The organism is Labrenzia sp. THAF82, from assembly GCF_009363435.1.
GTDB lineage: Bacteria > Pseudomonadota > Alphaproteobacteria > Rhizobiales > Stappiaceae > Roseibium > Roseibium porphyridii.
Genome location: NZ_CP045354.1, coordinates 6090693 through 6147593, shown reverse-complemented (window position 1 = coordinate 6147593; position 56901 = coordinate 6090693). Strand labels below are relative to the sequence as shown.

The following is a 56901-nucleotide window of genomic DNA, read 5'->3' as shown; positions in this document are numbered from 1 at the left end:
TCTGTTGCATAGCCTTGCCGCCAATGGTCCACATCAAGGGCGTATTTGATTTCAGGAGTTTTCTGATTGCCGGGATGCACCAGACCTCCAAACCCGATCGTTGCGCTGGTGTCTTTTGCCGTCAGAGCCCACATCCCATACCCGCGCTTTTCATAGTTGGTCTGGGTGACCGACAACCAGGCCCTGGCCTCGTCCGCGGAGAGTGGTGATCCGTCATCAATGTATCTACAGACTTTCTGGTTGCCGTAGACAGAAAGCAAGGTGTCAAAGTCGTTGCGCCGCCATTTCCGAACCTTTAGTCGCGAAGTCTCAAAAACAATCATGAAGAGGCACTTCTATTGGAAAGGCGTCAAATCGCTTTTACTGTCTGGGTCAATGCGTGTCTTGTGAAAACGTCCGACCTTTTTTTTGTGATGATCTAGATCTTGGCAACCCGCTGGTCAACATGATCGATCAGCTCCTCCTTGACCCTATCAAAATCGACGGTTGGTTGATCTGGAACTTCCTTGGCCAAATTGGCTATGGTGACCTGGTTCCGTCCAGCCGCCTTTGACTTGTATAGGGCATCGTCGGCCGACTGCATAAGATCCTGCGGCAGTGATCCGTGCTCAGGATAGGCTGACAGTCCGACGGAGATGGTAATCTTCGGCAGTGACTTTTCGCCATAACGCACGGTGATCTTTTCGATCAGTTGACGGATTTCCTCGGCGCGGTTTTCGGCTGCCTCCAACGTCGTGTCGGACAGCAGCAGCATGAACTCCTCACCGCCAATACGACACGGCAATTCTTCAACACCACATGCCTGTTCCAGCGTCGACCCGACAGCGCGCAGAACCATGTCGCCTGCGTCATGCCCGTGATTGTCGTTGAACCGCTTGAAGTGATCGACGTCTATCGATGCCAGCACAAAGGGCGCTTTCGTGCGCTTTGACGTCTCGACATTTCGCCTCAGAACTTCAATGAAATGCCGCCGGTTAAAGAGGCCGGTCAGTGGATCCCGAATGGATTGCTGGTGCAATTGATCACGCATCTTGCTGTTGGCAATGGCAAGGCTGATTTGTTCTGCGGCAAGCTGGGCGAGGCGGTAGCTTTCGAAAAAAGCATCCGTCGAAATGTCCGGCAAAGGTTTCAGATGCATCATGCCAACGGTTTCGCCATGCGCCAGGATCGGGATGCAATAGTAAGGGCCGTCGTCATGAGGCTGCGTGTGTTCACAGGCGAACTTGATATCATCGGTCTTGAACGAGTAGCCACGTCCACGACGCAGCGACCAGCAGTCGTCGGGACGAATGTGCTCATGCAGCTCTCCGCCATTCCATGCGCAGGTCCCGTCCAGAACGTCGCGCGAATTGGAAAAGACGTAGACGCTGCCGCTGCTCTCCGGAAGCAGCTTCGCCATGAATGTTTCAATCATCGCGTAAAGTTCGTCGGTTGATGTGCTCGACTGAAGCCATTCATTGAGATCGGAAAGCAGCTTCATTTCTTGTGTTTGTGCCCGCTCACGGGCATTGCGTTCCAATTCGATCTTCCGTGTGTCCTCCAACCGGTGACGCAGGTCGTTCAAGGTACGTGCAAGCTCGCCGATCCCATCCCGACGCTGCGCTTCTTTCAGATCGGGAATAGCTCCGTCACTTGCCCAGCTGGCCATCGATGAGTTGATACGCGCGATTGGTGGTTGGATTTCCCGATAAACCAGCAGCGAAACGAGAGCGGCACCAGCCACGAGTGCAACAAGAAACGCCGTCAATGTCAGGAATGAAGTCCAGGCCTTTTGACAAGCTTCCAATGCCCAGTCATGCAGCGATCGGGACAACCGGTCTTCGATGGATTTGAGCGCGTCGATGCGGGCAGTCGTTGCGTCCCACCAGTCCTTCCCGGATACAAGCGCCGTGCTGGTGCCGTAGGGACTCTGCTGCGCAATTTCCCGATACTCCTGAACGCGTGTTTCCAATGGACCGTGCTGCAGCTTGCTCAAGAGGACGAGAGCTTCGGTCGGCGCATTCTGGCGAAACTGAGAAAACATGTTGTCCTGTTGCGCGACGAGGCTCAAAAAGCGCTGGTAGGTCTCGGGTTCAAAACTCCCTGACCCAAAGCCGACAGCACCCATGGCGCGCTCAAGACCTGCATGTTCCTTGGCGTGCTGTAGTGCGATATAGGCCGAGATCTGGTGTAGAACTTCCGCATTGTCGACCGAGAGCTTCATTTTTTCTATTGCTTCGAGAAGCTGAGCGACGATGCCCGTATAGTAGTTTGCAATGTCCGGCACCGTAATCTGAAGAGCATCGACTTCCTGTCGGATCTTCGTCAGGTTCTTAAGGTCAGCGAGCGCCCCGTTGTAAGGGTCTGTGAAGTTGGAGGCGGCAAGTTTCCCGGAGGGCGTTCCAACTGTCGCCTGGAGCCTTTTCAGGTCGGCATCTGTTTCGGATCTCTCATCTTTGATCGACTGCTTGAACGCCAATCCTCGAGAGCCGACTAATCCAGCAGACGTTCCCCGTTCGCGCTGAATATCGTGAACCAGATCTGACAGTATTGGTGCCACATTGAGAACTTCTCCGATGGCTTCTGCCCTTTGCCAGGCTTGATATTCAACGTGGATCTTCTGTGCGCTTATGGCGATCAGGGCCAAGACCGGTACCCAGCACACAAGGGCGAGCTTGAATGCAATCGATCGATTGGCAAGAAATGATGACATAAGGCGCCTCTTCACGATGAATGCCTCTGATTGTGGGCGACAGATCTACAATTTGGGTAAAGCGCGGCCGATTAATGTCAGCTGATTGCCCAAATGAGGCGTCTGGTATGGCAAGAGGTGAATTTCCAGGCACACTCATGCTGGGGTCGTCTGGATAGTAGATTGAGAAACAACAACTTTAAGAAGCGGCGGCTCCAGGTAGCATTTGGTTAAGTAAAACCGGAGAAAGCGCCTTTGATGGAGCCGAGGTTGGCAAATCTTCAGTCGGTGTGGCCGGTTCCTGGTTGGAGCACCCTCCCCAGGCGACGTAAAGTGGGGCTGCAACTTATGGATTTTAAGCGTGTTTTGGCCCTCGAAGCACTTTCCGATCCGGCTTTCGGACCCATCTGCTATTTCTGAGGGTGTGCTCAAAAAATAAACGTGCCAAAAAGATTTGCAAATCGCGATTTCACTCTCTAACGTTTGGCGCAGTAGAGACCCAGCTTATCGCTGGCACAGTTGAAGTAACGGGAGACGTTCATGTTCTACAGCAAAATCGTCGCGGCTGCGGTCGTGGCATTCGGAGCAACGGCCGCGGTGGCCAGTGACAAGACCTCTGTCCCTTTTGCTCTGGACTGGAAATTTGAAGGACCGTCCGCGCCCTATTTTGCCGCCATTGACAATGGCCATTTTGATGAGAAGGGCTTGAGCGTTGAGATCACCGCGGGGTCCGGGTCCCTGGATGCAATTCCGAAGGTCGCAACAGGTGCATTTCCGATCGGGTTTGCGGATATCAACAGTCTGATCAAATTCCTCGACCAGAATCCGGGTGCACCCGTCATTGCTGCGATGATGGTTTATGACAAACCCCCTTTTGCCGTCATTGGGCGTAAGTCACTGGGCGTTGAAGGTCCGGCAGACCTTGCGGGCAAGGTTCTCGGCGCACCGCCACCGGATGGTGCCTGGGCGCAGTTCCCGATTTTTGCTGCCGAAAACAACATCAACATGGATGACATCAAGGTTGAGCCGGTCGGGTTCCCGACCCGCGAACCGATGTTGGCTGAAGGAAACGTTTCGTCCATCACGGGCTTTTCGTTCAGCTCCTATTTGAACCTCGTTCGTTTGGGTGTGCCGGAAGAAGACATTTCGACCATTTTGATGGCAGACCACGGTCTCGATCTTTACGGCAACGCGGTCATCGTCAACACGGAATTCGCAGCCGCGAACCCTGAGGTGGTCAAAAACTTCCTTGAGGCTGTTGCCATGGGCTGGAAAGATGCAATCGCTGATCCCGAAGCTGTCATTCCTGCGCTGGTCAAGCGCAACCCGGCAGCCGATGCCGCGCTGGAACAGCGCCGCCTGCAGTTGGCGATCGATGCCAATGTCGTCACGGACTATACGAGCGCGAACGGTATGGGCGGTATCGACGCGGATCGCATGGCCAGTGCCATTGAGCAGATCGGTACTGTCTATGACTTCCAGAATGAGCCTGACGCGAGCCTCTATTTCACGGACGCCTACCTGCCTGAAGGCGGTTTTTCTTTGAAGTAAAAAAGGCAGGGGGCTTCATGCCCCCTGGCCATCAAGGATCTCATGACAGCATTGATTGAAATAAAGGGCGTGCGGCATGCCTATCCGACGGCTGCCGGGCCACTGCCAGTTCTGGACGGACTTGAACTGTCGGTCGAGGAAGGCGGTTTCTGCGCCGTTGTAGGTCCTTCCGGCTGCGGCAAGTCGACATTGACGCGCCTCATTGCCGGACTGATGCGTCCTGATGAAGGCGAAGTCTGGCTTCATGGCGAACGCGTGCGAGGGCCTCGCTCGACAGTCGGCATGGCATTTCAAAATCCGGTTCTACTGGAATGGCGCTCAATCTTGAAGAACGTCATGCTGCCCCTTGAAATCGTTCCGAACGGCTTGAAAGGCGAAGCCGCGAAAGACCGGGCGCGGCATTTGCTGTCATTGGTCGGACTGGAAGGATTTGAGGACAAACGTCCGTCGGAACTGTCGGGAGGCATGCGGCAGCGCGCGTCTCTGTGCCGGGCTCTGGTGCATCAGCCGGAAGTGCTCATTCTGGATGAACCTTTTGGCGCGCTTGATGCCTTCACCAGGGAAGATCTTTGGCAAACGATGCATGACCTGAAAGCCAAGGAACCGTTCACCGGAGTGCTGATCACCCATGACCTCAGAGAATCCATTTTTCTGGGGGATCAGGTTGTTGTGTTGTCCGGTCGGCCCGCACGCACGCAATATGTCATGACCATCGACCGGTCAGCGCCCGCAAATCTGGAAGAACTCTACACGGCAGAAGCAGCCGAGAGGCTTACAATCCTGCGGCATCAGATTGAAATTGCCCAAGGGCGCGTTCCCGAAGAGGTTGCATCATGAACGGACGCTTGCGCAATGTGATCGTACCGATGTTTGCGATGCTGGTTTTCCTGCTGCTGTGGGAAGCGCTTGTCTGGGTGAATGACTGGCCCAACTACAAGATGGCGTCGCCGAGTGATCTATGGCCTGCCTATGTGCGGTACTGGGAACTGTTCCTTGTCATGGGCTGGCAGACGCTTTGGCGCACAATCGTGGGGCTTTTGCTGGCAGTTCTCGTCGGTATCGCATTTGGAATGGTGATGGGGTTCTCACGCACCATGAGGGATGCTCTCTATCCGCTGCTGGTCGGCTTCAACGCAATCCCGAAGGCAACGGTTGTTCCCATCGTCGCGCTTATGTTTGTCGGCGCCCACGACTTCAATACGGTTCTGATCGCCTTCATGATCTCCTTTTTCCCGATTGCCGTTTCTGTGTCGATCGGGTTGTCCACCCTGGAGCCTGAATATCGCGACATCCTGAGATCTCTCGGAGCATCGCAAACAACGATTTTCTGGAAAATCGCATTGCCGAAAACGCTCCCTGAGTTTTTCGGAGCTTTGAAGGTGTCGGTGACACTGGCTTTCATCGGGACCAATCTGATGGAGATCGTCAGCCCTCATGGAAGGGGACTGGGTGCGCTGTTCGACAGTGGGAAAACCAACTCGGACTATCCGCTCATGTTCGCGGTTCTAATTGCTTTGGCCCTGCTTGGCATCGTTCTCTATTACATCGTAGTCGGTCTGGAGAAAATTTTCGCAGGTTGGGCTGAGCGCACGCCAAGCTGAGCGGCTTGGCGCAAGTCTGCGCAATTTGCCGCCTCCCACGTGAACTTGGAGGCAGATCACTCACGCTGGCCGAGGGTGTGCGGGTCTGGCATGCGCTTCCGAAGCCGCAGCTTGCGATTATGTGCAACGCGGTTTCAATTCACTGACCGGCTTTTTCGGAACAGGGCATAGGAATTCCTTTCCTTCATTACCAATTGTGAGGATAGCTACTGGAACGATTGAGATGACACGGAGTGAGTATGTCGGCTCTCAGAATGCCCTCACCGTTCAGGTTTATCGCGCGTCTTCGTCAATTGCGCGACGATGAAAGGCAGCAGGCCAGTTCAAACCAGTTCCTGGCACAGGCTCTTGAAAACGAAAAAATGGAGGGGCACCGCCTCGCTGTGATTGCCAGAACGGTGGCGATGTCCATAGTCGCGCTCCTTCTGCCCTTCCTCAATCCGAGCCTGAGCGTGCTTTATTATGAAGCATGGGTCGCGGTGTTTATCGCTCTCGGCTGGCTGCAGCTGCGGCTGGCGCGCGTCGGTTATTCGCGCACGGAACTTGGCCTCATCTTCCTGGATGTTAGCCTGCTGACACTTCTCTTCATCACACCCAATCCCTTTTTCAGTGAGGACGTGCCGACCGCGTTCATCTACAGGTTTGACAATTTCATCTACTTTTTCATTTTCCTGGCGGCTGCCACACTGGCCTATTCCTGGCGGACGGTTTGGGCGATTGGCACCTGGGTGGGTGTGCTCTGGTTGGCCGGTTTCATCTATGTTGCGGTTTTCGGACAGAAAATTCCCGAGCTAAGCGAAGCGACTGCAATCGCTTTTGAAGGCCATTCGATTGTCGGAAGCGAACTGGATCCCAATAGCGTCCGCCCTTCAGTACGCATTCAGGAAATTGTCGTTTTCCTGATCGTTGCGGCCATGTTGGCGCTCAAGGGCTGGCGATCGAACCAGCTCCTGATGCGACAGGCCAATCTCGCGGCGGAGCGTGCGAACCTGTCGCGTTACTTTCCCTCCAGTCTGGTCGATGTTCTGGCCTCGACGGATCGCGATATCGGGGCTGTTCGAACACAGGAAGTGGCAGTGCTGTTCACGGACATTGTCGGCTTCACCCAGTTTGCCGAGCATCATTCACCTGAGGAAGTCATGGACCTCCTGCGCCATTATCATGCCTTCGTGGAACGCTCCATTTTTCAAAATGGAGGTACGCTTGATAAATACCTGGGTGACGGCGTCATGGCGACTTTCGGAACGCCGGAAACCAAATCCGGCGACGCCGCCAATGCGTTGAAAGCAGCGTTGCAGCTCATTGACGAAACCGAGGCCTTCAACAAGGACCTGCAATCCAGAGGCATTGAACCCATCAAGGTCTCTGTAGGTGTTCATTTCGGCCCGGTGATCCTGGGTGACATAGGACCGTCGAGACGGCTGGAATTTGCTGTTGTCGGCGACACAGTGAATGTGGCCAGCAGGCTGGAAGCGTCCACACGCGAACTTGGGTGCAAGTGCGTCGTCAGTGAAGAACTGATGCGCCGTGCGGGTCTTGACGAGAACGCGTCCAATCCGGACTTCAAGTTCTCGGCCAAAAATCAGATAAAGCTGAGAGGCCGGGAAACGTCGATAAACGTCTGGACCGTGTGAATTCTTTCCATGGCCGGTTTGCGGGGTCCTCGGGTATGCACCCCGCAAGCCAAAGTCATTTCATGGAACTGATGCCAAAGAAGTTGCCTTCGGTATCCTGACACAGGCTGACCCAGCCATAGTCTCCAATGGAGAATTTGGGTCTTATGATCTTGCCACCGGCAGCGCTGACGCGGCTCTCCTCGACAGCACAGTCTTCAGCTGAAAAGTAGACAACGGTACCACCAGGGCCCGGGGATGCGTTTTCAGATTTCGACAAGGCTCCACCGGCACCGTAGGCGCTCATGTCGGCTGGGAAACTCATCATCTGATTTTCGCCAGTCGGGTCGCCTATCGGCTCCAGCGTCTGGTCGAATACCCTCTCATAAAATGCAACTGCGCGATCCATATCCTCGACATAAATATCAAACCATCCAACGGCGTTCATCTTCGACATTTTCAACTCCATCCGGTCGTGTTGAACATGCCGGTTACCTAGCAAGCCGCTATTTGCCTGTATTGTAGATTTCAGACATCGAACTTGCGGGAATATCGGGCCGGCGTGTATCCGGTCGCCTTTCGAAAAGAATGAATGAAGTGAGATTGATCTGCATAAGACAGCGATGGCTCACCTTTCAAAGACTGCTGCAATCGAAGCACTTTCAGAAAATCATGAGGCGCGAAACCCAACGTTTTTTTCAAGACGCGTTGAAGCTGCCGTGGCGACATTTGCGCAACCGAAGCCATATCGGCAACAGAGTGTATCTGTTCAAGCTGACGAAAGATCTTCTCGGTCACCGGGTTTGCAACAACGTGCTCGCTGACCAGAAGCCTCTCGACAAATTCGGTGAGCAATACCTGTTTTCCGGCAAAGTCACTCTGTTTGACAAGTTGATGGTTGAGTTCGGCCAGTTGAAGGTCGCCCGAATAAGGCTCCGCAATCATTCCGTAGGAACTCTTTTCCCTTGCGGATTGCCAGACACCCGGCAAAAAACGGATATTGACGTAGTGAAACTGTTTTCCAAGATTGAGTTCTTCGGAGGTCGCTTGCAGTCGCGTGACACCGGAAATGGAACCATCAAGCTGGTCAAAGACAGCGTAGGTGCATGCATCGGGCAGGGCGTGAAAGCTGTAGTCCTCTTCAAGGCTCTCATTTGTTTTGAGCTCGAGGAAGCGATGCACAACATCTTGCAGGTGTTCCGGGGGATCCACCTCGGTAAACGTCACGGATTGTACGGCCCTTGCTTTGCCGTTTCCTCTGGGCTCGTACATGATGGCGCGTTTCTCACGACTGGGGGAGTGCGATGTGTCTCATCATTTTAGCGAGCCAGCGTTCAATGAGAAAGACCAGTAACTGTCCTTCTTCGGATGTCACCAGCGCTGAAAGGCGCATCCGGACGTGTGCCGTTTGACATCTCATTAGCGCAGTTCAATTTGATGCAATTGTTTCGGCGTCATGAACCCTCGGGAAGGTTTTCAAGCCAGTCTAAACCCTGCGCAACCCATTCGGCGGGAATCGAATGACCGCGTTGGTGAAGGCAAAGTTCAAGAACTCGTCCGCTGTCGCTTTTGTCCCAGCGTGAGCAAGTGAGCCGTTGATCGCCGCTCGCCACTTCGCGTGCTTCGCCCGCAACCCCGTTTGTTTGAGATAGAATGTCAAAGCCTTCGGTGATCGGCATGGAGTTGTAAATCCCGATTTCGTCAAAGGCGACCACCCCATCTGAGAGGCCGTGAATATGACGCAAATTGACTGGGCCGGCCGGGCATGTCTCCGGATTCGATCGCCAAAAGCCACCGGCAATGGGCGCATAGGCACGGAAGAGATCGCCGCTGTAGCAGGCAACGTTCCAGACCATTGATGCTCCGCGTGAAAAACCGGATGCCAAAGTCTGCCTTTCATCGATCGGCCAGCGTTTGCGAACGTCGTCGACAACAGCGCGAATATAGGCAGCTTCATCGCGTCCACTTTCAGCCCGACCCTCACCGATCTGACGCCAATATCCGGTTTCGGCAAACGGAGCCACAAACAGTGCATTGCGCAGGGTCGCACCATTGACCATGGCCTTGTTTCGAAAAGTTGCCTCGGGTGAGCTGTTCCAGCCATGAAAATAGACCACCAGACGAAGCGGCGTCTCGTTGTCCCAGCCTTCTGGAACCGCTACCAGATAGTAACCGCCAGGAACTTCGCACGGCGTTTCAGACCCGCACGCATGCGCAGCCTGTGGCAACAGCAACAAGAGGAATGAAAACAGGAAAATTCGCATCTATAAGCCTTGGTCACAACACGTGACGATCTTTCGCGCATGACATGAAGGCTGCAAGGCACATGTCCGTGAGCCGTTGAATTTATGTGGCTTCAGACACCGAATTTGTGGCAGGCAAACCTCATTTGGCTTGCTTCCTTTGGCCACTGGACCTTCCGAAACTGTCCCCCTATGTTGCACCTGCGAAAAGAAAGGTGCCGCGGAGAGCAGCCGTGGTCCAGGGAGGGTGCACAATGATCATCTGCCGGTCAAAGGCGGACATGCGGGCGACTGTGCGAGATTGGAAACGAAGCGGCCAGAGCGTCTCGCTGGTGCCGACGATGGGATATTTGCACGAAGGACACTTGAGCCTTGTGCGGATGGCTTTGAAAAGATCCGACAGGGTTGTTACCAGCATCTTTGTCAATCCCACGCAGTTTGGCCCGAGCGAGGATCTGGACACTTATCCGCGCGACGAAGAACGCGATCTGGCGTTGCTGACTTCCGAAAATGTGCATGCTGTTTTTGTGCCGGATGTCGACGAAATGTACGGCGCTGGTGGAGACACATTCGTCGAGGTGCCCGGACTTTCGGGTATTTTGCAAGGTGCGTTGCGGCCGGGACATTTTCGCGGTGTTTCGACGGTTGTCAGCAAACTCTTCAACATCGTCGCTCCTGATATCGCGGTGTTTGGTGAAAAGGACTATCAGCAACTCACCCTGATCCGACAGATGGTCCAGGATCTCGACATGCCAATTGATGTTGTTGGCCACCCGACAGTGCGCGAACCGGACGGACTGGCAATGTCTTCGCGCAATGTTCGTTTGAACGCGCGGCATCGTCAGGAAGCCCTTGCTCTTTCGAATTCCCTTGATCTGGCTGAAGGGCTTGCAAAGTCGGCTCCCGACATTGCCGCTCTTGAAAAAACGATCCGGCAAGAGCTTTCAAAGGCACCGTCAGCGGAAATCAGGAGTGTCGACATCCGGGATGCTGAAACGCTTGCAGAACTGGAAGGACGTGTGGATCGGCCTGCAGTTGTGTTGCTGGCTGTTCGGTTCGACACGGTGTTGCTGATCGACCAGCGCGTGGTTGCTCCCGACTGAGAAAGCGTCCCCAAAGAGATCAAGCTCCTTCGAAAGGAAATCGTATGAGCGCGCAAAAACCCCTTCGCCGGATCACGGCTCCTCAGATAGCCAAGCGCAAAGGTGGCGAGCCCATCGTCTCTTTGACTTCCTATCATGCGCACACTGCCGCTATCGTCGACAAATACGCGGATTTCATTCTCGTCGGCGACAGTCTCGGCATGGTGATGCACGGCATGGAATCGACTGTCGGCGTGTCGCTCGACCTGATGATTATGCATGGAAAGGCCGTGGTGCGCGGCACCAGGCAGGCTCTCGTTGTGGTGGACATGCCCTTCGGCACTTACGAAGAAAGCCCGTCTGAGGCTTTCCGGAATGCTGCACGTGTCATGAAAGAGACCCAATGCGGAGCGGTGAAGCTGGAGGGCGGAGTTAGAATGGCAGAAACCATCCGCTTCCTTACGGAACGCGGCATTCCGGTCATGGCACATATCGGCCTGACCCCGCAGTCTGTTCATGTCATGGGCGGGTTCAAGACACAGGGGCGCGAGCAGGATGACTGGGAACAGCATTTTGAGGACGCAAGGGCGGTCACCGAGGCCGGTGCATTCGCGTTGGTGCTGGAGGGAATGGTGGAGCCGCTGGCTGCACAGATCACAAAAGACATTCCCATCCCGACCATTGGGATTGGCGCTTCCGCAACGTGCGACGGTCAGATCCTGGTTTTGGAAGACATGCTCGGCCTCAATCCGGCACCGCCAAAATTCGTCAAGGTCTATGGCAATCTGGGGGGCCAGATCGAGGCAGCGGTCAAAGCGTATTCAGACGACGTCAAGGAACGCAGTTTCCCGGGTGAAAAGCAGGTCTACAGGTAGGGACAGTTCCAAGAAATCAATAAACGCCCGATTTCCGGCTGCATCTGCGGGACAGTCGGATTAGTCTCCCTGCATGTTGAAGTTCAATCCAGCTTTTGACACGCTTTATGAAGCCCTTCTGGTACGAGATCCGTCTTACGATGGGCGCTTCTACGTTGGTGTGTCTTCCACCGGAATTTTCTGCCGTCTGACGTGTCCCGCGCGGAAGCCGAAACGGGAAAACTGCACCTTTTATGAGACGGTCGCACAATGCTTTGACGCCGGTTTTCGGCCGTGTAAACGCTGCAAGCCAACAACACCAGAAGCGAGTGCGGACCCGGTCGTCAAACCGCTTGTCGAGGCCCTCGAAAAGCGACCTGCCTATCGTTGGGGTGAGCCGGATCTGATCGAACTGGGATTTGACCCATCCACCGTAAGACGGGCGTTCAAGCGGCATTTCGGCATGACATTTCTGGAGATGGCGCGACAGCGGCGCTTACAGGAAGGGTTTTCGACACTCGCCAGTGGAGGCAAAGTAATCGAGGCGCAGATCACAGCGGGATTTGGCTCGCCAAGCGCTTTTCGTGAGGCCTTTGCGAAAATTCTCGGACAGGCGCCGGGTGCTTTTTCCAAAGACGCATTGCTCGCTGCCGACTGGGTGTCCTCGCCGCTCGGTCCATTGGTCGCCGTTGCTGACAAGTCGCAGCTGCACCTTCTGGAATTTCTCGATCGCAAGGCTCTGCCGGCCGAATTCAGAAAGCTTCAAAGCTATGCAAAGGGTAAAATCGGATTTGGCAGGACCGCGGTCACGGATCAGATCCAAGAGGAATTAAACCGGTTCTTTGAAGGACACAGCGGCGTCTTTGAAACCAGGCTTGCGCTGCATGGCTCCGCATTCACTCGGGATGTGTGGCGTGAGCTGCTGAAGATCCCCGCAGGCGAAACGCGAAGTTATTCAGAACTTGCCAGTGCCATCGGCAGGCCGGATGCCGTGAGGGCGGTTGCCAGGGCAAACGGCGCCAACCAGCTCGCACTCGTTGTCCCCTGCCACAGGGTGCTCGGATCAGATGGATCGTTGACGGGCTATGGTGGCGGGCTCTGGCGCAAGCAGCGATTGATCGAACTGGAGCAAAGCTACCGGCAAAGCCCGGGGGCCTGAGACCCCGGAGCCAACCGAACAATATCCGACTATTCGCTGTTTGGCAGCCGAACGGTGCCGGTTTCATTGTTGTAGCTGTGCAATGATGGATACCGCTGCTGCCAGCTGATGCGTCCCTGCGGGTCGTAGCTAAGCAACAATCCTTCGTAACTGTCGAGCTGGCCCCGAGGATAACTGGAGCGTTGACGCGCCGCGCTCTGAATTTCTGTCGGCGCAACGACATAGCACCCGGTCAGTCGGGCAAATGCACTGATAAAAGAGTGCCCGTTGCCGGAATTCAGTCCCCGAGCCTCCAAATAGGAACCGTCTCCGTGACTGGAAGTGTGTTCACCGGCAATACGTGCCACAAGACAGCCGCGGAACCAGATTTTGAATACCTTGTCACGGACATCCGACCAGGGCGACATGGTGCTCGAACTCAATCCGGTGCCGATGTGAAATGTTCCGGGCGACCCATGCGCGTTGAGCACCAGGTTTTCAATTCTGCCGCCTCGGACACGGCCCGCCGCAGCAACAACCAGGTCGACAATATCGCGCTGAGTATCGGTCGAGCTGACCCTCTTGGTCTCGTCCATGGTGTAAATTCGGTTTGAACGCGTGTCGTTCAGGCACATCGAAGGCGAAGTTATCGTAATCATGACCCGGTCCCTTTCGATCGGTATTCAGTCTTCAGCCCACTCAGATGAGAATTGCCAAGCTATCGAGCGCAGAAGCAGCATTATCCAAGAACAGTTTAACCTGGGGGGAGTGTGGAGAGATGTGATAGTCATCACAAATGCCTGTATTCAGGTTCTGAAATCTTGGATGATGTTTGTAAATTTAAGAAGTCTCGGACCCAATGCATATTGGACTGAGTCATCTAAGCTTCCGAATACAATTTAGAAACATTCGGGCGTATAACTGAACACAACGGATCACCACTCGAAACTGTTGGCAACCGTCTGCGAACAGGCCAAGATATTGCGGCTGAGAATTGTTTCCAGAAAACAACACCACAACTGAGAAAGAGGACCTGCGAGGCGGGACGGACAATGTGACCAAATTCCTGATCATCGACGATCACCCCTTGTTTCGCGAAGCTTTGCACAGCGCGGTCGAGCTTGCCTATCCCGGTTCCGATGCTGTGGGGGCAGCGTCGCTTGAAGATGCCTGCCGCTTTCTGGATGCGGAGCCCGGGTTTGATCTTGCTCTCCTCGATCTCTCCATGCCGGACGTGACGGGAATGGAGGGCCTTTTGCATCTGCGCACTCACTACCCGCAGCTGCCTGTCGTCGTTGTATCGGGAGTTGAAGATCAGGCGATCATTGCGCAGGTCATGGCCTATGGTGCGGCAGGCTTTATCCCGAAGTCTTCCAAGAAAACCGTTCTGGCCAAGGCCATTCAACAGGTCATGAGCGGTGCAGTCTATTTGCCTGAATCCTATGAAGACGGCGTGGAAGAACCGATTGACGAAGAGACAAGCCGGATGATCGAGCGGATGGCCAGTTTGACACCGCAGCAGATCCGGGTGCTGAACATGATTTGTGATGGCCTGTTAAACAAGCAGATTGCCTATGAGTTACAGGTCGGCGAGACGACCGTGAAGGCGCATGTTTCCGAAATTCTGCGAAAATTGGCCGTTTCAAGCCGGACTCAAGTGGTCATTGAGGTCAAGAAACTCGAGGCCCTGGGGACTGCTTCCCCGTTTGCACCTCCGCCCGACTGAAGGGCCCCCCGTGACGGCAGCGCAAGGGTTGAACCTGTCATGCGTCCCCTCAGTTCTTTCCGTTAACCGGCCTTGTTGATCAGATGCGTTGCCAGTGCGCGCAATTGTGCCGGTTTGACTGGTTTGGTCAGATGTTCGACCCCGAGCTCACGCGCTCTGTCGATGACACCTTGAGAGGCATCGGCAGTCGCAAGTATCGCGGGCACCCGAGACGGCAGGAGCTCAAACAGCTTTTCAAGTGTCGAAGTGCCGAGATCTCCAAAATCCAGATGATGGTCCGCAACAATCAGATCGGGCACCCAGGCTGCCGCATCGACCGCGGCAACGGCCTGGTCGCAAGAGCGTGCAATCTTGTAGATGCATCCCCACGTGGATAGCAGTCCTTCCATGGCCTCAAGGACGGCCGGATCGTTTTCAATGACCAGGATCTTCTTGCCCTTGAGACTGGCATTGACGGGAGTTGCAATGAGTTTGGTGCGTTCCGCACCGGCTGGTTCCGCTGGCGCTTCGGATCGCTTGGCCCTGATCCGGAAAACGCTGCCGTGGCCGGGATTGGATCTGACACTGACGTCGTGTTTCAGAGCGGTCACCAACCTTCGAACAATGGCAAGACCGAGCCCCAGTCCCGTTCCTGTGTCCGCATTGGCATCACCGCGTGAAAGCGGACCGCGGTGGAATTCCTCAAAGATCTTTTCCAGCTGGTCTTCGGGGATACCGCTGCCCGTATCGACGACCTCAATCGAAATCTCGTCTCCACGGCGCCTTGTGCCGATCAGAACTCCACCGCTGTTGGTGTACCGGATGGCATTGGCAATCAGGTTCTGAAGCGCCCGGCGCAACATCAGCCGGTCGGTGTAGACACAGTCATTGGTCACGGCCACGCGCAGTCTCAAACCCTTCTTTTCCGCAATAGGCCTGAGGTCGGAAAGCAGACTGTCGAGGATCGGAGGGATTGGCACCGATGTGAAACGCGGTGTCGTAACACCGGCATCGAGCCGCGAAATGTCCAAAAGGGTCCTGAGCAGCTCGTTCATTGTGTCGAGCGAGCGCTCGACCTGATTGACCATGGCGCGCGCCTGATCGGACACCTGCAGATCGTGAAGGGAGGAGATCGTCAGTTGAGCCGCATTGAGCGGCTGAAGAATGTCATGGCTCGCGGCGGCCAGAAACTCCGTTTTCGATCGGTTGGCCCGTTCAGAAATGTCTTTCTGGCGCGCCAGTTCAATGTTTGTTTCCTCCAAGCGTCTGAGCGCCGATGTAAGCTCGTCTGTTCGCCGCCGGATCTGCCCTTCCAGTGAAATGGCCGTTTGAAAAAGGGAAAAGGCGTTGCGCTGCTGGTCCATCGCCTGTTCAACACGGTCGACCAGCGCCGCATTTATTTTCTTGAGCCTGGCAGCATCGTCGATATCGGACAGGCTCATACCTATTCTCCTGCGATTGCGGCCTGTTGGGCAAAGGCGATCCCTGTGAAGGTCTGGTTCAGATGCATCGACAGGTATTGCTCACCATAGGTGTTGAAGCCGACGACATTGTATTTTTCGTAGATCTTCTGGATACGCTGTGTCGCCTGCCTGTTCTGGGCATCGATCCGGCGCAATACGCAATCGAAGCCGAGGACGAAGTCGACCGGACCGATTTCATTTGCAACACCTTCAAAGGCCTCGTTCGTGGACCTTGTCATGCCTGTCGGTTCAGCAACTGTGAGCACAATGCCATCGTCGATAGCGCAGAAAAAGGACAGCGATCCGTCCGGGTTCACTTTTTGAACTGAACGGCAATAGTATTCGCCTCCCACACGAACGACGAGCGGATGAGAGGCGAAACTCATCGGTGACAGCGATCCCGGATCGATGCCAACGGCTCGGGCATATTCTCCGGCAGCTTCTGCTGCATTGAATTCATAGATGATGCGTTGTTCGGGGTCGGACCTTGTCACGACAAGCTTGCGTTCCGTCGGCACGAAATTGTCGGTTTTGAAAATCCGGAAAGGTACGGCTGTTCTGCAAAACAGTACGATCGCGCAATCATCGCTGATGTCGCCATTCAATATGAGCGAGGTCTTGTTGAAATGCATGCTGTCGCCGGCGGATCCTCCAAGCAGTGGAATATCGTCCAGCGCCCAGTGAAGCGCGGCGGTAATCATTTCCTCGACAACCGACAGTCCGTCTATCAGACAGATTGCAAAGCTGTCTCCCTGTTCGGCTTCAGTGGCATGGTTGGCCGCGTCGGCATCGAACACCTGCCGCGCGTCCTTGACCTGCGCAACGATGCGATCGAAGCCGATCGAGCGGATACCGTCTATGCGTACGGTGCTTATGGAAAATTGATCTTTCGGAAACAGAACCGCCAGGCACTGTCCTGTCCCTTCGGTCGACCCGCCAATTTCACCGGCCGTGGAACAGGCGGCATAGGCAAGGCCGTCGGCATGATGAGCCATTCGGTTTCGAATGATGTCGGCAGGGAACTGGTCTTGCGAAAAAAACAGCAAAGCCTGTGCATACCGACCGGTTCTGGCGGCTGCATCGATCTCGGTCCAGAAGTTCTCTTCATCCGGCAGGCCGGCCGATAATACGACCACCCCACAGGCATATCGCGTCCCAGTTTTTGGGTTCAATTTTTCCTCCCAGGAGGCGGCGTCCCTGTTCCGAAACTACCGTCGCCAACACAAAATGTAGCTTCAGACAGGTGTGTTTGCAAAGCCGGGACGCCGACCCGACCTAAAGTACAGTGTACAGCTGCAGCCCTGTGTATTTTCCTGTTGGTTGCAATTTGCCGAAACGGTCAATGGGGAGCACATGGAGATTTCAGGCAGTCAGGTAATTCAGGCCTCCCGTTTGGTTGTTTGGTCTGCGTTGAATGACGCTGATGTTTTGCGTTTGTGCATACCTGGTTGTGAAGTTCTTGAGCGGGTTTCGGCTGATGAGCTGACGGCGTCAGTTACGTCGAAGATTGGTCCTGTCAAGGCGAAGTTCAAAGGTTCTGTGACGTTTGAGAATGTTGTTTCGCCTGAGAGTTACACGATTGTTGGCGAGGGCAAGGGAGGAGTTGCCGGGTTTGCCAAGGGGTCTGCGGACATTCGTCTGGTTGAAGATGGCGATGCGACGGTTTTGAGTTACGAGGCGAAGGCTCAGGTTGGCGGCAAGTTGGCTCAGCTTGGCAGCCGTTTGATTGATTCCACGGCGCGCAAGATGGCGGAGGAGTTTTTCTCCCGGTTTACCGAGCAGGTTGGGGGCTCAGCGGCGGCGGTGTCCGAGGTGTCTTCGGATACGGGTCTTGCGGCTGATCTTGATGAAGGTGTTGCCGAGGAGGCGAAGCGGATCGCGCTTGAAGAGGCGCCGGGCGAGGTTCTTCATGCGATTGGCGAGGCGGAGCACAAGGTTGAGGAGGGTCTTCACAAGGCAGAGGAGAATTTGGAGGATGCTGCGGGTCGGAATGCGTTTGGCGGACCGATGGTGTGGGGTCTTTTGCTGCTTGGGGCGCTGATTGTTGTTCTTGCGCTTGCCAGTTGACCCTTTGGCGACAGATTTGGAATGATCCGGTTCTGGTGGCGTTTGCTGTCAGGACCCACAGAACACGGTGTTAAACCGGCTATTTGGGCTTTGGCTCGAGAGGTTCCATGAGGGAGAGAGATTTATGTCGAAAGTATCTTTGGTATTGAACGGGAAGACCGTTTCGTCCGAGGTCGAGGACCGGACGTTGCTTGTGTCTTTGATCCGGGATGTTCGGGGGCTGACGGGAACGCATGTTGGCTGTGACACGTCGCAATGCGGGGCGTGTGTTGTGCATGTTGACGGCAAGGCGGTGAAGTCCTGCACGATGCTTGCGGCCCAGGCGGATGGCAGTGAGGTGGTGACGCTTGAGGGGATTGGCAGTGCGGATGCGCTTCATCCTGTGCAGGCAGCGTTCCGGGAGCATCACGGTCTTCAGTGCGGATTTTGCACACCTGGGATGATCATGAGTGCGGTTGACATGATCAACCGTCACGGTGCGGGCAATCTTGATGAGGCAACGATCCGGCACGAGCTGGAAGGCAACATCTGCCGTTGCACCGGTTATCAGAACATCGTCAAGGCGATCAAGGCGGCGTCCGACCAGATGGCGGGCATGGCGCAGGCGGCCGAGTGAGGGCCCGGTTTTAAGGACATGACGGATTTAAGGGTCTGATGCGCGTGTGTTGTTCGCGCAAGGGCCTGATGAGGGTCAGGTGGGACGCAGTTGATCTGCCGGAGGGAGCCGGCAGCAGCGGTTCGAAGCCGACCTTTGAGACGAAACGGGCCGGGCAGACCGGTCGGAGGAGACCATCCGGAGTTTTTTTGATCCGGAGCAGTATTTGGGAGAGAGACGATGGCAGTTGAAGGGATTGGCGCCCGGGCTCTGCGCAAGGAGGACAAGCGCTTCATCACGGGCCGTGGCCGTTATACGGATGACATGGCGATGCCGGGCATGGGCTATGCGGCCTTTGTGCGCTCGCCGCATGCCCATGCGAAGGTCACGGGGATCGATGCCAGTGCGGCTCTTTCGATGCCGGGTGTTGATGCGGTTCTGACGGGCGATCAGCTTGTGGGCGACGGTGTTGGCAATCTGATCTGCGGGTGGATGATCCATTCCAAGGACGGCACGCCGATGAAGATGGGCGGCTGGCGGGCGCTTGAGCCTGAGATTGTGCGCCATGTCGGTCAGGCTGTTGCGGTCGTGATTGCGGACACGCAGGCCGAGGCGCGGGATGCTGCCGATGCCGTGGTTGTCGATTATGAGGAGCTTCCTGCGGTTGTCGATCCGCTTGCAGCCCTTGAGGCGGGCGCGCCGCAGATCCATCCGGAAGCGGAAGGCAATCTGATCTACGACTGGGAGATCGGGGATGCGGGAGCGACCGACGAGGCGTTTGGCCGTGCTGCGCATGTGACGCGGATGGAGATCCACAACAACCGCCTTGTTCCGAACGCGATGGAGCCGCGGGCCGCGCTTGCCGGCTATGATGCTGCCGAGGAGCATTATACGCTCTATACGACGTCCCAGAATCCGCATGTTGCGCGTCTGGTCCTGTCGGCGTTCTATAACATTGCGCCGGAACACAAGCTGCGGGTGATTGCACCGGATGTGGGCGGCGGCTTCGGCTCGAAGATCTATATCTATCCGGAAGAGATGGTGTGCCTTTGGGCGTCGAAGCGCGTCGGCCGGCCTGTGAAATGGGTATCGGACCGCACGGAAGCGTTCCTGACGGATGCCCATGGCCGCGATCACCGCTCGGAAGCCGAGCTTGCGCTGGATGCGGACAACAAGATCATCGGGCTTCGGGTGAAGACGGTTGCCAATCTGGGCGCCTACATGTCGCTGTTCTCGTCGTCGGTCCCGACCTATCTCTATGCAACGCTGTTGTCGGGGCAATACGACATCCCTGCGATCCATGCGAATGTGAAAACGGTCTATACCAACACGACGCCGGTGGATGCCTATCGCGGTGCCGGACGTCCTGAGGCGACCTATCTGCTTGAGCGGATCATGGAGACTGCGGCGCGCGAGGTTGGCTTGTCGCCGGCAGAGTTCCGCCGCAAGAACTTCATTCGCTCGTTCCCGCATCAGACGCCGGTGATCATGTGCTACGACGCGGGCGATTATGATGCGACGCTGGATGCGGCGCTGAAGGCGGCCGATTATGACGGGTTTGCCGCGCGCAAGGCGGAAGCGGCCGCGCGGGGCAAGCTGCGCGGGATCGGCCTGTCCTGTTACATCGAAGCCTGCGGGATTGCGCCGTCAGCGGCGGTCGGGTCTCTTGGTGCCGGTGTCGGTCTTTGGGAATCTGCCGAGGTTCGTGTGAACCCGGTGGGGACGGTCGAGGTTCTGACCGGTTCTCACAGTCATGGCCAGGGCCATGAGACGACCTTCGCGCAGCTGATCAGCGAGCGGTTCGGTCTGGACAGCGATGCGGTTGCGATCGTGCACGGGGATACGGACAAGGTCCAGTTCGGCATGGGCACCTACGGGTCCCGCTCGGGCGCGGTCGGCATGTCGGCTGTTGTGAAGGCGCTGGACAAGGTCGAGGCGAAGGCGAAGAAGATCGCGGCCCACCTGATGGAGGCCTCGGAAGGGGACATCCAGATCGAGGGCGGCGAGCTGAAAGTGGCCGGGACGGACAAGAAGCTGAGCTTCACGGAGGTGGCGCTTGCGGCCTATACGGCGCACAACCTGCCAGAGGGCATGGAGCCGGGGCTGAAGGAGGGGGCGTTCTACGACCCGACCAACTTCACCTTCCCGGCCGGGACCTATGTGTGCGAGGTCGAGGTGGATCCGGAGACGGGCCAGACGGAGGTTGTGAGCTTTGTGGCTGCGGACGACTTCGGCAACATCATCAATCCGATGATCGTGGAAGGTCAGGTGCATGGCGGCATCACGCAAGGCATTGGCCAGGCGCTGCTTGAGAATGCGGCCTATGACGAGAGCGGTCAGCTTCTGACGGCCTCCTACATGGACTACACGATGCCGCGTGCGGATGATGTTCCGTCCTATCAGCTGTCGACCCATGTGACGGCGTGCCCCGGCAATCCGCTCGGCATGAAGGGCTGCGGGGAGGCCGGAGCGATCGGGTCTCCGCCTGCGGTGATCAATGCGATCACGGATGCGATTGGCAGCAATGCCCTGTCGATGCCGGCCTCTCCGGAGAAGGTGTGGACGCTGTGCCAGGCTGGCCTGAGGCAGGCAGCCGAATAGGATTTGAGACGATGCGCGGGCGGTGTGGCCGCCCGCATTGGACCTGATGTCATTGGACACTTGAGATTTGGGGGAGACCCAACATGTATGAGACAACCTATCACCGTGCCGGTTCCGTGTCGGAGGCTGCCGAGAAGATGGCGGCGGCAGAGGACGGCAAGATCCTGGGTGGCGGTCAGACGCTTTTGCCGACGATGAAGCAGCGTCTTGCGGCGCCGTCGGACCTTGTTGACGTGACGAAGATTGCGGAGATGCAGGGCATTTGCGAAGGCGAGGGCACCATCGTGATCGGGGCGGCAACGACCCATGCGGAGGTGGCTGCATCGGATCTTGTGCGGCAGAAGCTGCCCGGTCTTGCGGCCCTTGCCGGAGGCATCGGCGATCCGGCGGTCCGTCACATGGGAACGCTTGGCGGTTCGATTGCCAACAACGACCCGGCGGCGGACTATCCGGCGGCCTTGCTCGGGCTTGGTGCGGCGGTGACGACCAGCAAGCGGACCATTGCGGCTGGGGAGTTCTTCACCGGCATGTTCGATACGGCGCTGGATGAGGATGAGGTGGTCGTGTCGGTGGCCTTCCCGCTGGCGGCAAAGTCGGCTTATGCCAAATACCCGAACCCTGCCTCGCGCTATGCCATGGCGGGCGTGTTTGTGGCCAAGGGCGCAGACGGATCGGTAAAGGTGGCGGTGACGGGCGCCGGGCAGAACGGCGTCTTCCGGATGAGCGACATGGAAGCGGCCCTGGCCGGCAACTGGTCATCGGACGCAGTTGCCGGAATTGCACCCGAACCAGGAGATATGCTCTCAGACCTCCACGGATCCGCAAACTACCGAGCAAACCTCGTGACCGTCATGGCCAAAAAAGCCGTAAATAAAGCCGGATAAACGTGACCCGAAAAGACAAGCCGGCTGCCTTGTCATAGGCAGCCGGTTTCGTTTTTTCCTTGCATTGTCAAAGCAAAGAAGATGTCGGATTGGAGCGTTTAGCCCTATTCCGCCGCCATCGGCTGGCGTGCCAGCTGGCACTGGTTCCAGAGCGAATGCAGGGCGACGATCAGTCTGTCGACATCGCCGCTTGTGTGCACCGGCGAAGGTGTGATCCGAAGGCGTTCGGTACCCTTGGGAACAGTCGGGTAGTTGATTGGCTGAATGTAAATTCCAAAATCATCCAGCAGCGTGTCTGACAGGAATTTGCACTTTGCCGGATTGCCGACAATCACCGGAATGATATGGCTTGGGTTCGGCACATGAGGGATGCCGAGCGTGTCGAGCCGTTTGCGAACTTTGGCAACGATTGCCTGATGCGCTTCGCGCTCCGTATTGCTCCGCTTCAGATGCCGGATAGAGGCGGTCGCAGCCGCGGCGATTGCCGGCGGAAGGGCGGTCGTGAAAATGAAGCCGCTGGCGAAGCTTCGAACGAAGTCGCAAAGCTCGGTTGATGCGGCAATATATCCGCCAACCACACCAAACGCCTTGCCGAGCGTTCCTTCAATGACGGTCAGGCGATCCATGAGGCCCTCGCGTTCAGCGATGCCGCCGCCGCGCGGACCATAGAGCCCGACTGCGTGCACTTCATCGAGATAGGTCATGGCGCCATATTTGTCCGCCAGATCGCAGATCTCGGCAATCGGGGCGATATCGCCGTCCATGGAGTACACGCTCTCAAACGCGATCAGTTTGGGCCGAGCCGGATCTGCCGATGCGAGCTTATGTTCCAGATCCTCAAGATCATTGTGTTTCCAGATGACCTTGTCCGCTCTTGAGTGACGGATCCCTTCAATCATCGAAGCGTGGTTCAGGCTGTCGGAAAAAACGATGCAGCCCGGGATCTTTGACGCAAGTGTTCCAAGGGCCGCCCAGTTCGACACATAGCCGGACGTGAAAACCAACGCAGCTTCCTTGTCATGCAGGTCCGCAAGCTCTTCTTCTAAAAGAACATGGTCGTGGGTCGTACCGGAAATGTTGCGTGTACCGCCAGCGCCTGCACCGCATCTGTCGACGGCTGCGTGCATGGCAGCAACCACATCCGGATGCTGGCCCATGCCAAGATAGTCGTTTGAACACCAGATCGTGACGTCGTCCTGGCCCTTCTTGTGGGTCCGGACGGCAGCAGGAAAATTACCGCGCTTACGCTGAAGATCGATAAAGACCCGGTAATTTCCCTCTTGTTTGAGTTCAGCGAGCTGGTTTCGGAAAAAGGATTGGTAGTCCATGTGATCCCCGCTTTCTCATCTTCCTGACAAGACTAGGAGCGCCGGGCCTGGCTTGAAATGACAATAGTCAAGACACCGCGGCAAGTTCGTTGCCATATCAGCAATTCAACAGATGTGACCGTGACAACGGATTGTGTAATATCCCTAGGCCAATAGGAGGGGCAGGCTTTTCTGAAGCCTGACTAGGAAATCGAATGCCGAATGAACGCCGCAAGAAGATTGCGCAGAATTCTTTGTTGTTGCAGACCTTCCCGCAAGACACTCAGGACATGATCCTGTCACTGTCCAGCTGGCGCGAATATGATCGCGGCGAGACGCTGTTTCTGCAAGGGGAAACTGCCAAGGCGATCCACATCGTGACAGAGGGCTGGGTCAAGCTTTACCGGATAGCGCCCAATGGCGGCGAGGCCGTCGTGAACGTCTTTGCCAAGGGGCAAAGCTTCGGTGAAGCAGTGGCCTTCCGCGGTCACGCTTATCCGGTCTCTGCCGAAGCGGTCACCTCTTGCGAAGTCATGCGCATACCGAGCGTGGCGCTGCTGGAGGCGATGCGCAAGGATCCGGAGATCGCGGTTGCCGTTTTGGCGTCGACTTTCATGCACCTGCATTCGCTGGTCTCGCAGCTTGAGCAACTCAAGGCCCAAACCGGGCCGCAACGCGTTGCCGAATTTCTGTTGGAGCTGTGTGAACAGGAAACGGGCAGTTGTGTCGTCACCCTTCCATACGACAAATTTCTGATCGCCGGCCGCCTGGGCATGAAACCGGAAAGCCTGTCACGGTCGTTTGCCCGTTTGAAATCGGCTGGCGTTCATATCAAGAGGAACCACGCGGCGATCGAAGACATCGAAATGCTTCGTGAATATTCTGAAAGCGATCCTGTCGAGGCCTGGCACAAAGCACAATGACACACCTGGAAAAGGCCCTCGCGGCGATCGACGAAGCCAATACAGCCGATCCGAACCTGGAAGAAGGCACTCCTGCAGCCCGTCTTTATGGCGAGCGTATGAGTTCGGAGTTGACCCGCTTGTTCCCGCAAGCATCCGATCCGTTGAAAATCGCCGCCCGTGGTCAGCACATCGAACGTTGGACAGTGCCCCGCGCAACCTTTCCGGAAGGCAAGGCGGGGTATCATGCCTGGCGCCGAAACCTGGCCGGACATCATGCGCAAAGGGTCGGCGAGATCATGGAGGCGGCCGGCTATGCATCAGAAGACATTGCAGCTGCCGAGCGGATGCTGCGCAAGGAGGGCATCAAGCAGCATGCGGATGTCCAGGCGCTGGAGGACACGATTTGTTTCGTGTTTCTCAAATGGTATTTTGCGCCTTTCGCTGCCAAGCATAGCGACGAGAAAGTACTCGGCATCGTTCAAAAGACTGCACATAAGATGTCAGGGGATGCAAGACGTCGGGTGAGTGAAGAGTTTGATTTGCCCGAACCACTGGCTAGTGCCTTCAGGAGTTGAAGGCGGGTATGAGATAAAGCGCAAGCAGCAGGCTGCAGTAGAGCGCCAGGACCCAATTGAAACCAGACTGCCACACCGGAGCCTGCCATAGGCCCAGATAGCGCGAGAGAATGACCCGTGCTTTCATCCACGCAAGTGCAAGAACAAGCACGCCTGTGACACTTGGGTCCAGAAGTCCCGCAGCACCAGCAGCCAGAACGACGGACAAGCCACTTAAAAGCAGCAGTTGAAGCCAGGCATTTGTCGTCGGATTGCGCGTCATCTTCGTCTCACGCCAGCAGGTAGATGACCGGGAACAACAGCACCCATACCAGGTCCACCATGTGCCAGAAGGCTGTTCCGACTTCCATGTTTCGGGGTGTGTCTTTCCAGGCGACCAACGCGAGAATGACAATTCCCGCAATAACATGCATTGCGTGAAAACCGGTCAGCAGATAGTAGAACGTAAAAAACGGGTGGGTTTCCGTCGAGATGCCCTGTGCTGCCGTGTCAGCATATTCAATTGCCTTGATGACCAGAAAAACGACACCCAGCGTCATCGCCCCGGTCAGCGCAATGCGTGCCGTCTTTCGTCGATCCTGCTGCCGCAGATCGACCGCTCTGGCAGCGAGAAAACCGCTGGTGATCAGGACAACCGTATTGATGCTGGCAAGCGTTGGATGAAGGTAGGTTCTGGCCTCTGCAAAACCTGCCGGGTCGGATATCCGCACTCCCAGAAAGGCTGCCAGGCCCGCACCAAAAACCAGAAGCTCACTGATGATGAGGACCCACATCATCAAGTCGCCGGGCAGGTCATCCAGACCTCCGGGCGACGGGTTTGCCGTGGTTCTTTCCATGGTCAGCCGCCAATCAATTGCCGATAGATTTCCGGCAGCGCCTGGGTCAGCTTGTCTGGATGCGGAATGACCGCAAAGCCGCCCTGACCGAAAAGTCTTGGAAACCACGACTTGCCCGTTTTGTCGATTGTTACGCCAAACACGGATTGACCGGCCCTACGGGCTTCGCGCACGGCCATGCGCGTATCCTCGATCCCGTGCCGGCCCTCATAATGATCGAGATCGTTCGGTTTGCCATCAGTGATGACAAGCAGAAGCTTGCGTTTGCGTGACTGCTCGGCCAGTTCGCTCGATGTATGTCGGAGCGCAGCACCAAGCCGGGTGTAAAACCCTGGCCTCAGTCCGCTGATACGGTGCTCAACCTTGGCGGACATCGGCTCATCGAACCGTTTGCAGGACTGCAGATAGACACGATGCCGTTTGAGCGAGGAAAACGCGTTGATTGCAAAGTCGTCGCCGCAGGCATTCAGGCCCCAGGCGAGCGCTGTCAGTGCCTCCCGCTCAATATCGATAACAGCCCGGCCCGTGACCGCACTTTCAGTGGACCGGGACACGTCGAGAAGGATGGAAACCGCAAGGTCGCGCGCCTCCGGCCGGGTCTGGAGCCAGATCCGGTCATTGCCAGAACCGCTTGCAATCCGTTCGACCTCGGATCTGACGGCAGTGTCCATGTCCAACCGGTCGCCTTCCATATGCCCGCGCGTTGTCACACGGCCGGGGCGAAGCGCTTCGAATTGTTTCTTGACGGATCTGATGCGCCGCGCAGCGCGGGGATCCTTGGCGGCCACATCATTGTCCGGGTCGGCATCGGCTACACTTGTCAGGACACATACATGATCCGGCAGGTATCGGCCGCTTCGTGTGTCCCACTCGGGGTAAAGGATTTTGCCTGAAAGGCGTTCCCGGTCGACGTCTTCAGGTGCGAGGTCCAGATGCAATTTCAGGCGTGTTGCCGGCGATTTCGAAATTTGCCCAAGGCCGATTTCATCCTGATCATCGGCAGCTTTCTTGGCATCGTCGTTGTCGTCGTCGTCGACCCGCCGATTGAGGTTCAAAAACTCTGCCCAGCTCAGGATCGCTTCGAATTTGTGAAGGATCAGACTGTCATGGCGTTCAGCCTGGTCGGACTTGCGCCGACGTGCCCGCAGGGTTTTGTCGCCGGCCTCTTCTGGCGTCCCGTCGGTTTCGCGGTTTTCAACTTCGTCGCCGCAAGAAAAGACAACTTCGCGCAGATCCGGCCAGACCGGAACTGGTCGAAATGGACGATACCCACGAGGCGCTTCGAATTCAGAAATGTCACCGCTTTCCAGTGCCTTCTGCACTTTTTGAACCTCTATGGAAAGTTCAGCGGGGTCGCCAAGCATGTGGCGGACAAGTGTTTCCAGATTTGCTTCCCAGCGAGGCAGGGACGCGGCCGGTCGTTGCAACAAGCTCCCATGGCTCAAGACCGAATAGAGTTCATTCAGGCCTGGAGCATGGAGAAGAGTTTCCCGAACCATCTGGCCGATTGCGCGCAAAACCTGCAGGTCCGCGCGCAGTGGATCGGTCTCGACCGTGTAGCTTGGCGCATTTGCCGCCAGAGCGGTCAGCCAGATATAGAGCGCTGCATTTGCTTCCCGGGTCGGGAAGACAGCAAGGGATGCCGGCAAACGCAGGATTTCACCGTCAAAACTGGCGCGAGGTACGGTTTCAACCTCGGTCCCGAGCCGCCTCAGAAAACTGAGGCGGTGACGCGACACCTCTTCCGAAACCGGGCGGAGTTCCACATTGTGGTTGCCGCCCAGGCCTCGGAAAAGAACTGCAAGCCGCCCGCCGACCTCAGAAAGGCCGACCGCGGCTCCGTGATGCACCTCAGGCGCATCGAGGCGGCTTGCAAAAGCGTGCCACAGTTTCCCGACCGTTTCCTCGGGTTCCCATGGCTCGAAGTCGATCTTGCCCATCGGTCTGGCCTCACCCAAACACGGCCGTGACAAGATCTAGGAGCCCGCGTTTCACGTCTTCATCATCTGTCAAAGGTTCAATCATTGCTGCCAGCACGGCCCGGTTTACAGGCATGCCCTGTGCAATGAGCGTCGCGGCATAGACAACCAGTCGGGTTGAAACACCTTCTTCCAGATCCTGGCCTTTCAAAGCACGCAATTTGCCTGCAAGCCGGACCAGCGCGGCAACACGCGACCTGTCTAACCCGCTTTCTTCGGCAACAACGTCGCATTCAAGATCGGGGGGTGGAAAGTCGAATTCCAATGAAATGAAACGTTGCCGTGTGGACGGCTTCAGCGTCTTCAGGATGTTCTGATAGCCGGGGTTGTAAGACGCCACCAGCATGAAACCCGGGGCCGCCTGAAGCTCTTCACCCGTCCGGTCGATCGGCAGGGTTCGGCGATCATCGGTCAGCGGGTGCAGAACGACGGTCACATCCTTGCGCGCTTCAACGACTTCATCGAGGTAACAGATTGCACCTTCCCGGACCGCACGGGTCAAGGGACCGTCGACCCAGACGGTCTCGCCACCCTTGAGAAGATAGCGCCCGATCAGGTCGGCGGCTGCCAGGTCGTCGTGACAGGCGACTGTGTAGAGCTTGCGGTTGAGCTTTGCCGCCATATGGGCGACGAAGCGGGTCTTTCCGCAGCCGGTCGGTCCTTTCAGCAAGACCGGAAGTCCGTTCTTGTGCGCAGCCTCAAAGACTGTGCATTCGTCTGACTGGGCTAGGTAAAAAGGGGCGTCAGCCGCCCCCTTTGCCAATGATACGCTACCTTCCATAGGTCTTACTCCGCCGGAACGTTGGCTGCGTCACCGGGTTCGATGACTTCGCTTTTCGGCATTGCCACCGCATAGATGAAGAGCAATGCGCCGATGACGAAGGCTGCGCCTGCGCCGAAGCGCATCCAGTAGAACAGCGCCAACTGGTCCTGGACATCCATGAAGTAATCGCCGTTAACGCGTTGCAGGTGCGTTTGGATGGTCCCTGCAAATGTCAGGACGAATGTCATGAACGCCATACCGCCCGACATCAGCCAGAAGGAGGCCATGTTGAGCACCTGGTTGTACGGGTCACGGCCACGCAGGATTGGCATTGCGTAGGTGATGATTGCCAGGTTCAGGGCGACATAGGCTCCGAAGAAGGCCAGGTGACCATGGGCGGCCGTGATCTGAGTGCCGTGCGTGTAGTAGTTCACACCATGCAGCGTGTGGAGGAAGCCCCAGACGCCGGCGCCGAAGAAGGCAAGCGTCGCACAACCGAGCGACCACAGAAGCGCAGCCTTGTTCGGATGATCGCGGCGGCCTTTCCAGACCATGACGAAGGCGAAAGCCATCATCGCGAAGAACGGGATCACTTCCAGTGACGAGAAGATCGAGCCGATCCACTGCCAATAGCTTGGTGTTCCGATCCAGTAGTAGTGGTGACCTGTTCCAAGGATGCCGGAAAACAGCGCAGCGGCGACGATGACATAAAGCCATTTCTCAACGACTTCACGGTCCACGCCGGTGAGTTTCAGCATCAGGTACGCCAGGATCGACGCCATGATCAGTTCCCAAACACCTTCAACCCAAAGGTGGACGATGTACCACCAGTACTGCTTGTCCAGCGAAAGGTTGCTTGGATTGTAGAAGCTGAACAGGAACAGGAGCGCCAGGCCCCAAAGACCAAGCAGAAGGATGTTTGTGATGGCGGTTTTCTTGCCCTTAAGCACCGTCATGGTGACGTTGTAAAGGAACATGAGCGCAGCAACCACAATGCCGACCTTCACCCATTTCGGCTGTTCGATGAACTCGCGTCCTTCTTTGCCGAGCAGGAAATTTCCTTCAAACAGGTTGAAGGTGTAGGTGACGACGACACCAAGTGTGCCAACCACAAGAATGATCAGCTGCAGGTAAGCGAGCTTTGGCGAATGGATTTCGCGTTCCGCTTCTTCCGGTATCAGGAAGTAGGCGGCACCGAAAAAGCCGAGCAGCAGCCAGACAATCAGGCTGTTTGTGTGCAGCATGCGGATAATGTTGAAAGGCAGAACCTCGGACAGGAAATTCGGCTGGACGTAAACCCATCCTGCCAGCAATCCGCCGAGAACCTGGACGGCAAAGAGGGCCAGGGCGACACCGAAATACGCCAGGGCTATCTTTTGAGACTGGTACTTCATCTTAGTTTCCTTTTGCGTTCGGATCAGCCGGCTTCATTCGGCGGCCAGTCTTGGGCGTCGATGTTGTCGGTCCAAATCAGGAAGTTCGCCAGATCGCGAATTTCTTCGTCGGTCAGATCGAAATTCGGCATTTGGCGGCGGCCTTCGATGCCTGTCGGCATGGATTCCATCCAGCCTTTCAGAGTGTCGAAAGCGGCGTCCGGATCGTCGAGAACGCCCCAGCGCGTCATCACGTTTGCAAGTTCAGGTGCGAAGTAGGCACCTTCACCCAAAATGGTGTGGCAGTTGATGCAGGCCTTGTCTTCCCAGACACGCTTACCTGCGGCCACACTTTCGGTGATGCCGGCATGATCGGTCGAAGTTCCTGTGATGTAGAAGTGACTGTGAATGGACAGCCCTACAAAGATGATGATGAAGAATAATGACCCGCCATAAAATATATTTCGGGCCATGCTTTTGGTCATGACTTCGCGCATCGCGCGCTCCTTTACCCCGAGTTGATCGTAGTCTCGAGGGTGGCAGCGCGGGCTGTCATTTCCTTAACCAAAGTCAAGCAGGCATTTGCGGTCTCTTCAGACGGCAAAACAGGACGAAAAATCGGTCCTTCAATTTCAGTCTGTTCTGTTCAAAGTCTGAAAATTAGCCGGCTAAATTAAAATAGGTAAGACTGGTGAGAAAAGCCGCGTCAGTGACATGCGCCTTCGCGAGCACACAAAAAACGCCACGATCATCTTAACGAAAGTCAAGGAAGCGAACTCGCGTTTGCTCAAGTCTCGCGAATGCCTCACCAGCATTTGGAGTTTGAGAATGTCACATCCAAGACTGAAAAAAAGGACGGGCCCCGCGTTAGCGGCAAGTCTTGCGCTGTTATTGGGCAGCGCGGCGGTGCCTGCCCTTGCTGAGGGCCCGACGCTGAGCGAAGAGGCCTTCGAAAGTTCCAAGCAGCTCTATTTTGAAAGATGCGCGGGTTGCCACGGCGTACTGCGTGTAGGTGCAACAGGCAAAAACCTGGAGCCAAGCTGGAAAAAGACAGCTGCTGATGGAACGGTAACAGAAGGCGGAACGTTGAAGCTTGGCCAGGAGCGGCTTGAAAAAATTATCTCCTGGGGCACCGAAGGCGGCATGAACAACTTCTCGGACATCATGACCGAGCAGGAAATCAAGGACATGGCCACCTACATCATGATGGAGCCGCCCAAGCCACCGGAAATGTCGTTGGCTCAGATGGAAGCGACCCGCAAGGTCTATGTCGAGCCCAAGGACTATCCGACGGAACCGCTGCATGGCCGGAACTGGGAAAACTTCTTCGTCGTTATCGAGCGTGACGTAGGCAAGGTCGCCGTCATTGATGGCGATACGAAGGAAGTTCTGGCGCATATTCCAACCGGATATGCTGTCCACGTTCTGAAAGCATCCGAGCACCACTCGGTAACCGAGCCTGAGCATCCCGGCCGCTTCTGGTACACAATGGGCCGCGACGGCAAGATGACCAAGATCGACCTCTGGCAGAACCCGGAGAACATGTTGGTCGCCGAAGTGAAAATCGCTTACGACGCCCGCGATGTTGCGGTGTCTGGTGACGGCAAATACGTCATCGGTGGCGGTTACTGGCCTCCGCATTTCGCAATCGTCGACGCAGAGACTATGGAGCCGAAGAAAGTCGTTTCCACTCGCGGCGTCAATGTTGATGGCGACTATGTCGAAGAAAGCCGTGTGGCTGCAATCTACACCACTCCGAATGAGCCGACATGGATTGTCGCGGTCAAGGAACTTGGCCAGCTTTGGCAGGTTGATTACACCGACCTCGACAACTTGCGTATCGACAAGATCGATTCCGCAAAGTTCCTGCATGACGGGTTCTTCGACCCGACAGGCCGCTACTTCCAGATTGCCGCTAATGCGTCGAACAAGATGGTTGTGGTCGACACGCAAACGCACAAGCTTGAAGCGATGATCGACACAGCTGCCCTGCCGCACCCGGGCCCGGGTGCCAACTGGGTAGATCCGAATTGTGGACCTGTTGGTGGCACCACTCACCTTGGTGAGGGGACTGTGACAGTCTGGGGTAACGATCCGGAGAACCGTCCGGACGATGCCTGGAAGGTTTGCTACGAAGTAGAGACAGACGGTGCTGGCCTGTTCATCAGGACCCATCCCGACTCGAAATACATCTGGGCTGACCAGACCAAGCATCCGGAACCCGAAATTCAACAGTCGGTTCAGGTCATCTCCAAGGAGACTGGTGAAATCGTGAAGACGATCCAGATCACCGATGAAGAAGGCAGTGCCGCGGTTCACTTCGAGTTCAACCAGGATGGTTCCGAAGTCTGGGTATCCAAGTGGAACCGCTCAACGTCACTCGAACCGAACGGTGAAATTGTCATCTTCGACGCAGAAACGCTCGAAGAAAAGGCCCGGATCAAAGGTCTCTTTGCTCCGACCGGCAAGTTCAACGTCTACAACCGTTCGAACCACGTCACTTAACGATAACAAGCAAGCGTCTGAAGGGCGGGCATATCGCCCGCCCTTCTTTTTTGCCAGCGGTGTCGGGACTGCATCGACGGATGGTCGCCCGGAAACTCGGAAACGTTCCCTGCATCCTGCAATCAGATCGCTGCCAGCGCTCAGCCGGCTGGCGGAGAAACATGAAAACGGAGCCTGGACATGACTGAGAGCAGCCAAGGTGACAAGAAAAAGCCGATCTGGCGCAGATACCTTCTATGGGGCATGCCGATCGGGGGTGTTGCGGCAGTGTTTGTCGGCGGCATCATTTTCTGGGGTGGCTTCAACACCGCAATGGAAGCCACGAACACCAAGCAATTCTGTATTTCCTGCCACGAGATGCGGGACTACGTCTATGAAGAATACAAGGGAACCATTCACGATGTGAACCGGTCGGGTGTCGGTGCCATGTGCTCTGATTGCCATGTGCCGAAAGACTGGACCCACAAGATTATTCGCAAGGTACAGGCGACCAAAGAGCTTTGGGGCAAGATGGTCGGGACGATCAACACGCCGGAAAAATTCGAAGCCAAGCGCCTTGAACTCGCGATGAACGAGTGGGAGCGCATGAAGGCCAACGATTCGCGCGAATGCCGCAACTGCCATGATTTTGAATCCATGATGCCCGAGTTCCAAAGACCAAGGGCAAGACAGCAGCACCTGAACGCCATGGAAGCCGGTCAGACATGCATCGACTGTCATAAGGGCATTGCACACTCCGATCTCCGGGATCGCGCTGAAGAAGACTATCTGGAAAATCTCGAAGCGCCGAACCCAGCTTTCAAACGCGAGGTTCCGCACGAGTATATCGTCAGCCTGGAGCGCATTGTCGCCAAGGAGGCGGATGAGGCCGCTACTGCCAAGGCTGCGCAAAAGGCTCAGCAGGAAGCTGTTCAGGCCCAGATCGCAGCAGCTGTTGAAGCCGCTGTCGCAGAAGAAAAGGCCAAGGCGGCCAATTCCGGCACAGACACTGATGGTGGCAGTGCTGCAGATACCGGTGCCGCGACGGGAACTGTTGCAGCCAATGTTGACTGGAACGCTGTTCCAGCAGCGGATTTGACGATGTTCTATCCGGGACAGGCCTCGTTCGAATGGGTCCAGAACGGAAAGACCCATGGCGGAGCGCGGCCGCTGACGAAAGGCGGCGATTCCTGCATGACCTGCCATGCAGCGGAACTGGAGGCGATCGGCAACAAGATTGTTGCTGGCGGTGAAACCGAACCGACGCCCATTCCGGGGAAACGTGGGATTATCAACACAACAATCCAGGCCGCACATGATGATGAAAATCTATATGTACGTGTTCAGTGGCCCGATGCTCCACACAATCCCGCCCCGTTTGTAGACGGTGGGAAGATGGATCCGGACAACCAGGTCAAGGTCGCCATGATGATCGCCGGCACGGGGATCGAAATGGGCGAGACTACAGGTTGTTGGGCCTCTTGTCATGCGGACAACACCTACATGCCATTTGACCCGGGTGCTGAGGCCATTGCTGGTAATGCCGACGTCGCGGGCCGACTGGAAGCAACTGACACGATTACGAAGTATCTGACCGAAAGCCGCACAAAGGTCGAAGTCAAAGGCCGGCGTGGCAAAGCGCAGGGCGGTTGGGACAAACTGAAAAGCGCTGACGAAATCAGCCAGCTGTTTGAAGATGGGACCTATCTGGACCTGTTGCGTGTCTATGCGGATGGAACCTCGAGCAATGGCTATCTTCTGGAGCGCCGGATCGTCAATGATGGCGAGATGTCTGCGGAAGCGAACCTTTCGGCGGGGATCTGGACGGTTGTTTTCTCAAGACCCCTGAATTCAGGAGCTCCAGGAGACATCCCGCTGGAACCTGGCAAGACCTATACGGTTGGCTTTGCCATACATGATGACTACGCCGCGGCGCGGTTTCACCATGTGACGTTGAATACCAGCCTCGCTCTGGATGACGACACGGCGCAAATCAACGTGACCAAGCAGTAACGGTTTCGGGGCGGCGAGAATTCGCCGCCCCGACCACTTCAGTCAGGGAGAATACATATGTTTGTTCAAGCCTGCGGTGTTCCAGCAATTCTGGTGTCTGTCATGCTCACCCTTCCGGCTTGCGCTGAGGATGCCGAATTGAAGGCACTCTGTGACGAAGCAGAAAGCCGATACACAGAACTGTTCGGGCATCCCTCATCGGAAGAAGAAGGGGTGACGGTTGTCACGATGTACAAGTATCGGTTCTGCCCGCAGGACCTGACAGTCCCTGTCGGGACGACAGTCCGCTGGGTTAATGTAGACAAACGCACCAGCCACAGCCTTATCCTCAAGGACGAAGGCGAGCCTGAATCCGATCGCCTCTTTCCCGAAGAGACATTCGAATTCACGTTCCTGACCCCGGGTGACCAGACCTATTTGTGCGGGCCCCATTGGGAAACTCAGGAAATGATCGGCATGATAACTGTAAGTCCTTGAATAAAAAAATGAAAAAATGCTCGATTAGAACTGGTTGACCTTGACTATTGTCAATCAGTTCGGGGCCAAAACGAGCAATCATACTTCTGCGAAGCGCCGATCATTACTGTCATTGCCGAGCCAACGCGTCCCTTTCTGCAAACGACAGGTGCCCCCGGCGCTTCGCACAGAACTGAAGCGTCCGGCAGTATTCAGCAGAAGCGAGGTCTCTCAATGACGGGAAAAGTCTTTCTTATTGGAGCCGGCCCCGGAGATCCGGACCTCCTCACAATGCGCGCCGTACGCATGCTTCAGCAAGCTGATGCCGTGGTTTATGACCGTCTCGTCTCACCGGAAGTGCTGGCGCTTGCACCTAAAACGGCCGAGCGTGTTTCGGTTGGAAAATCACCAGACCACCACCCTGTACCCCAGGAAAGAATCAACGAAATCCTCGCAGAACTTGCGTCACGAGGTTTGACCGTGGCGCGCCTCAAGGGTGGAGATCCGCTGATATTCGGGCGCGGGTCTGAAGAAGCAGCTCACCTGCAGGCAAACGGTATTTTGGTCGAATACGCTCCGGGCATCACCGCCGCGCAAGGGGCCGCTTCTGCGTCTGGGGTGCCGTTGACGCATCGCGGGCTCGCAACAGGTGTGCGCTACGTGACCGGCCATCGTCAGGCCAATGGAACGCTGGACCTTGATTGGAAAAGCTTAGCCAGCGAAGAAACGACACTGGTCGTGTACATGGGCGTCGCGAATATTGGCCAAATAGCGCTCAGACTTGTTGCTGAGGGTCTGAGTGAATCAACGCCTGTCATGGCGATTGCCAACGCAACAACACCGCGCGAAACGCGGTTGTTCTCCCGCCTTGGTCAGGTTGCACTTGATGTCCGTGACGCGGAATTGAAAGCGCCAGTGCTCTTTGTCATCGGCAAGGTCGTTACACTGTGTGCCGAATGGCCTGCCGTGACCTCGGACCATATAGATGCGGTAGAGCCGGCTGCCGCAGGGCAGCGCGCTCATGCTTAGACTTGTTGCCATTGGTCTTTTTTTCTGCAGTGCGGCGATTGCCGACGAGCACAATTCCCCCGATGCGTTGATCAGACTGGTGCATCAGGATTGTGGGTCCTGCCATGGCCTCACACTGAAGGGTGGCCTTGGGCCGGACATCCGTCCCGATGCGCTTTCCCACTATGACGTCGAGACCCTCTCCGAAGTCGTTCTGGACGGTATCCAGGGCACTGCCATGCCGCCGTGGCGGCCTTTGATGAGCGAGACAGAGGCGAAGAAGATCGCTGAGTACCTCCTGCAAGGAGAATTGAAATGAAATGGATCGCCAATGCGCTCGTGGCGCTCGTGATGACAGGTAGTGTTCACGCCGAAACCATCCTCGCGACAGGCGATCTTGGCCTGGTTGTCGAACGGGCTTCGGGATCTCTATTGCTCGTCGATCAATCTGAAAGAAAAATGCTGACGCGGATCTCCGGCCTTGGCGATCTTTCGCATGCCAGCCTGGTCTATTCACCGGATCAACGCTACGCCTATGTGTTCGGCCGTGATGGTGGACTGACGAAGGTCGATATCGTCGAGCGCAAGATCGCCAACCGCGTTGTCCAGTCCGGCAATGCAATAGGCGGTGCGATCTCCGATGACGGTTCGCTTGTTGCTGTTTCCAACTATGAGCCGGGAGGCGTGCGGATCTTCGATGCCGATACGCTGGATCTGGTTGCCGATATTCCGACGGGTTCCAAAACGATCGGCCTGGTGGATGCACCCGGGAAACGGTTTGTGTTCACCCTGTGGGATGATGGCGAGACCTGGATCGCCGATCTGTCGGCCGGGAAACCGCAGATCACCAAGGTCACGGGTGTTGGCACCAATCCCTATGACGCCCTGGTCACCGATGATGGCCGTCTCTATATCACTGGCCTTTTCGGTGAAGATGGACTGACGGCAATCGACCTTTGGGACGACAACCCCAAACCTATTCGGGTTCTGCCTGAATACGGTCGCGGTCAGCAGGAAATGCCCGTCTATAAGATGCCGCATCTTGAAGGGTGGGCGCGTGCCGGACGCGAGTTTGTCTTGCCGGCGGTCGGCCATCACCAGGTGCTTTGGATCAATGCCGACGACCTGACCGAAACCGGTCGAACCGAAACTTATGGACAACCGGTCTTTGCGATGTCCCGGCCAGACGGTCGCCAGGTTTGGGTCAACTTTGCCCACCCTCTCAACGACACTATCCAGGTGATCGACACACCCAGCAAAGAGATCATTCATGAGTTCAAACCCGGCCCTGCCGTCCTTCATATGGAATTCACACCACGCGGACACGAGGTCTGGGTTTCGGTGCGCGATGCCGGAAAGGTGATGATCTACGACACGCACACATTCGAGAAACTTGCCGAAATCGACGCAGAAAGCCCGTCCGGGATTTTCTTCACCTCCCGGGCCCACAAGACGGGACTTTGAACCATGGAACGAATAGGCGACGCGACCGACATCACGCTGCTGGATGACTGGCAACGCGATTTTCCTCTGGACCCACGCCCCTTCTCGGTGATCGGCTCCGTCATCGGTTGCCCTGAGGAAGAGGTGTTGAAACGACTGGATGTGTTGCGCGCAAGCGGACGGATCACGCGGGTCGGCGCGACTTGCGCCCCAAACACGGTCTCGGCCAGCACCTTGGCGGCACTTTCAGCTCCAGACGAAGTCCTCGAGCAGGTTGCCGAATTCGTTGGCAGTCGTGTGGGTGTCAACCACTCATATTTGCGCGAGAACCATTGGAATCTCTGGTTTGTCGCAACCGGACCGAACCGCGACCATATCGATGCGGTCCTGGATGAGATCCGGAACGAGACTGGTCTGGTTGTCCTCGATTTGCCCCTGGTTCGACCCTTTAATGTCGATCTTGGATTCAAGCTTAGGGGCAATTCGCGAAAAACTCCGGTCGCTCGTCCGGTTGACCTCCGTCGCCTGAAAGAGGGCGACAGCGACATTCTCCAAGCGCTGACAACTGGAATGCCGCTCAGTTCACGCCCTTTCGGTGACATCGCTGCAAATCTGGAACGCAGCGAACAAGACGTTCTGGACCGGGTGAAGGAACTGCAGGAGGCGGGCATAATTTCCCGCCTGGGCGTCATTGTGCGGCATAGGGCACTCGGCTGGCGATCGAATGCGATGGTAGTCTGGGACATCTCCTCTGAGCGGATCGATGCGGCCGGCCCTGCGCTCGCCGCGCTTCCCGGCGTGACGCTTTGTTACGAACGCCGTCCGGTCGAAAATGTCTGGCCTTATCGCCTTTATTGCATGATCCACGCACAGAGCCGGCGCCTTGCACTCGATACTTTGACAGAGGCAAGCGGCCTCCCCGAGCTGCAGGGTGTGAAGTTCAAGACACTCTTTTCCAGCCGGTGCTTCAAGCAGACCGGCGCGATGATTGCTCGCTCGGGAGCTGCGGCATGACCGGTGAACTCACGGATCTGGACAGACAGCTTATAAATCGTCTTCAGGATGACCTTCCGCTCACTTCCCGTCCCTTCGCGACGTTGGCAGATGAACTCGGGATTGCCGAGGGCGATGTTGTCGACCGTATCAGACATCTGAGAGATGAGGGACTGCTGACCCGTTTCGGTCCGTTTTTCGATGCCGAAGCTCTTGGTGGTGCATTTTGCCTGTGTGCCATGGCGGTGCCTCAGGAGTGTTTCGAAGAGGTTTTAACCAAAGTCAATGCTCACCCCGAAGTGGCGCATAATTATGAACGCGACCACAAACTGAACATGTGGTTCGTGCTGGCAACGGAAAGCCGCTCGGCTATTCGCGAGACTGCCGGTGCAATAGAGCAGGAGACCGGTTTGAAGGTCCTGCAGTTTCCGAAAGAGCGCGAGTTCTTCATAGGTTTCCGGGTAAACGCATGACCTTAAATCCGACCGACAGGGCAATTGTTGAAGCGACGCAGGCAGGCTTGCCTCTGGTCCCTGCTCCCTTTGCCGTGCTCGCGCAGACGCTTGGTCTGAGCGAAGACGATGTCCTGGAGCGTCTGAAGCGTCTCAAGAAACTCGGTGTCATTCGCCGGATCGGTGCTGCTCCCAATCACTACCGGCTTGGAATGACCGCCAATGGCATGACTGTTTGGGATGTTGACGATGAAATCGTCGACGACATCGGACCAAAGGTCGGTGCACTTGATTTCGTCACCCACAGCTATCGCCGCCCGCGGGCATTGCCGGATTGGCCATACAATCTATTTGCAATGGTGCACGGAGCTGATCGTGACGAGGTGCTTGCAAAGCGTGATCAGGTCGCTGAACTGCTGGGCGACACATGCCGGGCAAGCGACATTCTGTTTTCCACCCGCATCCTGAAAAAGACCGGAATGCGTCTCCGCAGGAAGGAAGGCTGAGCCATGTTTCGGCTGTCTGAATACATGCATCAGATCAACGACCCAACGCCGGTCAAAGGTCCGCGCGGGACAGGGCCGGTCAAGCCTGTTGTGATCTGGAACCTCACACGTCGCTGCAATTTGAAATGCCGGCACTGCTACACGGTTTCCGCCGACGTTGACTTCCCGGGAGAACTGACGGCCGGGCAGGCCATGGAAACCCTGGAAGATCTCGGTCGCTTCCGTATTCCGGCGCTCATTCTGTCAGGTGGCGAACCGCTCGATCGGCGCGATCTGTTCGATATTGCAGCACGCGCTCGCAAGCTGGTGCGTATGCTTGCGCTGTCGACCAACGGAACAAAACTGCACGGTGAGGCGGCCGACAAGGTTGCCGAAATCGGCTTTGACTACGTTGGAATTTCGATCGACGGGATAGGCAAGACCAACGACTGGTTCCGAGGTGTCAATGGAGCATTTCAAGACGCCCTTCGCGGTGTGCGTGAATGCAAGGCACGTGGGATCAAGGTGGGACTGCGCTTTACGCTGACGGAGGGCAATTTTACCAGTCTTCCGGACCTTTTGCGCCTTTGCGATGACGAGGGTGTCGACAAGTTTTATCTGTCCCATCTGGTCTATGCGGGCCGGGGTGACAAGCACCGCGGCGAAGATGCCGAGCACAAACGGTCGCGCTGGGCGATGGACCTGCTGCTGGCGCGGGCCTGGGAAGGTGTCGACGGAGGCACACCTCTAGACATCGTCACCGGGAACAATGATGCGGATGCTGTCTATTTCCTGAACTGGGTGAGAGAACGGTTCGGAGCGGAGACTGCCGCGCATATTAAAGAGCACCTGATAGCCTGGGGCGGCAATTCTTCCGGTCTGGGTGTCGCGAATATCGACACGCTCGGCAATGTGCATCCGGATACATATTGGTCCGACTACACGATCGGCAGTGTGAAAACGGATCCCTTTTCGAAACTCTGGACAGGCAGCGACGCCATGCTGGCGCAGCTCAGAACACGGCCCCGGCCGCTTAAGGGCCGTTGCGGAGCCTGTGCGTTCAAGAACGTCTGCGGTGGCAACACCCGCATTCGCGCGCTGCAGGTAACGGGGGACCCGTGGGCTGAAGACCCTGCCTGTTATCTCAGCGACGCAGAAATCGGCACGGACGGAGAAGGTTTAGAACGTCTCACCGTGACACCATTCCGAGGAAAACGCCATGACCCGGCTCATCGTTTCGCTTAGCGTTCTGGCCCTGACATTGACTGCACCGATGGCGGACCCGATGCAGAACTATGTCGAAAACTGTCAGGAGTGCCACGGCGCTGAACGGCTGGGCGGGTTGGGGCCGGCTCTGATCCCGCAAACGCTGGGTCGCATGCGTGGTCCCAATCTCGTCTCAGTCATACGTGACGGCCGGGAAGCAACGCAGATGCCTGCGTTCAGTGAAATACTGAGCAGCGAGCAAATCGACGAACTTGCTGCCTTTCTGAAACAGCCCCTGGCAGACGTGCCTCCCTGGGGTGAAGCTGAAATCATGTCCAGCCGCGTGATGAACGAGGACTACAAGTCCGTTGAAACCCCGATCTGGTCATCCGATCCGATGAACATCACACTTGCGGTGGAGACCGGCGATCATCACGTCAGTGTTCTGGATGGTGATACCTTTGAAACGCTTGATCGTTTCGAGACACCGTTCGCGGTTCACGGCGGACCGAAGTTCTCACCGAACGGACGCTTTGTTTTCATCATGTCGCGCGACGGGTGGGTGCAGAAATACGACCTCTATGCGCTTCAGGAAGTCGGTCGCATCCGAGCAGGCCTGAACAGCCGCAACATCGCCATCTCGCACGATGGCAAGTGGTTGGCGGTCGCCAACTATCTTCCGAACTCGCTGACGATCCTTTCAACGGACGATCTGAGCGTGGCGAAGGTGCAAACTGTCAAAGGCAAGGATGGCACACCCAGCCGAATTTCTGCTGTCTATCAGGCTCCGCCACGCGAAAGCTTCGTGCTCGCGCTTAAGGATGTTCCGGAAATCTGGGAAGTCTTCTACGGCCCGAACCCACCACAGATGGGGTTTGCACACGATTGGCGTAGCGAGGGACCGATCAAGAGCGAAGACCCGTTCCCGATCCGCAAGATCACGACACCGGACTATCTGGACGACTTCTTTTTTGACCAGAGCTACGAATACGTCATGGGCGCATCCCGCAGTGGTGAAGGGGGACAGGTTATTGATCTTGTCATCGGGCAGAAGACCGCTGACCTTGATTTGCCTGGCATGCCGCATCTTGGATCCGGAATTACATGGAAACATGGTGACACCACAGTCATGGCAACGCCGCACCTGAAGGACGGCGCAGTCACCGTCATCGACATGACGACATGGAAAACCGTAAAGCGGATCGAAACGCTTGGACCCGGCTTCTTCATGCGCAGTCACGAGAACTCGCGCTATGTCTGGGTGGATGTGTTTTTCGGTCCGAACAAGGACGTCATGCATGTCATCGACAAGGAAAGTCTTGAAATCGTGAAGACACTCCGCCCTGTCGAAGGAGCCACGGTTGCCCATGTCGAATTCACGCGTGATGGCAGCCATGCACTTGTCTCTGTCTGGGAGGATGACGGTGCGGTGATCATCTACGACGCCGAAACTTTAGAGGAAGTCCGGCGTTTGCCGATGCGTAAACCTTCTGGGAAATACAATGTCTGGAACAAGATCACCTTCTCCGAAGGGACCAGTCACTGAAGCGATAATCGTCGCGCATGGGCAGCCTCTGGATCCGCAAGCGGGTGAGGATCAGCTCAGTGCTCTGGCTGAAAGAATAGCGCATGTCCTTCCGGGCTGGACAATACGCTCGGCCACTCTTGCAGCTCCAGGTATTCTGGAGCAGCAACTGGATACGTTTACCGGTGTGCCTTACGTTTTGCCGGTTTTCATGGCCGATGGCTGGTTCACGAAAAAAGCGCTGCCCGACCGTCTTGGTGATCGCAAAGTGCATCAGCTTTCACCTCTCGGAACTTTTCCCGGTCTGCCGCATCAATCGTTCAAATTGCTGAAACAGGAAGCTGAGCAGCGCGGATGGTGCTTCAACTCATGTGACATCATGATAGCTGCACACGGTTCTGAAACCGGACCGGCTGCAGCAGAGTGTGCATTGTATTTTGCGCGCAGATTGCAGCGCCTGACACCATTTAAAAAGAAGATCCGTACGGGTTTTCTTGCACAGGATCCATTTCTGGCAAGGGTCGCAAGGTTCAGCACGCCCAGAACTCTGTTGCTGCCATTTCTTGCCGGGACGGGACCACATTTGACTGTCGATATCCCGCAGGAGCTGGAAGAAGGCCGTTTTCAAGGCGTGCTTCTGCCTTCCATCGGCGAGGCCGCGTTCGTACCAGGTTTGATTGCGCAAAGCCTCAAGAATGCTTGGCGCAGAACTTATGGTTTTGATCCGATGGATCGATCTCGTCTCGCCGTCAGTTTCTCGCCACCTCCGGTATCTTCAATCGAAGGGCAAACAAGAGACGGGGTTGAAGCGAACACGATTGATAAGGCTGCGCGTTACTCGGCTGCACCAGCAGGGTCGCGTTTCGTAACGATGCTCCAAAAGATCAAAGCAGCTGTTCGGAACCGTTGCTCCTGGCCTTGGGCAACCCGTCGCAAGGACGGTGTGAATGCGCCGCAACGTGTTTGAGATGCGAGCAGTTCGCCAGTCACCTCGAAAGGGAAAGGCCCAATGACACAGACTGACGGAACCTGGTCGGTAAGGAAACTGGCAGTTGTGCTCTATCCTTTCTCCGCCGCCGCCGTTGCCATCAATCTTTTTTTGCTGAGCCTGATGGGCAAGTCTTTCGGCTTGCCCGTCCTGTCGCCGCTCACATCGATCTGGATCAGTATACCCCTTGGAATTCCGGCAACCTGGGCGGCCGCAAAATGGGTGCGCGGGCTGATGGATGAAGCAGACGGCAATCAACGTTCGGACTGACGCTCGAAAGTTACAAAGGATCACAGATTTTTCGTTCCGACAGGGAGCTGACCATGACGGATACACAGTCCAAACGTCCCGCTTCAGCTTTTGTTGCACTCTTTGCGATTGTCTTCGGCCTCATGACTGTCCTGTCAGGCGGAATTGTTCTTTTCGGTGGTAGTGCAGCCATGGAGGCGGCCGGAAACGTTGTTCATTTTGTGCTGTGGTTCAATTTCCTTGCCGGCTTCTCATATGTAGTCGCAGGCTATGGACTGTTGCAACGCCGCCGCTGGGCGTATTGGCTGTCGATTGCCATCTTTGCAGGCACGGCAATGGTGCTCACCGCTTTTGTCTTGCACGTGATGTTGGGTGGCGCATACGAGTTCAGGACGGTCGTGGCCATGATGTTCAGAACGATTGTCTGGGCCGTGATTGCGAAGGTTGCAAGCGGCATCGCGTTGCGTGGATAGCTGTCATACAAATTGACACCCAAGAAAAGATTGCGGACCTGCGTAGCCGTCTCGTTTTCACGAGTTGTTATGTTGCCAGCCAGGTTGTGGACCTGTCTTCCCGCACGATGAATGCACGTGCCTTTTGGAAACCGGTCAATGCTTGTCGCAATTGGGTTTCACCGCAGACGAGGGCAGCCGTCGACAGTCCGTCCGCCAAGGCCGCACTGGGGGCGACGACGCTTGTCGCGGCAAGGCCGGTATCGACTGGATGGCCGTTTCTTGGATCCAGAATGTGTGAACGCGATCCACTCTGGTCGAATGTCGTCCCTAGCCGTGCCGAACTCGCAACCGCAGCGTTGGCTAGATGTATGTCTGCCTGTGCGTCGATCAAAGACGGGTCGGGACGAAGGGTGACCGGCCATCCGGTTTCTTCCCGTTGCTTCCTTGTGAAAGGAGTCCCGCGCGCTGCAATTTCGCCGATTTCCACCACTATGTCCCCGCAGCTTTCTCGTTCCAGAAGTGCGGTGATGCGGTCGGTGACGAAACCCTGCGCAATGCCGTTGAGTGTCATTGCCATACCGGACTTACCAAACTTGATTTCGTCCGGCTGGATCTGGACGTGATTGAAACCGACACATGCGAACGCTGCAGCGAAATCACTTGTCTGATTTCCAGCAACCTGCCGCGCATAGTGGCTCCACAGAGGCTGAACAGTTGGATCGAAGGCACCTTTCGTCGCCCGGTGCAGCCTTTGCGACAGACTGAGGATTTCCAGCATTTCCAAAGACGGGGCGAACAACAGTCCCGTGCTGTTCAGACGGTTCAATTCGCTGTCTGGTTGGTAGAGACTGAATATGCCTTCCAGCCGTCTGATCTCTCCTTCAATCGAAGAAAACAAGCGCCGGGCTCTGTCTGCGTCGGTGTGCAGCAGATTGATTTCCGCTTTCGCACCAAGTGCGATCCCTCGCCATGTGTGAAGAGTGGGCTCAGCACTGGCCCCTCGCAGAGGAATGACCAATCCGGCAGTCGCGGCAGCACTTATGGCGATGAAACGGCGGCGGCTCAACGGCCTGGATGCAGCATTGGACCGGCTCATCGCTGCACCCCTTCAATTTCATTTCTCTTCAGTTGTGAGGCTGACGAGAGTTCGACCGGTGCAAGAACGTATTCAGCCGGGATATCAGCAAGGCGAAGGACGCGGCCTCCATTTGTCTCCGCGAATGCTTTTGCACCCTCTTCAGTACCGAACGGGATCGTTTCGGGCGCCCCCATTCCACCGGCCTGTTTGCTTTCGACAACAAACCAGGCCTTCTCGGCTTCGATCCAATTATCAAATCCTGGCTCCTCCCAGCTCTTTGCCTTGTCCATATCATTCACATAGATCGCGGCAATGTTTTTAGGTTCTTCCGGCGACAATTTGAACGCCACTGCATCTCGAACCTGGGTAAACCAGAACGGGAAAGGCATATCTGTCAGATGGATTTGCGCCTTGGGTCCGGTGTGTTCCAGAACGGTCATCTGACAATAATGGCCGGCAGCTTCGGGCGTAAGCGTGATCGCATCAGGTTTGGCGATCTGGACGTCTTCCTGGCAGGCCGCGAGAAGACAGGCTGCTGTGAATGCAAGTATCTGTTTTCTCATGGTGTTATTCTCCGAATGAGCAAGGCTGACAGGCCAAGTGCCAGAGCGGCGAAAGCCGTCAGGGAAACAAGCGCGAAGGCCGGGTCGAAGGGCAGAGAGTCAGATACGCCGGCCATACCGCCAACCAGTTCACTCGCGCCAAGTGCGGCAAGGTTGAACAGCCGGAACGCGTCCGCCGGGTTCAGTAGAACCGCATAAGGAAAGAGATCGGAGGCAAAGGTTCCTCCGGGGTTGGCGACAAGTGCTCCAAGCAGCGCCAGATCGTAAAGCACGACCATGATCAACCACGCGGCAATTGCTGCGGCAGCTGCTGTTCCTGGTTGCCGGGTCAGTGCGCTCAGGACATAGCCAATGGCAAGAAAGGAAACGCCCAGCAACACGGAGGTTGCGATCAGACGTGCAAAATCGGGCAGACCTGCAACGGACCCGGCACCCAGGGTGACGAGAAGTGCTGCGGTCAGACCATAGCCTATCACGAGCGCAAAGGTCAGCACGAGCGTATGACCAAGTGCCTTGCCGGCCAGAAACTCGGTCCGGGAAATGGGACAGGACAACGTCATCAGCAGCGTGCCACGGTCGATCTCTCCGCAAATCGCATCAAAGGCAAGCAGGAGGGCGATCAGAGGAACAAGGTAGACAGAGAGGCTGGCCAGCGATGCGACGGTGATGGTCAGTCGATCGACCCCGAGCGTTCCTGCCGGCGCCGATCCGAGAAGCGCCAGGGCAAGTGAGAAAACCGCAAGGATCAGTGTTGCAAGCAGGATCCACCTGTTGCGGATGCCGATCCTGATTTCCTGAATGGCAATGGTCCAGATCCTGGAGAACATCGCTTAGGTCTCCTTTTGCGCGTTTTTTGAAAAGTGCCGATAGACGTCGTCAAGGCTGGGCGCATGCACATCGATATCCTCAACCAGACTTCCAAGGGCGCTGATGGTGGTGAGAGCTTTGATCTTGTCGTCAAGACCACAGTCGAATTCCACAGAGCGTCCGTTCATGCGGCCTCCGCCGAGTTGTGCAGCAACTTCCTGAACGGCACCGGGTTTTGTCCAGATTTTCATCCGGATTGGCAAACCTGCCTGCTCGCGCAATTTGCTGAGTGCGTCATCGGCGACAAGACGGCCTTTGGACATAATCAGGATTCGATCTGTTCGGGCCTCAAGCTCGGTCAGGGCATGGGATGACAACAGGACAGTTGCGCCCTGGTCAGCAATCTCGCCAATGAGCTCATAAACGGTCTGGCGGGAAATGGGATCAAGTCCGGTCGTCGGTTCGTCAAGCAACACCAGCCGAGGCTTGCCGATAAGGGCCTGTGCCAGTCCAAGTCGTTGACGCATGCCCTTGGAATAGGTTCCAACGCGGCGCCCGGACGCATCAGACAACCCGACCTTGTCGAGCAGCGGCAATGCCTGCGCAGGACGCTGCCCTTTGAGACGGGCGTAAAACGACAGCACTTCTCTGCCTGTCAGCGACGGCGGAAAGGCGACTGCTTCGGGAAGGTAGGCGGTAACATTGCGTGCGGGTGCGCTGCCTGGACCCGACCCCAGTATGGAAATGGCACCCTCATCGCTTCTAAGGAATCCGAGCACGATCTTGAACAGCGTGGTTTTGCCGGCGCCGTTGTGACCGAGAAGTGCGACACGCTCTCCTGGCTCAAGCGAGAAAGAAACGTCGTCCACCGCCTTTTGTGCGGAAAAGCGTTTGCTGACGCCTTGGACAGACAGACAGTTGCTGGTCATCCCTGTACTCCCGAATTTGGCATGGGCCGAACCGGCGGATGCATAAGAGGGGCGTTGTCGACAATGCCGCCCGGCAACAGGGCCGGAAACTGGGACTGGGTCCAGCGAAGCAATTGAACTGCGGGGCTGCCGACAAGCAATTTTGCCGAAGGTTGGGTCCAAAGGACCTGGTCAACCAGATCATTCGGCCGGTAGGCAGTGTCCGCCAGGCCGTCGCCATTCATGTCGAAGGCAGCGTGATCGCTCCAGTAGTTGCCTTTACCGCCAGTGCTCCAGTCGAGCATGCGGCTGCCGACATATTTGACCTGGGTCTTGTTGCCGATGAATGCGTTTCCCTGGAAGGCGTTCTTGGCCGAACCAGCTGTGAAATGAACACCGATCGGGCAGCCTTCGAAACTGTTGTCGGTGACGGTGTTCTTGTTGGCATTATACATGAACAGGCATTTCTCACCGCCGGCGGAGACCTGATTGCCTGTGATTACCGCACGGTTTGCGTAGTTCAGCATGAGGCCATGATTGCGGTCGCCAACAGAAACATTGTTTCGGACAGTCAGTCGGTCGGAAAACATCAGCGCGTAGCCGATGTCATTGCCCTTCGAGGTGTTGCCCTCAATCGTTCCGCTGTTGCCGTGCATGTAGTGAATGGCGAAGCGGAGGCCTTCAAAGTGATTGTATCGGAAAGTGTCTCTGTGACTGGTGTTGACGAAAACGCCATCTCTGCCGAAACGGATGGTATTGTGTTCTGCCAGCAGGTCCGGAGCGTTCCAGACATAGATACCGTTCCCGCGCTCGTTCATGCGGAGGTCGCGGCGGCCTTCAATCAGGTTGTTCGAGACGATGGCGTTTTTGGCTCCATGCACATCGACGCCCGTCAGATTGTCCAGGATCGTGTTGTTACGCACGACCGCACCATGGGCTTTCTTGGTCAGTTTGACGCCGGCATCGAGCGTTTCCTGAGACAAACCGGAGCCCGTAAGCGTCAGGCCCAGGATCTGAACATCTGGAACATGCACCGTAATGACACTGCCGGTTCCGTTTCCGATGATCCGCGCCTTTTGGTCTCCGTCCAGCGTGATCGCTTTTTCAATCTCGACCGGGCCGGAATGGTCGCCAGGCGCAAGCCGGAGAATGTCCCCGGCCTGCGCATCTTTCAGGATCTCCTGCAAAGCGCCCTGTTCGGCCGGGACAAGCCATTCCTTTGCAGCAAGCGGTCCGCAGACCAGCAAAGCTGCACAAAGAAGGGCTATTGATCCGACCGGTTTGGACAGGACGCGATGCATGGATCAGGCTCCTCGTGGCTCGACAAACATCCGACCGCGCATTTCCATGTGAAGTGCGTGGCAGAACCACTGGCAATAGAACCAGTGAACGCCGGGACGCTCGGCGATGAAAGTGACCGAAGCCGTCGCCTGAGGTCCGACTTCCATGGCGACACCGTAGTTTGCCAGGCAGAAGCCATGAGTTAGATCATCGATGTCATCAATATTGGTGACATAGACCGTCACTTCGTCGCCTTGCTTTACCGTGAATTTCTCAAGGCTGAAGGTTGGCGCGACCGAATGCATGTAGACGCGAACCTTGTTGCCGTCACGGATTACGTCAGCGGCATAGTCCAGGTCGACACCGTCTGCCTCGGCCTGTTTCTTCGCATCCTCGAAGCTCGGGTCATTGCGATCCCAGACAATTGCAGGATTTACCTTCGACCGGTGCACGATGATGCTGTCATGAGGCTCGGCGAATGTCGGTCCGTCATGAACGACTTTCATCTCGTCGCCGGATATGTCGATAAGCTGCTCGTTCTCCGGTTTCAGCGGGCCAACGTTCAAGAACCTGTCCTTGGAGAACTTGTTCATGGAGATCAGCCATTTGCCGTCCGCTTCCGCGGTTTCACCCATGGATGTGGAGTTGTGCCCCGGCTGATAATGAACATCGACTTTGGAGATGATCGGGTCGACATCTTCGCCCGCATAGGCACGGACGGCTTTGTCGATGTCCCATTTGACGACCTGACTGTCCAGGAACAGCGTGGTGAAGGCACCGCCCTTGCCGTCAAATGCAGTGTGCAGTGGGCCAAGACCCAGTTGCGGCTCGCCGACAATCGCGGAACGCGGATCTGCATTGTCATTGAACAGGGCGTCCAGCTTCGTGACATCGATGATGGACACCGTCGGCGACAGCTTGCCGTTGATGACGATGTGCTTCTTGTCCGGTGCCGCGTTACAGCCGTGCGGGCTGTTGGGGATCGGAATGTAGCGGGTGAACTGGGAATTGGCTTCCTTACGGCCATCCACCACAGGAACGCCCTTCATTTCCTTGTAGTTCCCGGCTGCAACAGCTTCCTCAATTGCCTTGATGTTGAAGACGACGCAGTGATCCAGCTCGCTTTCGGTCATCTCGGCGAGGTTAGTCCCCATTTCCGAGTTGTAGCTGGTCGAGAAGGCGTATTTGCCCTGATAGTCGGCGTCTGTATTGTCGAGGTTGCCCGAGACGATCACCTGCCATGCGACTTTCATTTCATCGCCGTCGATTGCGGTGAAGATGCAGGCATATTGTGATGGGTCATCCAGGACGGAGCCATCATTGACCAACGGTGCTTCGTGCTCGCCATTGGCAAAAATGTACCCTGTGCGCGGATACTTCTGCGGCCGCATGCCATGGATATCGTGTGCGTTCGGGATCTCGATGATCTTGTCGCACTTCATCGTGGTGCAGTTGATGCGGGCAACGCGGGTGTTTGCCTTGTCGTTCGCAAAGATGTAGCGACCGTCATAAGTGCCGTCGGTGAAAGACATGTGCGGGTGGTGCAGATCGCCATTGTCGTAGGTGACCTTGCCTTGCGCAGCCAGATATTCCTTGGTTTCCGGAAGCAGGCCTTCGGTCAGAACTTTGAGCGACTCATTGGTCTGGCCCCAACCGGTTGCGGAGCAGCGGTTGAAAACCGGAATGCGCATCAGTTCACGCATTGACGGAACACCCAGAATGCGCACTTCGCCGGTCTGGCCCGAGGACCAGAAGCCGTAATACTCGTCGAGCTCACCTGGCGCGAGTGCGAACTTGTGATCGCCATCAGCCGCAAGGGCCGGGGTTGCGCCGCTCGCAGCGACGGCTCCCATGCCCGCGACAACCGCAGTCTTGGCCGTGCCGCCTAATAAGTCTCGGCGGGACATGCCCCAATGTTGTTCTTTCTCCTTCATGGCTGCTCTCCTTATTTGCCGTTTGAAGGTTATTCAGCCGGAAGTGGCTTTGCGCCTTTGGCGCTCTCCTCCGGTTTGCGCAGCCCGGTCTGCACCTCAAATCGCCGCCTTTTCGCAAGCTTTTTGATGCAAACGGGACATTTCTGATCGTGCTGATACAGCACCTGGCAATGCAGGCAGTTCAGGCACTCGTTGGGATTGATGTTGCCTTCGGGATGAATGGCCTGGACCATGCATTCCTTGGCGCAGCGGTGGCATGGGTTGCCGCATTCGCGGTAGCGCTTCAGCCAGTCGAACATTCTGAGCCGGGCCGGAATGGCAAGTGCGGCTCCGAGTGGGCAAAGGTAGCGGCAATAGAACCGTTCGATGAACAATCCGGCGACAAGCAGTGCCACTGCAAAAAGGACAAACGGCCAGGCCCGTTGGAACTTCAGGATAATGGCAGTCTTGAAGGGCTCGATCTCGGCATAGTGCTCTGCTGCGTCAAGCGAATAGAGCGACAGTCCGAAGAGGCCGAGAAAGATCATGTATTTGAGCGGCCAGATACGCTCGTGCAGACCCCAGGGCACCTCGATCTGAGGGATGCGGCAGAGCTTTGCCAACCGGTTGGTCAGCTCCTGCAAGGCGCCGAAGGGACAAAGCCAGCCGCAATAGGCACCTCGGCCCCAGAACAGCAATGCTGCTGCCACCGAGAACCACAGCAGGAACACCAGGGGATCCATGAGGAACGCGTCCCAGCTGAATTGTGTCGTGAGAGAGGAAAAGAACGCCATCACGTTCACGACGGACAGCTGAGCATTCTCCATCCAACCCAGCCAGACCAGCGTGAAGGTCAGGAAACCGATACGGAACCAGAACGTAAATTTCTCGTGCCGAGTGACCTGCATCTGGAAAAAGAAGACAAGCGTGAGAATTCCGATGGCTGCGGCAAGCACGATGATATCGGCCTGGCGGTCTTGCCAGATCCGCTTCCAAAGAGCCTGAACAGCTGCCTGATCGTCTGACAGGCCGGATTGCTGGAGTGTTGATGTATCGTTCGCACTTGCCGCGATCGGTTTCAAATAGCGGTCAGGCAGCTGGTAGCCGAGGTCGAACGTCAGGAACACCTTGTCGATCGGCCCGACTGCACGCTGAACCAACAACTGTAAACGAAAATCCTTGGCCGGATCGAACTCGGTGTCGGCCGGAATGATGAACACGTCCATTTCAGTGAAGGCAGGTGCACCGTCAGCCGCAATTGCGCCTATCCGAGCTTGCTGCTTGTCGAAAAATCTGACCGAAATGTCGTCTTGAATGAGTTGGATCCTGTCGAAGATCCCGCCACGGACATAGCCTGATCCTTTGAAGGAATAGCGGCCACGTCCCATGACGACGAGGGCGTGTTCGCCGTCCTTCAGCCGTTTTTTCAGATTGTCGTATTCTGCTTTACCAAGCAGCGAGAGCCCAATTGAGGGCACATCGGCCAGGGCCAGATACATGTCGATGAATGTATCTGTCTCCGGCCCTGATTCAGGCCGGGCGATTGCGCGGGGATCGCCCTGTAGCTCGAACGAAGTGTTGATCTGGGCGATATCGAGCGACATGCGCCGCACTGATCCGTCGCCTGTCAGGGTCAACCAATCGGCAACCTCTTCCAGGTCAGGGTCGATTTCCCTTTGCGGCCCCTCATCGGCGAGTTCAGGCACGAGACCGCCAAGGCTCAGGGCGCGAGCCACTTTCAGTCCGGAGCGCACAATGGAATCGTCAATCACCATGATGGTGACGGTTGCACCGGAGATGATGTCCAGTTCGTGGGCCGAGCCACCGCTGGCAGCTTCCGCCTTCAGATCAAGACCCGCATAGCCTTCCGTAACGGCGCGGATTTTTGAATCGGGAATGCCGATCAGGACGATGGGTTCTGAGTGTTTGACCAGGCGAACGCCGGTCACGATCGCATTCAGATCGACACCAACCATCGTGTGAATTGGTTTGCCTGAATACCCGGTCGTCGACACGAAGTCGGAGGTCAGAAAGACCCAGCCGATCGTTTCACCTGCCTTGAGAGCTGGAACTATTGGAATGTCGTCCCGCAAGACACCGTAGCTGTCGGCGTCCGGAACAAGTTCATTCACCTGAACCTTTTCCAGGAAGCTTGTCACAAGGGCGCCAGCAGACTGTGCGGGAAGCACCTGGACCAGAAACAGGAGCAAGGCTACGCACAGTGTCTCAAAGCTGAAATGATAAAACAGTGGACGCACGAGAAGCGCTCCGACACACAATTTGTTTATTGGTGTCCCGATCTTCGGCGATGTCGCACGAAAGCTACTTGACGATAGTCAAGCTAGCCTGGGTGTTTTTACACTCGCGGTTATGTGTTTGGAAATGCTGGAAGTCTCCCTAGCCGCCCCGGCGCGCGGGTCGTGGTCTGGTAAGGATTGGGAAGAAGACCCAGGCAAACACTGCAAAGGCCAGAAGCCAGAGGGTTCCCGATATCAACATCACGGGAAAATAGTCGATGAAGATCGTGCCGAAAGTTCGGAAAACAGCAGCCCCTATAACCATCAGGTAGGCAAAAACAATCGGGCCTGACACCAAGAGGGGTCTGCCACTGTGACCGAGGGACGCGCGTGTCATCATGGCGAGCGTCATGCATCCGATTGCACCGGCGGCAAGAAGGTGCAGCGATGCGGTTTCGCTCAAAATCCCGAAAACCAAGGTGCTGCCGTAAACAAGGTAGCCGGCTGAAAGCAGCAGATAGGCCACATGCAATATCCAGAGGATGGGGTTTCTTCGTGTTGCCAGACCTTGCCAGCCGGCGAGCCGTGCCAGATTGGCCGCGCCGGCAACCAGACACAGCGTGCCAAGCGCCCAGGACGGCACAAACGGAAGCGTTGCCAGAGCCGTCAGCACAGCGGAAAGTATGCCGACCCGGTCAAGCCAACTGAACGATCGAGGAAGCGCACCGGCGTAGCCGTCTCTGTTCAGGGCATTGCGGGTGAAGGCCGGAACAACACGGCCACCGATTATCGCGATCATGGCTGCGCTCGTGAATATGCCGAGGCGAACACCTGTTTCGGCAAGGTCGTTAGTCCATCCGATCCAGTCGAGATGCATCATGAGATTGCCGGCAAACAGCGTGCTCAGCAAAAGCAGAAAAACGGCGTTGCGCAGTTGGGATTTCTGCGTGAGTCGCGCGAGTATGGCGGTTGAAAGCACCGGAATGAACGCCAGATCGATCGCGGCCACGACAAGCGGATCAATCCAGGCGGAAAACCAGATTGCGATTCTGCCTGAAAGCCAGATCGCGCCGCATATCGTGACAAAGCGGGGTCCTGCTTCTTCGGTTGCGGTCCAGTTTGGAACCGCAGTCACAAAGAAACCCGCGATCACTGCGGCCGTATAGCCGAACATCATTTCGTGCGCGTGCCAGAGATAGGGCATCATCCGCACAGGCAGGACTTCCAGCGTATCCCCGTCGGCAAGAGCAGCAAGCCAAAGGGTCCAGACGGCCATTGCGGCGACGGAGAATAGACCGGCGGCAAGAAAGAAGAAGCGGAAACCGGCGGTCAGAACGGTCGGAAAACGGCTCTTGTATTTGGGAGGTCTGGTGTGGACGGTAGCGGCCATGAAGCTGCCTCTTGAATGCACAACCGACAAAGGTCGGTTCCGGAGCCCTAAAGCGGATCGTTACAACAAAGCCCTATGGTCACAGGCCTGAGCCGTGAAGTTCTTGATCATCGTCAAGCTGATCTGAAACCGACGACTTTAAATTGGTGAAAGTTCTCTGGGTTCCGGGTATGCCGGAGATGAATGCAGCGCCTTTAAGGTATGGAAACGCCAATGACAGAGACCGGTTGGACCAACTATATCGTTGCCTTTGCTGTCTTTTTCGCGTCGCATATGGTTCTTGTCCGCCCGCCTGTCCGCCCCCTTCTTGTCAGGGCTTTGACACCGGCCGGGTTCACGCTCTGCTATTCAGTCCTGTCGCTGGCGATCCTTTGGTGGCTGATTGTTGCTGCACGCGATGCCCCCTATGTCGAGATCTGGGCATGGTCTCCCTGGCAGAATTGGGTACCACTCATTGCGATGGTACCATTTTGCGTGATCCTGGCATTTGGCGTTGGCGTGCCAAATCCGTTTTCGTTTGGCGGCATGCGGAACGATCGGTTCGACGCCGCCAGACCCGGCTTGGTGAAATGGGTCCGCCATCCGGTTCTTGTTGCGCTCCTGATTTGGTCGGTTGCCCATCTGGTTCCCAATGGCAACCTCGCTCATGTGATCCTGTTTGGTGCATTTGCAGTGTTCTCACTGCTTGGCATGAAGATGATCGACAAGCGCCGCCAGCGTGAAATGGGCCCTGACTGGCAAAGGCTGGTGCGCGCGATGAACGAGGCTCAAGGTGCGCATGATGTTGATTGGCTGAGCCTTCTGGTCAGGGGGCTGCTGGCCGCCATAACCTATGTCGTCCTGGCAGGTCTCCATCCCTATCTCATCGGTGTTGATCCGTTTGCCTGAAGTGGCCGCTTGAACGGAACTATTCAGATGCGCGCTCTTATTTCATGATCTTGGAAATGGTCGACAGCCCGACCAGCCGATCCGCACACCGGTCCGCAAGGTCTGCCAGAAACTTCAGACTTTCGGCATGATCGTAAAGCTCTTCCGGTGTGAGTTCGAGCCGGTCGATATTTTCCAACTCGGTCAGGAACGAGATGCCGGAAACCAGGTTGTGATAATCTTCGCGAATGCTGTCGACAAGTTCCTTGCGCGCCTTGCGTTGACGCCAGGCCTCAATCGCCACGATCGTGCGATCAAGTTCGGACTTGCAGGTGCAAGGCATGTCCAGGCCCGACAGTTCGCGATGGATCTGCTCGATCAGATTGTGCTCTTTTTCATATGTTTCGGAATTCAGGCCGGAAGAGATGTCTTTTTCCATCCCGCTTCCCCTTTCAGATAAGCGTTACACAAGGGACCGGGCAGCGCCAGGCGTTCCAGCTGCGCATCGAGCTCTGCAGCATCCAGCGCTCCATCCAGAAATTCACGGAACGCATTACTGACGGCAACCATGTCCGACATGTGCGGCGAAAGGCGCAGTCTTTGGATCCCTGACGTGTGGAGATGGTCAGAGGTCAGCGCTGCCACGTGACAGGCATCGGAAAGCGTTTGAATACCGTTCGCGGCCAGGAAGCGCTTTCCGTCAAGTGTTGCGACATCCATTCCATCCGGGTCTCGTTCACAAATAAATTGGCAGGAGTCCTTGCTGAGGCCGTGAGCTCTTGCATGATAGCAGCGGGAAGAAAGCGCCAGGGGCAGACGGCCGAATGCGAATAATTCAATCTCGACCTCAGGTACGAGAGCTGCAATCTGCTGAATGGAGTCCAAAGGAAGTTCAACAGGTGGACACCAAGAGACCGCACCCCGTTTTGCAAGAAACGCCAGGCTGGCCTCATTGTAGACATTCAAGAAGGGGCCGGCTGTAAACGGACGAGCTTCTCTGGACGGCAAAAGCGACATGTCGTTGATTTCAATCGGCATGTCGTAGCCTGCTTGCTGCTTCAAAATTGTGCGTTCTCGTTTGTTGACCGGCTGCGCAAGGGTAGACAGCACAACGGTCTTGCCTGACTTTTCCAGTCGTTCGATAGCTTGCGGCCACACAGTATCTGTAAACGGCATGCGCTTGCCGCAGATAACTTCGCCCAAATAGACGCGGTCGATCTCGGTTTCATCGGCGATGCGAGCATAAAAATCGAGAAGTTGGTCCGCTGACCAGTTGAAGAAACAGGGGCCAAGGGCAAGTTCTATCCGTTTTGTCGCCGTCATATTGTCACCGCCAGGTCTTCTTGTAGGAACCGGAGGTCTGCCGTCCGCCTTCGGAAAACGATTTAAGTGCGGCAATGGCCGGACCCGCGTCTGCGCCGGTCGCAAGCCCGTCCACTGCGCGTCTGAAACCACTTACAACGCCTGCGATATAGGCTTTGCCCCGTTGTCTGCCTTCGATCTTCAGAGCTGTGACACCGGCTTTTGAGAGGTCTTCCAGCAACTCGAATGCGTTGAGGCTGACCGGGTCCTCAAAAAGATAGCCGGTCCGGCCTTCAGCAGAAAACTGCCCCTTGCACAGTGTCGGATAGCCTGCTGGTGCTCCCTTTTCGAAACTGTCGATAGTGAAACCACCGAGTTGGGCCAGCAACCGGCCCGACTTGTCTTCCCGATAATCGACATGATCGGGCGGCGAGCAGACCCCGGTCAGGTTGGGCGACTTTCCAGTTGCATAGGATGACAGCGAACAGCGACCCTCGGTCATAACGCAAAGCCCGCCAAAGACGAACACTTCGGTTTCGACGTCGATGTCCCGATTGAGTGCTGCGATTTCCGGAACTGAGAAAACACGGGGTAGCACCACGCGCTTGACGCCGAACGTATCGGCATAAAAATGGATTGCTTCAGGTGAGTTTGCTGCCGCCTGTACCGACAAATGAAGCCGCCGCTCGGGGTGCTTTTCAGCCGCGTGTTCAAGCACGGCAAGATCGGCGGCTATGATTGCATCTGCGTTACACGCCGCGGCATCATCCACCGCGTGGCGCCAGAGATCGATACTGCCCGCCCTGGCAAATGTATTGATTGCGACAAGCACCTTGGCGCCCTTTGCGTGCGCATAGACAACACCTTCAGCAAGCTCTTTCGGCGAGAAATTCAGGCCTGGAAAGTTTCGGGCATTCGTCTCATTGGCAAACCCGCAATAGATGGCATCGGCACCGGCGTCCGCCGCCGCTCGCAATGCGGCAGGTGTTCCG

The 56901-nt window shown here is 56.4% G+C and carries 55 protein-coding genes and 1 pseudogene (2 of these 56 running past the window's edge); 30 read left to right on the top strand and 26 right to left on the bottom strand.

Annotation, left to right across the window (positions count from 1 at the left end; genetic code table 11):
* Both FIV00_RS28285 and FIV00_RS28280 read right to left on the bottom strand, forming a co-directional pair.
* Positions 1-323, bottom strand: the 5' portion of a protein-coding gene (locus tag FIV00_RS28285; protein WP_152503824.1) for a GNAT family N-acetyltransferase. Its footprint begins 184 nt before the window's first position; 323 of the gene's 507 nt are visible here — the first part of the coding sequence; its start codon is at positions 321-323; the stop codon falls past the left edge of the window.
* A gap of 95 nt (positions 324-418) precedes the next feature.
* Complete coding sequence (locus tag FIV00_RS28280) at positions 419-2692, bottom strand: nitrate- and nitrite sensing domain-containing protein (RefSeq protein WP_152503823.1); 2274 nt, start codon at positions 2690-2692, stop codon at positions 419-421.
* Positions 2693-3211: 519 nt separating this feature from the next.
* Between FIV00_RS28280 and FIV00_RS28275 the strand changes: the two genes are divergently transcribed.
* The 4 genes from FIV00_RS28275 to FIV00_RS28260 all read left to right on the top strand — a co-directional run bounded on the left by FIV00_RS28275 (position 3212) and on the right by FIV00_RS28260 (position 7457).
* The gene (locus FIV00_RS28275) at positions 3212-4222 is read left to right on the top strand and encodes an ABC transporter substrate-binding protein (RefSeq protein ID WP_152503822.1); all 1011 of its coding nucleotides are present in this window, start codon (positions 3212-3214) and stop codon (positions 4220-4222) included.
* Between the two features lie 42 nt (positions 4223-4264).
* On the top strand, positions 4265-5059 hold the full coding sequence (locus FIV00_RS28270; protein WP_152503821.1) for an ABC transporter ATP-binding protein: 795 nt from the start codon (positions 4265-4267) through the stop codon (positions 5057-5059).
* Complete coding sequence (locus FIV00_RS28265) at positions 5056-5823, top strand: ABC transporter permease (RefSeq protein ID WP_152503820.1); 768 nt, start codon at positions 5056-5058, stop codon at positions 5821-5823. Before FIV00_RS28270 ends, FIV00_RS28265 begins: the two co-directional genes overlap by 4 nt.
* 239 nt (positions 5824-6062) lie before the next feature.
* Positions 6063-7457 (top strand): adenylate/guanylate cyclase domain-containing protein, encoded by a 1395-nt coding sequence (locus FIV00_RS28260; protein ID WP_152503819.1) that lies wholly within the window; start codon positions 6063-6065, stop codon positions 7455-7457.
* Positions 7458-7512: 55 nt separating this feature from the next.
* Here the strand turns inward: FIV00_RS28260 and FIV00_RS28255 are convergent, their stop codons facing one another.
* From FIV00_RS28255 to FIV00_RS28245, 3 genes are all read right to left on the bottom strand, one after another.
* On the bottom strand, positions 7513-7893 hold the full coding sequence (locus tag FIV00_RS28255) for a VOC family protein (protein WP_152503818.1): 381 nt from the start codon (positions 7891-7893) through the stop codon (positions 7513-7515).
* 71 nt (positions 7894-7964) lie between these two features.
* Positions 7965-8708 (bottom strand): AraC family transcriptional regulator, encoded by a 744-nt coding sequence (locus FIV00_RS28250; protein WP_152503817.1) that lies wholly within the window; start codon positions 8706-8708, stop codon positions 7965-7967.
* Positions 8709-8890: 182 nt separating this feature from the next.
* Complete coding sequence (locus tag FIV00_RS28245; RefSeq protein WP_152503816.1) at positions 8891-9700, bottom strand: PHB depolymerase family esterase; 810 nt, start codon at positions 9698-9700, stop codon at positions 8891-8893.
* A 233-nt stretch (positions 9701-9933) separates the two neighbouring features.
* Between FIV00_RS28245 and panC the strand changes: the two genes are divergently transcribed.
* The 3 genes from panC (at position 9934) to FIV00_RS28230 (ending at position 12774) form a co-directional block, all read left to right on the top strand.
* Entirely contained in the window at positions 9934-10782 is an 849-nt protein-coding gene (gene panC, locus FIV00_RS28240; RefSeq protein WP_152503815.1) for a pantoate--beta-alanine ligase, read from the top strand.
* Between the two features lie 44 nt (positions 10783-10826).
* The gene (gene panB, locus FIV00_RS28235) at positions 10827-11636 is read left to right on the top strand and encodes a 3-methyl-2-oxobutanoate hydroxymethyltransferase (protein ID WP_152503814.1); all 810 of its coding nucleotides are present in this window, start codon (positions 10827-10829) and stop codon (positions 11634-11636) included.
* A gap of 73 nt (positions 11637-11709) precedes the next feature.
* Positions 11710-12774: a bifunctional transcriptional activator/DNA repair enzyme AdaA gene (locus tag FIV00_RS28230; protein WP_152503813.1), complete on the top strand. Its 1065-nt coding sequence runs from the start codon at positions 11710-11712 to the stop codon at positions 12772-12774.
* A gap of 29 nt (positions 12775-12803) precedes the next feature.
* On the opposite strand, the gene FIV00_RS28225 is transcribed toward FIV00_RS28230, so the two are convergent.
* Complete coding sequence (locus FIV00_RS28225; RefSeq protein ID WP_152503812.1) at positions 12804-13412, bottom strand: hypothetical protein; 609 nt, start codon at positions 13410-13412, stop codon at positions 12804-12806.
* Between the two features lie 395 nt (positions 13413-13807).
* On the opposite strand from FIV00_RS28225, the gene FIV00_RS28220 reads away from it, so the two are divergent.
* Entirely contained in the window at positions 13808-14479 is a 672-nt protein-coding gene (locus FIV00_RS28220) for a response regulator transcription factor (protein ID WP_247649306.1), read from the top strand.
* 62 nt (positions 14480-14541) lie between these two features.
* Here FIV00_RS28220 and FIV00_RS28215 read toward each other — a convergent pair whose 3' ends face one another.
* Together FIV00_RS28215 and FIV00_RS28210 are read right to left on the bottom strand one after the other, a co-directional pair.
* Positions 14542-15900 (bottom strand): hybrid sensor histidine kinase/response regulator, encoded by a 1359-nt coding sequence (locus tag FIV00_RS28215; protein WP_152503811.1) that lies wholly within the window; start codon positions 15898-15900, stop codon positions 14542-14544.
* 2 nt (positions 15901-15902) lie between these two features.
* Positions 15903-17093 carry an FIST N-terminal domain-containing protein gene (locus tag FIV00_RS28210; RefSeq protein ID WP_152503810.1) on the bottom strand — a complete coding sequence of 397 codons (1191 nt, stop codon included), beginning with the start codon at positions 17091-17093 and terminating at the stop codon, positions 15903-15905.
* 181 nt (positions 17094-17274) lie between these two features.
* On the opposite strand from FIV00_RS28210, the gene FIV00_RS28205 reads away from it, so the two are divergent.
* The 4 genes from FIV00_RS28205 (at position 17275) to FIV00_RS28190 (ending at position 22068) form a co-directional block, all read left to right on the top strand.
* Positions 17275-17988 carry a carbon monoxide dehydrogenase subunit G gene (locus tag FIV00_RS28205; RefSeq protein ID WP_152503809.1) on the top strand — a complete coding sequence of 238 codons (714 nt, stop codon included), beginning with the start codon at positions 17275-17277 and terminating at the stop codon, positions 17986-17988.
* 124 nt (positions 17989-18112) lie between these two features.
* The gene (locus FIV00_RS28200) at positions 18113-18604 is read left to right on the top strand and encodes a (2Fe-2S)-binding protein (protein ID WP_152501626.1); all 492 of its coding nucleotides are present in this window, start codon (positions 18113-18115) and stop codon (positions 18602-18604) included.
* A gap of 219 nt (positions 18605-18823) precedes the next feature.
* Complete coding sequence (locus FIV00_RS28195; protein WP_152501627.1) at positions 18824-21184, top strand: xanthine dehydrogenase family protein molybdopterin-binding subunit; 2361 nt, start codon at positions 18824-18826, stop codon at positions 21182-21184.
* A gap of 83 nt (positions 21185-21267) precedes the next feature.
* On the top strand, positions 21268-22068 hold the full coding sequence (locus tag FIV00_RS28190) for a xanthine dehydrogenase family protein subunit M (protein ID WP_152503808.1): 801 nt from the start codon (positions 21268-21270) through the stop codon (positions 22066-22068).
* Positions 22069-22172: 104 nt separating this feature from the next.
* Here FIV00_RS28190 and hemA read toward each other — a convergent pair whose 3' ends face one another.
* A complete protein-coding gene (gene hemA / locus FIV00_RS28185; RefSeq protein ID WP_152503807.1) occupies positions 22173-23396 on the bottom strand; it encodes a 5-aminolevulinate synthase in 1224 nt (407 codons plus the stop codon).
* A gap of 194 nt (positions 23397-23590) precedes the next feature.
* Between hemA and FIV00_RS28180 the strand changes: the two genes are divergently transcribed.
* Together FIV00_RS28180 and FIV00_RS28175 are read left to right on the top strand one after the other, a co-directional pair.
* Positions 23591-24298 (top strand): Crp/Fnr family transcriptional regulator, encoded by a 708-nt coding sequence (locus tag FIV00_RS28180; protein ID WP_152503806.1) that lies wholly within the window; start codon positions 23591-23593, stop codon positions 24296-24298.
* Entirely contained in the window at positions 24295-24855 is a 561-nt protein-coding gene (locus FIV00_RS28175) for a DUF4202 domain-containing protein (RefSeq protein ID WP_152503805.1), read from the top strand. Before FIV00_RS28180 ends, FIV00_RS28175 begins: the two co-directional genes overlap by 4 nt.
* On the opposite strand, the gene FIV00_RS28170 is transcribed toward FIV00_RS28175, so the two are convergent.
* Genes FIV00_RS28170 through FIV00_RS28145 form a run of 6 tightly spaced genes read right to left on the bottom strand, consistent with a single transcriptional unit; the run spans position 24845 to position 30303 of the window.
* Positions 24845-25117 carry a nitric oxide reductase F protein gene (locus FIV00_RS28170; protein WP_152503804.1) on the bottom strand — a complete coding sequence of 91 codons (273 nt, stop codon included), beginning with the start codon at positions 25115-25117 and terminating at the stop codon, positions 24845-24847. The genes FIV00_RS28175 and FIV00_RS28170 overlap by 11 nt on opposite strands.
* Positions 25118-25124: 7 nt before the next feature.
* On the bottom strand, positions 25125-25691 hold the full coding sequence (locus FIV00_RS28165; RefSeq protein WP_209006740.1) for a cytochrome c oxidase subunit 3 family protein: 567 nt from the start codon (positions 25689-25691) through the stop codon (positions 25125-25127).
* A gap of 2 nt (positions 25692-25693) precedes the next feature.
* Entirely contained in the window at positions 25694-27631 is a 1938-nt protein-coding gene (locus FIV00_RS28160; RefSeq protein ID WP_152503803.1) for a nitric oxide reductase activation protein NorD, read from the bottom strand.
* A 10-nt stretch (positions 27632-27641) separates the two neighbouring features.
* Positions 27642-28451 carry a CbbQ/NirQ/NorQ/GpvN family protein gene (locus FIV00_RS28155; RefSeq protein ID WP_152503802.1) on the bottom strand — a complete coding sequence of 270 codons (810 nt, stop codon included), beginning with the start codon at positions 28449-28451 and terminating at the stop codon, positions 27642-27644.
* Between the two features lie 5 nt (positions 28452-28456).
* A complete protein-coding gene (locus FIV00_RS28150; RefSeq protein WP_152503801.1) occupies positions 28457-29827 on the bottom strand; it encodes a cbb3-type cytochrome c oxidase subunit I in 1371 nt (456 codons plus the stop codon).
* Positions 29828-29850: 23 nt separating this feature from the next.
* Positions 29851-30303 carry a cytochrome c gene (locus tag FIV00_RS28145; RefSeq protein ID WP_152503800.1) on the bottom strand — a complete coding sequence of 151 codons (453 nt, stop codon included), beginning with the start codon at positions 30301-30303 and terminating at the stop codon, positions 29851-29853.
* Positions 30304-30634: 331 nt separating this feature from the next.
* Between FIV00_RS28145 and FIV00_RS28140 the strand changes: the two genes are divergently transcribed.
* The 15 genes and pseudogenes from FIV00_RS28140 (at position 30635) to FIV00_RS28075 (ending at position 43581) form a co-directional block, all read left to right on the top strand.
* Positions 30635-32311, top strand: coding sequence for a cytochrome D1 domain-containing protein (locus tag FIV00_RS28140; protein WP_152503799.1), 1677 nt, complete (start codon positions 30635-30637; stop codon positions 32309-32311).
* Between the two features lie 180 nt (positions 32312-32491).
* Positions 32492-33046: pseudogene (locus tag FIV00_RS30405) on the top strand (NapC/NirT family cytochrome c); the annotation flags it as partial.
* A 345-nt stretch (positions 33047-33391) separates the two neighbouring features.
* A complete protein-coding gene (locus FIV00_RS30400) occupies positions 33392-34303 on the top strand; it encodes an ethylbenzene dehydrogenase-related protein (protein WP_247649454.1) in 912 nt (303 codons plus the stop codon).
* A 57-nt stretch (positions 34304-34360) separates the two neighbouring features.
* The gene (locus FIV00_RS28130) at positions 34361-34780 is read left to right on the top strand and encodes a plastocyanin/azurin family copper-binding protein (protein WP_173006193.1); all 420 of its coding nucleotides are present in this window, start codon (positions 34361-34363) and stop codon (positions 34778-34780) included.
* 213 nt (positions 34781-34993) lie between these two features.
* Positions 34994-35788: a uroporphyrinogen-III C-methyltransferase gene (cobA, locus tag FIV00_RS28125; protein WP_152503797.1), complete on the top strand. Its 795-nt coding sequence runs from the start codon at positions 34994-34996 to the stop codon at positions 35786-35788.
* Complete coding sequence (locus FIV00_RS28120) at positions 35781-36086, top strand: cytochrome c (protein WP_152503796.1); 306 nt, start codon at positions 35781-35783, stop codon at positions 36084-36086. Before cobA ends, FIV00_RS28120 begins: the two co-directional genes overlap by 8 nt.
* A complete protein-coding gene (locus FIV00_RS28115) occupies positions 36083-37231 on the top strand; it encodes a cytochrome D1 domain-containing protein (RefSeq protein ID WP_152503795.1) in 1149 nt (382 codons plus the stop codon). Before FIV00_RS28120 ends, FIV00_RS28115 begins: the two co-directional genes overlap by 4 nt.
* Positions 37232-37234: 3 nt before the next feature.
* Positions 37235-38224 carry an Lrp/AsnC family transcriptional regulator gene (locus FIV00_RS28110; RefSeq protein ID WP_152503794.1) on the top strand — a complete coding sequence of 330 codons (990 nt, stop codon included), beginning with the start codon at positions 37235-37237 and terminating at the stop codon, positions 38222-38224.
* Entirely contained in the window at positions 38221-38676 is a 456-nt protein-coding gene (locus FIV00_RS28105; protein ID WP_152503793.1) for an Lrp/AsnC family transcriptional regulator, read from the top strand. Before FIV00_RS28110 ends, FIV00_RS28105 begins: the two co-directional genes overlap by 4 nt.
* The gene (locus FIV00_RS28100) at positions 38673-39161 is read left to right on the top strand and encodes an Lrp/AsnC family transcriptional regulator (RefSeq protein ID WP_152503792.1); all 489 of its coding nucleotides are present in this window, start codon (positions 38673-38675) and stop codon (positions 39159-39161) included. The genes FIV00_RS28105 and FIV00_RS28100 overlap by 4 nt, the downstream gene beginning before the upstream one ends.
* A 3-nt stretch (positions 39162-39164) precedes the next feature.
* Complete coding sequence (gene nirJ, locus FIV00_RS28095) at positions 39165-40385, top strand: heme d1 biosynthesis radical SAM protein NirJ (RefSeq protein WP_152503791.1); 1221 nt, start codon at positions 39165-39167, stop codon at positions 40383-40385.
* Entirely contained in the window at positions 40360-41892 is a 1533-nt protein-coding gene (locus tag FIV00_RS28090; RefSeq protein WP_152503790.1) for a nitrite reductase, read from the top strand. The genes nirJ and FIV00_RS28090 overlap by 26 nt, the downstream gene beginning before the upstream one ends.
* On the top strand, positions 41849-42838 hold the full coding sequence (locus FIV00_RS28085; protein WP_152503789.1) for a cobalamin biosynthesis protein CbiX: 990 nt from the start codon (positions 41849-41851) through the stop codon (positions 42836-42838). The genes FIV00_RS28090 and FIV00_RS28085 overlap by 44 nt, the downstream gene beginning before the upstream one ends.
* A 42-nt stretch (positions 42839-42880) precedes the next feature.
* The gene (locus FIV00_RS28080; protein WP_152503788.1) at positions 42881-43129 is read left to right on the top strand and encodes a hypothetical protein; all 249 of its coding nucleotides are present in this window, start codon (positions 42881-42883) and stop codon (positions 43127-43129) included.
* 53 nt (positions 43130-43182) lie between these two features.
* Positions 43183-43581, top strand: a complete 399-nt coding sequence (locus FIV00_RS28075) for a hypothetical protein (protein WP_152503787.1) — start codon at positions 43183-43185, stop codon at positions 43579-43581.
* A 67-nt stretch (positions 43582-43648) separates the two neighbouring features.
* Here FIV00_RS28075 and FIV00_RS28070 read toward each other — a convergent pair whose 3' ends face one another.
* The 8 genes from FIV00_RS28070 to FIV00_RS28035 all read right to left on the bottom strand — a co-directional run bounded on the left by FIV00_RS28070 (position 43649) and on the right by FIV00_RS28035 (position 53740).
* Positions 43649-44659, bottom strand: a complete 1011-nt coding sequence (locus FIV00_RS28070) for an FAD:protein FMN transferase (RefSeq protein ID WP_152503786.1) — start codon at positions 44657-44659, stop codon at positions 43649-43651.
* Positions 44656-45204: a nitrous oxide reductase accessory protein NosL gene (locus FIV00_RS28065; RefSeq protein ID WP_152503785.1), complete on the bottom strand. Its 549-nt coding sequence runs from the start codon at positions 45202-45204 to the stop codon at positions 44656-44658. The genes FIV00_RS28070 and FIV00_RS28065 overlap by 4 nt, the downstream gene beginning before the upstream one ends.
* Complete coding sequence (locus tag FIV00_RS28060) at positions 45201-46031, bottom strand: ABC transporter permease (protein ID WP_152503784.1); 831 nt, start codon at positions 46029-46031, stop codon at positions 45201-45203. Before FIV00_RS28060 ends, FIV00_RS28065 begins: the two co-directional genes overlap by 4 nt.
* Before the next feature lie 3 nt (positions 46032-46034).
* On the bottom strand, positions 46035-46940 hold the full coding sequence (locus FIV00_RS28055; RefSeq protein ID WP_152503783.1) for an ABC transporter ATP-binding protein: 906 nt from the start codon (positions 46938-46940) through the stop codon (positions 46035-46037).
* On the bottom strand, positions 46937-48220 hold the full coding sequence (locus tag FIV00_RS28050; RefSeq protein ID WP_152503782.1) for a nitrous oxide reductase family maturation protein NosD: 1284 nt from the start codon (positions 48218-48220) through the stop codon (positions 46937-46939). The genes FIV00_RS28055 and FIV00_RS28050 overlap by 4 nt, the downstream gene beginning before the upstream one ends.
* A gap of 3 nt (positions 48221-48223) precedes the next feature.
* Complete coding sequence (gene nosZ, locus FIV00_RS28045) at positions 48224-50134, bottom strand: TAT-dependent nitrous-oxide reductase (protein WP_152503781.1); 1911 nt, start codon at positions 50132-50134, stop codon at positions 48224-48226.
* 29 nt (positions 50135-50163) lie between these two features.
* The gene (locus tag FIV00_RS28040; RefSeq protein ID WP_247649305.1) at positions 50164-52371 is read right to left on the bottom strand and encodes a NosR/NirI family protein; all 2208 of its coding nucleotides are present in this window, start codon (positions 52369-52371) and stop codon (positions 50164-50166) included.
* A 139-nt stretch (positions 52372-52510) separates the two neighbouring features.
* Positions 52511-53740 carry an NnrS family protein gene (locus FIV00_RS28035; RefSeq protein WP_152503780.1) on the bottom strand — a complete coding sequence of 410 codons (1230 nt, stop codon included), beginning with the start codon at positions 53738-53740 and terminating at the stop codon, positions 52511-52513.
* Positions 53741-53953: 213 nt separating this feature from the next.
* On the opposite strand from FIV00_RS28035, the gene FIV00_RS28030 reads away from it, so the two are divergent.
* Positions 53954-54628 (top strand): NnrU family protein, encoded by a 675-nt coding sequence (locus tag FIV00_RS28030; protein ID WP_209006738.1) that lies wholly within the window; start codon positions 53954-53956, stop codon positions 54626-54628.
* Between the two features lie 37 nt (positions 54629-54665).
* On the opposite strand, the gene FIV00_RS28025 is transcribed toward FIV00_RS28030, so the two are convergent.
* The 3 genes in view from FIV00_RS28025 to FIV00_RS28015 are tightly spaced (at most 4 nt apart) and all read right to left on the bottom strand, a layout consistent with a single transcriptional unit that may run on beyond the window.
* Positions 54666-55046 (bottom strand): hypothetical protein, encoded by a 381-nt coding sequence (locus FIV00_RS28025; protein WP_152503778.1) that lies wholly within the window; start codon positions 55044-55046, stop codon positions 54666-54668.
* Positions 55019-55930, bottom strand: coding sequence for a U32 family peptidase (locus FIV00_RS28020; protein WP_152503777.1), 912 nt, complete (start codon positions 55928-55930; stop codon positions 55019-55021). Before FIV00_RS28020 ends, FIV00_RS28025 begins: the two co-directional genes overlap by 28 nt.
* 4 nt (positions 55931-55934) lie before the next feature.
* On the bottom strand, positions 55935-56901 hold the 3' portion of the coding sequence (locus tag FIV00_RS28015; RefSeq protein WP_152504497.1) for a peptidase U32 family protein. The gene runs 20 nt beyond the window's last position; the window shows 967 of its 987 coding nt (coding positions 21-987); its start codon lies off the right edge, out of view — the gene reads right to left on this strand; it ends in the stop codon at positions 55935-55937.

Coding starts and splice junctions, on each gene's coding strand:
- FIV00_RS28280 (WP_152503823.1), bottom strand. CDS start 2,692: ATGTCATCATTTCTTGCCAATCGATCGATTGCATTCAAGCTCGCCCTT.
- FIV00_RS28275 (WP_152503822.1), top strand. CDS start 3,212: ATGTTCTACAGCAAAATCGTCGCGGCTGCGGTCGTGGCATTCGGAGCA.
- FIV00_RS28270 (WP_152503821.1), top strand. CDS start 4,265: ATGACAGCATTGATTGAAATAAAGGGCGTGCGGCATGCCTATCCGACG.
- FIV00_RS28265 (WP_152503820.1), top strand. CDS start 5,056: ATGAACGGACGCTTGCGCAATGTGATCGTACCGATGTTTGCGATGCTG.
- FIV00_RS28260 (WP_152503819.1), top strand. CDS start 6,063: ATGTCGGCTCTCAGAATGCCCTCACCGTTCAGGTTTATCGCGCGTCTT.
- FIV00_RS28255 (WP_152503818.1), bottom strand. CDS start 7,893: ATGTCGAAGATGAACGCCGTTGGATGGTTTGATATTTATGTCGAGGAT.
- FIV00_RS28250 (WP_152503817.1), bottom strand. CDS start 8,708: ATGTACGAGCCCAGAGGAAACGGCAAAGCAAGGGCCGTACAATCCGTG.
- FIV00_RS28245 (WP_152503816.1), bottom strand. CDS start 9,700: ATGCGAATTTTCCTGTTTTCATTCCTCTTGTTGCTGTTGCCACAGGCT.
- panC (WP_152503815.1), top strand. CDS start 9,934: ATGATCATCTGCCGGTCAAAGGCGGACATGCGGGCGACTGTGCGAGAT.
- panB (WP_152503814.1), top strand. CDS start 10,827: ATGAGCGCGCAAAAACCCCTTCGCCGGATCACGGCTCCTCAGATAGCC.
- FIV00_RS28230 (WP_152503813.1), top strand. CDS start 11,710: ATGTTGAAGTTCAATCCAGCTTTTGACACGCTTTATGAAGCCCTTCTG.
- FIV00_RS28225 (WP_152503812.1), bottom strand. CDS start 13,412: ATGATTACGATAACTTCGCCTTCGATGTGCCTGAACGACACGCGTTCA.
- FIV00_RS28215 (WP_152503811.1), bottom strand. CDS start 15,900: ATGAGCCTGTCCGATATCGACGATGCTGCCAGGCTCAAGAAAATAAAT.
- FIV00_RS28205 (WP_152503809.1), top strand. CDS start 17,275: ATGGAGATTTCAGGCAGTCAGGTAATTCAGGCCTCCCGTTTGGTTGTT.
- FIV00_RS28200 (WP_152501626.1), top strand. CDS start 18,113: ATGTCGAAAGTATCTTTGGTATTGAACGGGAAGACCGTTTCGTCCGAG.
- FIV00_RS28195 (WP_152501627.1), top strand. CDS start 18,824: ATGGCAGTTGAAGGGATTGGCGCCCGGGCTCTGCGCAAGGAGGACAAG.
- FIV00_RS28190 (WP_152503808.1), top strand. CDS start 21,268: ATGTATGAGACAACCTATCACCGTGCCGGTTCCGTGTCGGAGGCTGCC.
- hemA (WP_152503807.1), bottom strand. CDS start 23,396: ATGGACTACCAATCCTTTTTCCGAAACCAGCTCGCTGAACTCAAACAA.
- FIV00_RS28180 (WP_152503806.1), top strand. CDS start 23,591: ATGCCGAATGAACGCCGCAAGAAGATTGCGCAGAATTCTTTGTTGTTG.
- FIV00_RS28175 (WP_152503805.1), top strand. CDS start 24,295: ATGACACACCTGGAAAAGGCCCTCGCGGCGATCGACGAAGCCAATACA.
- FIV00_RS28170 (WP_152503804.1), bottom strand. CDS start 25,117: ATGACGCGCAATCCGACGACAAATGCCTGGCTTCAACTGCTGCTTTTA.
- FIV00_RS28165 (WP_209006740.1), bottom strand. CDS start 25,691: ATGGAAAGAACCACGGCAAACCCGTCGCCCGGAGGTCTGGATGACCTG.
- FIV00_RS28160 (WP_152503803.1), bottom strand. CDS start 27,631: ATGGGCAAGATCGACTTCGAGCCATGGGAACCCGAGGAAACGGTCGGG.
- FIV00_RS28155 (WP_152503802.1), bottom strand. CDS start 28,451: ATGGAAGGTAGCGTATCATTGGCAAAGGGGGCGGCTGACGCCCCTTTT.
- FIV00_RS28150 (WP_152503801.1), bottom strand. CDS start 29,827: ATGAAGTACCAGTCTCAAAAGATAGCCCTGGCGTATTTCGGTGTCGCC.
- FIV00_RS28145 (WP_152503800.1), bottom strand. CDS start 30,303: ATGCGCGAAGTCATGACCAAAAGCATGGCCCGAAATATATTTTATGGC.
- FIV00_RS28140 (WP_152503799.1), top strand. CDS start 30,635: ATGTCACATCCAAGACTGAAAAAAAGGACGGGCCCCGCGTTAGCGGCA.
- FIV00_RS30400 (WP_247649454.1), top strand. CDS start 33,392: ATGTTCTATCCGGGACAGGCCTCGTTCGAATGGGTCCAGAACGGAAAG.
- FIV00_RS28130 (WP_173006193.1), top strand. CDS start 34,361: ATGTTTGTTCAAGCCTGCGGTGTTCCAGCAATTCTGGTGTCTGTCATG.
- cobA (WP_152503797.1), top strand. CDS start 34,994: ATGACGGGAAAAGTCTTTCTTATTGGAGCCGGCCCCGGAGATCCGGAC.
- FIV00_RS28120 (WP_152503796.1), top strand. CDS start 35,781: ATGCTTAGACTTGTTGCCATTGGTCTTTTTTTCTGCAGTGCGGCGATT.
- FIV00_RS28115 (WP_152503795.1), top strand. CDS start 36,083: ATGAAATGGATCGCCAATGCGCTCGTGGCGCTCGTGATGACAGGTAGT.
- FIV00_RS28110 (WP_152503794.1), top strand. CDS start 37,235: ATGGAACGAATAGGCGACGCGACCGACATCACGCTGCTGGATGACTGG.
- FIV00_RS28105 (WP_152503793.1), top strand. CDS start 38,221: ATGACCGGTGAACTCACGGATCTGGACAGACAGCTTATAAATCGTCTT.
- FIV00_RS28100 (WP_152503792.1), top strand. CDS start 38,673: ATGACCTTAAATCCGACCGACAGGGCAATTGTTGAAGCGACGCAGGCA.
- nirJ (WP_152503791.1), top strand. CDS start 39,165: ATGTTTCGGCTGTCTGAATACATGCATCAGATCAACGACCCAACGCCG.
- FIV00_RS28090 (WP_152503790.1), top strand. CDS start 40,360: ATGACCCGGCTCATCGTTTCGCTTAGCGTTCTGGCCCTGACATTGACT.
- FIV00_RS28085 (WP_152503789.1), top strand. CDS start 41,849: ATGTCTGGAACAAGATCACCTTCTCCGAAGGGACCAGTCACTGAAGCG.
- FIV00_RS28080 (WP_152503788.1), top strand. CDS start 42,881: ATGACACAGACTGACGGAACCTGGTCGGTAAGGAAACTGGCAGTTGTG.
- FIV00_RS28075 (WP_152503787.1), top strand. CDS start 43,183: ATGACGGATACACAGTCCAAACGTCCCGCTTCAGCTTTTGTTGCACTC.
- FIV00_RS28070 (WP_152503786.1), bottom strand. CDS start 44,659: ATGAGCCGGTCCAATGCTGCATCCAGGCCGTTGAGCCGCCGCCGTTTC.
- FIV00_RS28065 (WP_152503785.1), bottom strand. CDS start 45,204: ATGAGAAAACAGATACTTGCATTCACAGCAGCCTGTCTTCTCGCGGCC.
- FIV00_RS28060 (WP_152503784.1), bottom strand. CDS start 46,031: ATGTTCTCCAGGATCTGGACCATTGCCATTCAGGAAATCAGGATCGGC.
- FIV00_RS28055 (WP_152503783.1), bottom strand. CDS start 46,940: ATGACCAGCAACTGTCTGTCTGTCCAAGGCGTCAGCAAACGCTTTTCC.
- FIV00_RS28050 (WP_152503782.1), bottom strand. CDS start 48,220: ATGCATCGCGTCCTGTCCAAACCGGTCGGATCAATAGCCCTTCTTTGT.
- nosZ (WP_152503781.1), bottom strand. CDS start 50,134: ATGAAGGAGAAAGAACAACATTGGGGCATGTCCCGCCGAGACTTATTA.
- FIV00_RS28035 (WP_152503780.1), bottom strand. CDS start 53,740: ATGGCCGCTACCGTCCACACCAGACCTCCCAAATACAAGAGCCGTTTT.
- FIV00_RS28030 (WP_209006738.1), top strand. CDS start 53,954: ATGACAGAGACCGGTTGGACCAACTATATCGTTGCCTTTGCTGTCTTT.
- FIV00_RS28025 (WP_152503778.1), bottom strand. CDS start 55,046: ATGGAAAAAGACATCTCTTCCGGCCTGAATTCCGAAACATATGAAAAA.
- FIV00_RS28020 (WP_152503777.1), bottom strand. CDS start 55,930: ATGACGGCGACAAAACGGATAGAACTTGCCCTTGGCCCCTGTTTCTTC.